Source organism: Pseudomonas sp. IT-232MI5 (genome assembly GCF_949767845.1).
Classification (GTDB): Bacteria; Pseudomonadota; Gammaproteobacteria; order Pseudomonadales; family Pseudomonadaceae; genus Aquipseudomonas.
The window spans coordinates 173,015-214,210 of the sequence record NZ_CATKQE010000004.1 but is presented as its reverse complement, the minus strand read 5'-3'; the positions used below and the strand labels follow the sequence as shown (position 1 = coordinate 214,210).

Here is a 41,196-nt window from a genome sequence, read left to right as displayed (position 1 = left end):
TGAGTTGTAGGTGCGCGTCCATTCGATCGGGAAGGGGCCGGGCAGGCTGAAATCGGTATGACTGAGGCTTTCAGAGCCTATGGCGAAATTGATACTGCGCCCCGTGCTGGCGCAGGCGCAGTTTTTTTTCGGCTCGGGTGCGTGAGTCGCCGAAGCCTGTTGGCCGTTAGAGGCCAACTGCCCCTCGGATGCCGTACGCTTCGCCTGACCGGTCTTGTCCGGGTGGACCGCGGCGTTCTGCCCATGGGCATTGCGCTTGCGCCACAAGGTCACGGCACTGGAGAGGATCAGCAGCAACCAGCCGATCGAGTTCTGCACCGACTCATCGTCGAGCTTGCTCAACTGCGTACGCAGCTCCGGGCCCATGGCGCGCAGTTTTTTGGTTTCGTCAGAAACGGTTTTTTTGAAGTCATCGGGGACAAGGTTTTGCGCCACGCTGTTGGCCAGGCCTTTGCCTGCCGACTTCAGGGCGCTGTTGGCAGCCCCAAAAACATTGCTGAATGACGCCAGCGGATCATTCTTGAATTGATCGGCTGCGGCGCTCGCCTGGGCGCTGGCTGCATTCAGATCACCTTTGGCATCCAGATTGCCGAACGCCACCGCTTCGATGCCTATTGCAATCTGATCAATGATTTCTTCGCCGAGCTTGCCAGCGTCCGCCAAAATGCCCGGTAACTTGCCTTTGGCTTGCTCAACAAAATCATCCAGCGTGCCGATAATCGAGGCGTTCAGGTGGCCGACCAGCACCTCGATCACGGAAGTGCTGAGCAACACCTTGCTGCTGGCCCTCATTTCCTGACGCACCAGAAACAGCGTCGGGCGCAGGGTCATCCGCGCCGCGGCCATCGACGGCGGCAACGGCAAGACGCCGATCAGGTTGATGCCAAGACTGGCCCAAGCGAGCAAGTCGCGTTGCTTGGCGTTCGACAGGGTGACGATGTCACCCAGCGCATCGACTAGCGCCATGATGTTGCCCACCACCGGCAGGAAGCCGGCGTAGTTCTTGATTCGATCAAGCGTGACCACGCCATCCGTAGCCGATTGCAGCCAGGCGTCGAAGGTTGCCGCACCGCTGGCGACATCCTGAATGTCGATGGCATTCAGGGGAACGATGGCAACTTGAGGTTCACGTTTTACAGCAGCTACTTCAGTGGTCATGACAGCATCTCACCCGCCAACAGGCCCGGGGTTTTCAAGGAAGGTTTTGGCAGACTCGGTGCAGGCAGGCTCGGCAACTTGCCCGCCTTGCTTGCCGCCCCCAAAATCCCGGAGGCACTCGGCAACGCCGCACTCGCCAGCTTCGGCAACCCGGCCACCCCGCCCTGCGCCAAGCCTTTCACCTGCTGCGCCGTTTGCATCGCACCTTGCGCGGTCTGCATCGCACTCATCCCTGTTTGCGCCATGTCCTTACCCTTCTCCAACATCTCCCAGCTCTTGCTCGGCAACACCTGCGCGACCATGGCTTGCACTTGGCTCGGCACGTCTTCAGCCCCCGGCGGATTCAACGGCCACTCCGGTTTGCCGATGTAGCTGCCGTCGCTCCAGGTGTCCGCCGGATCCTTGCCGAACAGCACACGTGCCGGCCCCGGGGCAGCGCCGGCGACGCTGGCGAACCCCTTGCCGTCGAGCTTGCCTTTGATGCTTTTGCCCAGGGCATCGATGACTTCGTAATCGCCTTCCTTGATGCCCTGACGCCCGGCGTATTGGTTGAACAATTCAAGGTTGCCCTTGCCGGGTTTCGGTGGTTCCGGGAACACTCCGGCGAGACTTTTCGCCCCGGTGTAGGCGAAGTTCGCCGCGTGCGCGGTGTAAGGGCCGCTGGTGGCGTGGGTGATGCCGCCGGCGTTGTAGGTGGTGGCGCTGCCGCCGCCCTGAATCACCAGTTCGGTTTTCGCCGTGATGGTGATGCGGTCGGCGTTGGCGGTGATGTTGAGCTTGGCCAGCAGGTTGATGCTGTCCTTCAGTGCGCGCACGTCGATGTCGCCGGAGGCGGCGACCAGCCGCCAGCCCATGCTCTGCACGAACAGGCGCATGCCGCGACTGGCACTGGCGAGCAGGCGTTTGCCGATCGACAGGCTGGTGTGGCCAGTGCTGCTCAGCGCCAGGTGTTCGCCGGTGGCGATGTGGCTGGAGCGCGGCGTGGTCAGGGCGATGCCGGCGGGGCTGGCGAGGACCAGGTGCGGTTCGGTGAACTCGGGGAATTCGTTGGCGGTGAGGTTGGCGGGGCCCGAGCCGAGTACGCCTTGATGCTGGGCGTGCAGTGCCTTGGCGACGTCGTCCTGATCGCCGGCTTCCTGGGCTTGCAACTCTTTGGCTTGCACGGCGAATCCATCTTGCTGATCGCTCGCAGTCGCGAGGCGTTCAGCGGTTTCCGGCAGGTCCTTGTGGTGTTTCGATTCGTTCGGCCGTGGCTCGGTAGTGATCAGCAGACCGGCACCCGCACGTACCGCACCGTGGCGATCGGTTCTTAACTCAAACCCTTCGCCGCGTGGCTGGCCACCGCTCGGGCGCGGATGAGTCAGATAACCGAGGTTAATCGCACTCGCGCCGTGGTCGCTGCGCAGCGCGATGCTGATCTCGCTGGTGGTGTCGTCGATGCGTAATTCGTTGGCGCGACTGCCCTTGTATTCCTTGCTCTTGACCGTGGCCAGGGTCTTGAAGTCCGGCAGCTTGTACGGCGGCAGATTGGCGCCGTGGTACAGGCAACCAGTGATCAGCGGCTGATCGGGATCGCCTTCCAGGAAGGTGATCAACACCTCCATGCCGACCCGTGGAATGTTGATCGAACCAAAAGTCTCGGCTGCCCAGCTCGACGCGACGCGCATCCAGCAACTGGTCATGTCGTCGTGCTTGCCTTCGCGATCCCAGAAGAACTGCACCTTCACCCGGCCGTACTGGTCGCAGTAGATCTCTTCGCCCTCGGGGCCGCAGACCACCGCACTTTGCGTGCCGAGAACTTTCGGTTTCGGGTGATCGAGCGGCGGACGGTACGGCACGTCCCACGGGATCGCGCTGAAGCGGTTGCGGTAGCCCTGGTGAAAATCGTCCTTGAGGTCGGTGGTGTCGCTGGTCACCGACTCTTCCAGCACCTGCGGTTGCTTGCCTTCGTGGAAGATTTCGGTGAGCAGCCAGAGGTCATTCCAGGTCGGGTTGGCGTGCTCGGTCAGGGCGAGGAAATGCCCGCTGACCAGAATCGGCTGATCGCTATTACCCTCGGCCAGACGATAGTCGCTGCGATGGCGTTCCAGCGCGCGATTGGCCAGGTGTTTGCCGCGCTCGCGGTCAACGAAACGGCCCGGGTAATCGTAGTCTTCGAGGTCTGGCTGAGCCGAACTCTTGGCATCGCTTTCCAGCTCGATCTTCGGTTTGACGAAGTCGTAATCGCGACGCGTGGTGCGGCTGGTGCGGGTGGCCAGACGCAGGCCAAAACGCTTGACCACCGGTTTGTCGGCGACCAGTCCGGAGTCTTGCTGATAGGCCACTGGCGCGAGTTTCGGGAACACCGTCTGGTCATCGCCGAAGGTCAGTTTGTGCCCGCTCGACGTGTGCTGGAAGTGGTAGTGAATCCCCTCCTCTTCGCACAGGCGCTGGATGAAATCCAGGTCCGATTCGTCGTACTGCACGCAGTAAATGCGCTCGGGATAAATCGCGCTGAGCTGGAAGTGGTAATCGCTGGCAAGGATGCCGTGTTCTTCCAGCACCTGGCTGATGATCTGCTGCACGGTCATCTGCTGGAAGATGCGCTGGTTGACCCGGTGCGCGAGGTACGCCAGTTGCGGGCGCAGGGAGATCTTGTAACGAGTCAGGCGTTTGCCCGCCTCGCCCTGAGCGATGCTGTAGACCAGCCCGTGAATGCCGCTGCCGCTCGGCGACAATTGAAGAAACGCCAGTTTGTGCAGCACGCTTTCGAGGTTGATCGAAGCCTTTTCACTGACCAGTTCCAGCTCGAATTCGAATGGCGTGTTAAGGGCCTCGCGACCGGTGAACGACAGCACTTGAAAGTCGCTGTCGATGCCATCGACGGTCAGATTGAAATGAGGCTGGTTGGCCGGTGAGAACATCCCTTGTTCCTCGCGCAGTGCTGCGACGCGCAACAGCCCTCAAGGGGCTATTGGCAAAAAATTCTTTAGAAGTGAATCCGCCCCGACCAGTCATGCCGATCAGGGCGGTACAACAATCAGCCGTAATTAAACGACTGGAGCACGCCAGTCATCGGAACCCGAAGTACCGGACACTTCGTGGGTCCAGGTGATTTTGCGGTAGGTGAACTGCACTTCTTCCAGGTGGGTGAAGTGCGCGTTGCCTGGGTCCTGGCAGTTGTGCATTTTGTTGTTAATGGCGACGATGATCGCGTCTTCCAGTTTGGTGGTGTAGTAGTGCTCTTGGGTGCCTTGCGCCGAAGTGCGGTACCACTGGATAACGATTTCGCTCATGCGCTCGCCGGAGGTCAGCGCCGCTTGCAGCAGCGGCGAAGCCTTGTCGTAGACCTTGGTGATGACCACTGGCTTGTGCACGCGCTGACCGGTTGGCTGACCGGATTGCGGGTCACGCGGGATGATCACGTCGTGGGTGAAAGCCTGCACCATGACCTGGTCTTCGTGGCCTTCCTGGTAGGTGTTGCCAACGGAGTCAGCGGTGAATGCACCGGCAGTGATCAGGCCTTGTTTTTCGCCGGTAACCGACATGTACGCTGGTGTTGCCATGGGATGCTCTCCTTGCTTGAAAGACATACCTCTCAGGCACCATTGCCTGAAAAGGATGGCTATGCGCCATCAAACTTCATGCCAGCTTTTATGCAACCCATACAGATCAAGGCCCCGAGCTCATCGACTGATCTTTTCCTGTGATTAAGCCAATGAAAAACAAGGAAAAGTGCGCAACTTTTTGCGCAGTGGTGTGCAAGAAGTTGCGCACTTGGCTGGAGGCCACGAGCTACGCGGCCTGCAGAGACTTGCCCGGGTGGAAACAGGCAAGGCACTGCGCAACTTCTTGCGCACTTGTACGTGGATGGATAAAGAAGAGCGCCAGATCAAAAGATCGCAGCCTTCGGCAGCTCCTACATGGGAAACCGCTACCCATAAGGAAAGCGCTGCCGAAGGCCGCGATCTCTTTGCTTATTGAACCCCTGAGCTATCCTGCTGCCCACTAAAAGGTATCGACACATTCAGCAAGGAGGTTTGCATGCGTACCCTCGAATTGGCCGGCGTCCAGGTTCCGGTGATTGGCCAAGGCACCTGGCGCATGGGTGAAGATCGCTCGGCGCACAAGCGTGAAGTGGCGGCGCTGCGCACGGGGATCGAGCTGGGCATGACCCTGATCGACACGGCGGAAATGTACGCCGAGGGCGGTGCCGAAAGCTTGGTTGGCGAGGCCATCGCCGGCCTGCGCGATCAGGTGTTTCTGGTGAGCAAGGTCTACCCGCACAACGCCAGCCGCAAGGGCATCCCGCAAGCTTGCGAGCGCAGTTTGCGCCGGCTCGACACCGACTACATCGACCTCTATCTGTTGCACTGGCGCGGCCAGTATCCGCTGGAGGAAACCGTCGAGGCCTTCGAACGCCTGCGCGAGGATGGCAAGATCGGCCGTTGGGGTGTGTCGAATTTCGATGTTGACGATCTCGAAGAACTCTCAAGCTCGGCCTGCGCGACCAATCAGGTGCTTTACAACCTCGAGGAGCGCGGCATCGAGTTCGATCTGCTGCCGTGGTGCCAATACCAGCGCATGCCGCTGATGGCTTACTGTCCGATCGGCCAGGGCGGTGCCATGCTCGCCGAGCCAGTGTTGAAAGACATCGCCGCTCGTCACGGCGTAACGCCCGCACAGGTTTCGCTGGCGTGGATTCTGCGTCAGGATGGTGTGATTGCGATTCCCAAGGCTGTGCGACCGGAGCACGTGCAACTCAATGCACAAGCCGCGCAACTGCAACTGGAGGCCGGGGATCTGGCGGCGCTGGACCAGGTTTTTAAAGCGCCACAACGCAAGCAGCGGCTGGCCATGGTCTGAGCCAGCGGCTGGCGAGGGCTTCGCGATGAGAAGCACTGATCAGTACGACCCGTTCAACCTGCAACGCTTTGTCCAGGCCCAAGACCCGGTGTTCGAGCGCGTGCAACGCGAACTCGATGAGGGCCGCAAACGCAGCCACTGGATGTGGTTTGTCTTTCCGCAGTTCGCCGGCCTGGGCGGCAGTGAAATGTCCCGGCGCTACGCCATCGGTTCGGCCGAGGAAGCCCGGGCTTATCTGGCTCACGAACTGCTCGGCGCACGCCTGCGGACTTGCACGCAGTTCGTGCTGAAGGTGCAACAGCGTTCGATTGCGGAGATTTTCGGCCATCCCGATGACCTGAAATTCCATTCCTCAATGACTCTGTTCGCCCAGTTTGCCGCTGAAGACAGCGTGTTCAATCAGGCGCTGGAACGCTACTTCCACGGCATTCTCGACGAATGGACGCTGCAACTGCTCGACTCAAAACAGGCCCAGTTGCCCCCCGATCAGGGTTGAGAAATCGTCGTCGACAAACGGCAGAATCGCGTCCGCCACCGGTTGCAGTTGCCGGGTGATGTAGTGGTCGTAGTCGATCGCGGCGCGGCGCACTTCCAGCGGTTCGGGACCTGCCAGGGTGATGACGTAGCTGATCCAGCCGCCATTCTGGTACTGCCGTGGGCGCCCGTGCTGGGCGTTGTAGTCGTCGGCCAGCCGCGCCGCGCGCACATGCGGCGGGACGTTGCGTTCGTAATCGTCGAGGGTGCGGCGCAGGCGTTTGCGGTAGACCAGGCGATCATCGAATTCACCGGCGAGGGTTTTGCGCACGTAGTCACGCACGTAATCCTGATACGGCTTGCGCTGGAAGATCCGCTCGTAGAGTTCCTGCTGGAATTGCCGGGCCAGCAGCGACCAGTCGGTGCGCACGGTTTCCAGGCCTTTGTAAACCATTTCATCGCTGCCATCAGCGCGGGTGACGAGGCCGGCATAACGTTTTTTGCTGCCCTCCTCCGCGCCGCGAATGGTCGGCATCAGAAAGCGTTTGTAGTGAATTTCGAATTGCAGTTCGAGCGCGCTTTCCAGGCCATATTCATCACGCACATGCGCGCGCCACCAGTCGTTGACGTGTTTGACCAGCGCATGACCGATGTTCGCCGCCTCCTCCTGCCCATGCGGACGACGCAGCCAGACGAAGGTCGAGTCGGTGTCGCCATAGATCACCGCGTGGCCCTGCTCTTCGATCAGCTTGCGCGTGCGCAGCATGATCTCGTGACCGCGCAGGGTGATCGATGAGGCCAGCCGCGTATCGAAGAAGCGGCAGCCGCTGGAGCCGAGCACGCCGTAGAAGGCGTTCATGATGATTTTCAGCGCTTGCGACAACGGTGCGTTGTGCTCGCGCTTGGCGGTCTCACGACCTTCGGCCACCCGCGAAACGATTGACGGCAGACAATGCCGGGTACGCGAGAACCGCGCACCTCGGAAGCCCGGCACGGAGTCGCTATCGTCCGGGTGTTGCAAGCCTTCGATCAGGCCGACCGGGTCGATCAGAAAGGTGCGAATGATCGATGGATAAAGGCTCTTGTAATCGAGCACCAGCACCGACTCATACAGGCCCGGTTGCGAGTCCATGACAAACCCGCCGGGGCTGGCCTGCGGCGGATTGGTGCCGAGATTCGGCGCGACAAAACCCTGTCGGTGCATCAACGGCATATACAAATGCGTGAACGCTGCTACCGAGCCACCGCTTCTGTCCGCCGGCAGTCCGGTGACACTGGCGCGCTCGAGCAGAAAGGTCAGCAACTCGGTCTTGGCGAAGATCCGAGTGACCAGTTCGCAGTCCTTGAGGTTGTACTTGGCCAGCGCCGGTTTGTCCTCGGCGAACATGCGGTTGATCTCGTCCATGCGCTGGTACGGGTTGTCGATCGACTTGCCTTCGCCGAGCAGAGTCTGGGCAACGTTTTCCAGACTGAACGACGGGAAGCTCCAGGTCGCTGAACGCAGGGACTCGATACCGTCGATGATCAGCCGCCCCGCTGCGGAGGCGAAGTAGTGATTGCGGCTGCCGTGTTCGCGCCATTGCATCTCTTCGCCGCCACGGCCGATCTTCAGCGGCACGCCGAGGCGCCGCGCGTGCTCGTGGAGGATGCGCAAATCGAACTGTACGACGTTCCAGCCGATGATCGCGTCGGGGTCGTGACGGGCGAACCAGTCGTTGAGTTTCTTCAGAATGACCGTGCGCGAATCGCAGTATTCAAGATCAAAGTCGACGATGCTGGCGTCGCCGTTCGGCGCACCGAGCATGTACACCTGACGTTCGCCGCACCCTTCGAGGGCAATCGAATACAACTCGCCGGTTTCGGTGGTTTCGATGTCGAGCGAGACAAGGCGCAGCTTCGGTCGGTAATCGGGGTCAGGTTTGAGCTGGGCGTTGAGCAATACGCCGTCGGCATCGGGCGTGCCGCTGAACCGCACCGGTGCGGTGATAAAGCGCTCCATCAGATAGCGCTCCGGCGGGCGCACGTCGGCTTCGTAGACGTCGACCCCGTTGCGGTTGAGCGCGGTTTCCAGGCGCATCAACTGGCCGTGTTGCTGACAATACAGACCGAGCACCGGGCGATGTTCGAAATCCTGCAGGGCCAACGGGCGCAGTTCGACGTTCTTTTCGTCGTGCAGCAGACGTTCGGCAGCCTCGCGCTGCTCGGCAGGAACAAACGCCACCGACGGCTGATGCGGCAGGCGCACACGGCGCGGCCCGGCGTCGGTCGCCAGCCAGAACTCGACTTCGGTGCCGGCCGGCGTATCGCGCCAATGCCGGGTCAGGACGAAGCCCTGCGGTAAATCCACCACTGCAACCTCAGGAATTGAAACAGAGGGGCATTCTACGCGGCATTGCCTGGGATGACTCTGGCGATAAATAGCCGCCAGCCACGGAAAAACCCGGCAAATGACGTTTTTTGCGTGTTATCTGCCGCTTTGCCACCTTGCCCTGCGCGCTTGCGTCTACGATGCTTGGATAACAACGACAACACCTGAGTAACCGCCATGAAGACCGTCGCCCAACTGCTCAAGCTCAAAGATCAGAAAAATCAGGAAGTGCACCAGATCAAACCTGATCACATGGTGCTCGAAGCGCTGATGAAGATGGCCGAGAAAAACGTCGGCGCCTTGCTGGTGGTCGAAGACGAAAAAGTGGTCGGCATCATCAGCGAACGGGACTATGCGCGCAAATTGGTACTGCATGGCCGCTCATCCGTGGGCACGCCGGTGCGCGACATCATGGTGGCGAACGTGATCACCGTCGACACCCACCAAACCGTCGACACCTGCCTGGGCATCATGTCGGACAAACGCCTGCGCCACTTGCCGGTCGTGGAGAACGGCAAGTTGATCGGCCTGCTGTCGATCGGTGACCTGGTCAAGGAAGCGATTGCCGAACAGGCGGAGTTGATCAAGCAGTTGGAGCAGTACATTCGCGGGGAATAAATCCCGAAGACACCACCGCCCCCTGTAGGAGTGAGCCTGCTCGCGATAGCGTTCTGTCAGCCACCTTATTTGTAGGTGACAGACCGCTATCGCGAGCAGGCTCACTCCTACATTTGAATCTGCGGTGTGTTCAGGACGGCCAATGCCGGGCAAACACCGGTGCCAGCACCGGATGCCGGTCAATTCGCTGCAACCACGCATAAAACCCCGGCCGCGTCTGGCGCAAATGCTCGCGGCTGCCCGCCCAGCGCGTCACCACCGCCGCCAGCACATCCAGCGCCCCCGGGGTTTCGTCATCCAGATACAGCTCGGCGGAAAACTGGTCGGCAAATACCTCCCAACTCCAGTGCAAACGCTCACGCGCGCCGGCCACCAGATTCTGTCGCGAGGCTTCGTCGGGCATCAGCAGCCAGCGCTCTGGATAATCGATGACGCCGATCGCTGCGTAGCAATTGCTGACGATGTAGACCAGACCGCGAATGGCCTGATCGCGATCATCCGCCTTGGCTGGCAGCAGGCCGGACTTGGGAAACGTCAGGCCCAGATGAATCAGGATCGCCGCACTCTCGGTGAGAGCGCTGCCGTCGGGCAGTTGCAAGGTCGGTATCTGCTTGAGTGGATTGAGCTGGGCCAGTGCCTCGGCGGCTTCGGTGCTGGCTTCGATATCAATGAAACGGTAAGCGATCTGGCACAGTTCCAGCGCCGCTTCGATGGCGGCTGCGCCTGAATTTCTGTGCCCGTAGAGCTGGTACATATCCAATCCCCCCGAAAAGACCATTGCCACAGGGTAGATGGCTGTAGCGTGGGTGTAGAAAAAATCTGCCTGTGTATCGGTTTTGGCACGGTTTTCCCATGCACTCGCGACTTGCGAATTCAAACCTCGCAAAACAGCGCTGGCGGTGCCCATCCCGCACCAAGAGCAATCATCGAACGCTATCCGCGTTCTTGTAAGGTGCGATACCGAACCAAAAGTTCGCGTATCCGAGCTGGCAACAAGGAGTTCACCGAGTGAATCTTCAAACGCTTTGCCGCATCACAGCCTCTTTGCATTTATCCGTTCGCCGCCGAGTTCATCCGAACAGTCCCGGCTACCTTCACTCTTACTTTATTACCTGACACCTCGACAGCGCACTGCGTTCGGCAATGAGTTATTGGCCGACGGCAGCGTGCTATTTATTTTTTAAATAAGACTCGGGCAGTTATTGCACAAATGCAGTGTGCATCGAACGACAGCAGGATTGTCGAACAATAACTTTTAGTGCCATTGCAAGTGCACCAAAACTGCTCCACGGGCTTGCACTATTCAATACTTAAAACAGTGATTTCATTTAAACAACAACAAGGAACATGCCCCGTGAGCCGCTAAAACATTGACCCGCACCAATTCAGTCCGCCGCGCACCAGCAAGTGCCTTGGCCGCCAGTTGCGCAGCCGCTCTATCCCGCCAACCCGCGTGATATGGCGCACAGCCTGACTCGCCTGTGAAAAAGCTCCCTCAACCGGAATAACGGCAATCTGCGCGCCATGGAAAAACCACGACAAGGGTAAAACTTATATAAATGCGACATGGGTAACACTCATGAAATACGCACTCTACATTTCAGCAACATGTGGCACAGCGGTTGCTATGTGTAACAAGCATGAGACACCGACAGTGCGCTCACGTAATAGAAGAACAACCAGGGAATGGCTAATGAACACTCGAAGTCGATGACGCCAAGCCAGTAAGTTTGCACAAGCCTTGTTAACCGGATAGTTCAACTATCGGCTTCTGCACACCTTGAAGAAAGTTACACCCACCCACTCGAATATCCCCTGGATGTTCGGACGGCACCTTATTGCCCTTCATCAACCCGAGGGAGCTTTAATGAACGATGCGGTAAAGCACAGAACCCTGCCGGGGCCGTTGCGGGAAGCGCCAATTCCGCCGCCACCGGGCAGGCCGGCGTTTAAAGCCAATACCTCGCAACCCGGTGGTCTGAATAAACAGCAGATGGTGTTGCTGGTCGCTGTGTCGGCGCTGATACATGGCGGCGCCTGGTGGTTTCTCCAGCAATCGAAAACACAGCCATTGCCAACGCCGCCGCAGATTCCGGAAATGACCGTCGAGCTGACCAGCCCGACGCCACCGGCACCGCCCACTCCGGAACCGCCGCCACCGCCGCCTCCTCCACCACCGCCGGAACCTGAACAACCGGTGGAAGACGAGGACGCGGTCAAGCCACCGCCGAAACCGGTGGAGAAGCCCAAGCCGATCGAAAAACCAAAACCGGTCGAGAAGCCGAAACCGGTGAAAAAGGTCGAGCCGCCGAAAGCTCCACCGGCCCCGGCACAACCGGCTGCACCCGCTGCCCCGGCCACCCCGAGCGCACCGCCGGCCCCTGCCGCCGCGCCGGGTCCGGTCAAGGAATCGGCAGCGATTTCCGGTCTCGCCAGCCTCGGCAACCCGCCGCCGGAATACCCGTCGCTGGCGCTGCGGCGCAACTGGGAAGGCAGCGTGGTGCTGCGCATTCAGGTGCTGGCCAATGGTCGCGCCGGCTCGGTGACGGTGACCAAATCCAGCGGCAAACCGCAACTGGATGACGCGGCTGTTGCCGCCGTGAAGAACTGGAAATTTATTCCGGCCAAACGCGGTGACACGCCGATCGACGGCTTCGCCACCCAGACCATCGATTTCAAATTGCCGCAATAACCGAACGCTCAATCAACGCACAACCGAATAACGCAAGCGAGGTATCACCATGAACGATTTGTCTTCGATGATTGTCCCCGGCGTGCTCTGGGGTCTGGTGCTGTTTTCCGTGGTCAGCTGGGCGATCCTGCTGGTCAAGTCGGCGCAGTACCTGCGGCAGAAAGCGCAGAACAAACAGTTCACCAAAGCCTTCTGGGGCGCGCCGGATCTGCTCACTGCCGCCGAACACGCCAGCCAGTATCCGGGCTCGCTGGCGCGCATTGCCAGCAGCGGTTTCGAAGCGCTGCTGGTGGAAGACTCGCCGCGCACCACCCAACAACTGGCACACACCATCAACCGCTCGGATCGCCTGGAACGCAACCTGCGCCAGCAGATCCAGAAGGAACGCCGCTCGCTGGAAAACGGCCAGGCGATCCTCGCCAGTATCGGCAGCACCGCGCCGTTCATTGGCCTGTTCGGCACCGTGTGGGGAATCATGGAAGCGCTGAAAAGCATCGGCGAAACCGGTTCGGCCAGCCTTGAAGCAGTGGCTGGGCCGATCGGTCACGCACTGATCGCCACCGGTGTCGGCATCGCTGTCGCCGTGCCAGCGGTGCTGATTTACAACTTCTTCCTACGCCGTTTGAAACTGGCCTCGGCGGACATGGATGACTTCGCCCACGACTTCGACGCCCTCGCCTCGCGCAGTGCGTTTTCCATCAGCCGTCAGGCCATCGCCAGCAAAACCACAGCCGCCGTGCGGGAGGCCAGCTGATGTCGTTCTCCACTCAAGACAGCGATGAAGTACTCAGCGAAATGAACGTCACGCCGTTGGTCGACGTGATGCTGGTGCTGCTGGTGGTGTTCATCGTCACCGCGCCGCTGATGACCAACGCGATCAAAGTGAATCTGCCGAAAACCGACGCCGTCGCCCCCGCCGAAAAGAAAGACCCGGTGGTGGTCAGCGTCGATCAGGACGGCAAGTTCTATCTGGCGAAAACCGAGTTGGCCCCGGAATCGCTGGAAGCCAGCCTCAAGGAGGTCAAGGCCAAGGACGCCGAAGTCCGCGTGCAGTTGCAGGCCGACTCCGCCGTCAATTACGGCCAGGTGGCGAAAGCCATGGCGTCGATCGAACGCTCGGGTATTACCAAAATATCGGTGATGACCACCCACTGAGTGCGGTGGCGGCCGGGTCTTGAGAGACGCGCCCGCCACCGCCCGCTGAATCCTGTCGCAATCAGCCGACCGAAAAAACGCCACGCGTCTTCGGAGGGGATCGGCTTGCTTGAAGAAAGTGGTTTTCCGCACGCGGTATCACCGATAGCGGAGCAATGAGGGGCTCACAAGGCCAATTCGATAACGTCTAAAAAGTCGGAAATAACCATGCTGATGAACACTCCACGCTTCACGCTCAAACCCTTGGTGGCCACGATTTCTCGCCACCGTTTTGTTCCGTTGTATCTGGTGGCCATGGGGATGGGCGCTGGGACTGTGCAAGCGGCCGAGGACGACAACGCTTCCGTCCCGGCAGCTGCGGCGGTGGTTGCGCCGACCACGCAACTGCAACGGGTCGAAGTGACGGGCTCGGCGATTCGCCGGGTCGATGCGGAAACGGCGGTGCCGATCACCATTCTCAAGGCCGATGAACTGCGCAAACAGGGCGTGACCACCACCGCCGAACTGGTCCAGCGCATCACCGGCAGCCAGTCGATCAACAACAGCGCAGGCTCAGTCGGCGCAGCCACTGGCGGCGCCTCGTTCGCCGACATGCGCGGCATCGGCGCGAACAAGACGCTGGTGCTGCTCAACGGTCGACGTCTGGCCAACAACGCCTTGTCCGGCACCAACTCGGCCGGCGGCGCGGTGGATCTGAACATGATCCCGTTTGCCGCCATCGAACGCGTGGAAGTGTTGCGTGACGGCGCGTCGGCGCTGTACGGCACTGACGCCATCGGCGGTGTGATCAACTTCATCACCAAGAAATCCCTGACCGACGGCCAGTTGACCCTCGGCGGCGAAACCCCGACCCACAGCGGCGGCGGCCAAACCAAAGACATGAGCGCCAGTTGGGGCTACGGCGACCTGGAAGAGGACCGCTTCAACGTCCTCGGCGTGTTCAACTACAACAAGCAGCAGAACCTCGACGCCAACGATCGCTCTTTTGCCACTGACTATGCCCCCGGTCGCGGTCTCGATCAGACTTCCGGCACCGCATTTCCCGGTAACTACAGCCAGAACGGCAACGCCACCAACCCGTTGGCCAACAGCAATTGCAACGGCCCCAACCTGATCGCCCGCGACGGCTTGTGCCGCTTCAGCACCCGTGAATACATCGACCTGGTGCCGCAGACCGAGAAGACTTCGTTCTTCGGCAAGACCACCGGCAAACTCGGCGACGATCACAACGTCAACCTCGAGTACTTCTGGTCGCGCAACAACAACGCCACGGCGATCGGCCCTGCGCCGTTGACCGGTCTGAGCCTCGATTCCTCGTCGCCCTACTATCCCGGCAACGGCATCACACCGGCGCCCACCGATTTCGCCCTCGACCCGACCCAACCGGTGGACGTCAACTGGCGTGAAACCGCTGCCGGCCCGCGGGAATCGAAAGACCAGAACACCAGCCAGCGCTTCCTGCTCAGTTTCGATGGTCTGGTCGCCGGCTGGGATTACAACGTCGGCGCCTCGTACAACCAGAACAAAATCGTCTCCAGCGTCACCAATGGCTTTGTCAGCGATCAGGCGATGATCAATGGTCTGGCCAGTGGTTTGCTCAACCCGTTCGGCCCGCAATCCGCTGCCGGACAGCAGTACATCGACGACGCGGCGTACCACGGCGCCTACTCCACTGCCGTTGGCCGTGTGGCCGGTTTTGACGGACGCATCAGCCGCGAGATCGGCGACTGGTTCGGCGCCGGCCCGTCCGGTCTGGCGCTGGGCGGCGAGTACCGCAAAGAGAAATTCCATCAGGACTTCGAGTCGTTCGCCGGCGACATTCAGAGCCTCGGTATCGACCCGGCCGGCAGCGTCGAAGGCGACCGCAGCGTCAAAGCCGCCTACGCGGAAATCAACGTGCCGGTGCTCGACAGCCTCGAACTGTCCGCCGCCGTGCGCCACGACAAATACAGCGACTTCGGCAGCACCACCAACCCGAAATACTCGTTCCGTTATCAGCCGTTGAAAGAGCTGGTGGTGCGTGGCGCGTACAGCGAAGGTTTCCGTGCGCCGTCGCTGTACGAGCTGTATTCGCCACGCAGCATCACCTTCACCCAGGGCTACTACAACGACCCGGTGCTGTGTACTGGCGGCGTGGTGCAACCGGGCGGCAACGGCGGCCGCGATTGCGGTCAGCAGTTCCTCCACCAGATCGGCGGCAACGAGGATCTGGCCCCGGAGAAGGCGCGCAACGTGACGCTGGGCTTCGTGTATCAGCCGATCAACAACTTGTCGGTGGGTCTGGATTTCTGGTGGATTCACATCTCCAACCAGATCCAGCCGTTCCCGGAATCCACCGTGTTTGATCAGGCCGGCTCCTACCCGGACCGCTTCGTGCGCAACGCCGACGGCACGCTCAACTACATCGTCACCGGTAACGCCAACCTCGGCATTGTCGAAACCAACGGTGTCGATGTGTCGCTCGATTACCGCTTCCCGAACACGCCGTACGGTCAGTTCGGTCTGGGCCTGCAAGGCACCTATGTGGACGAGTACGACTTCCAGAGCACCATCAAGGGCCCGTTCACCGACAAGGTTGGCGACTTTCAGGGTGACGGCGTGATCGCGCGCTGGAAGCACAACCTCACCGGCAGCTGGACCTTCGGCGCGGCGCGGGCGGCACTGACCAACCGCTTCACCACGGGTTACAACGACTACGACCGCGACACCCACGCGCGCGTGGCGTCGTATTCGGTGTGGGACCTGTCGGCCGGCTACACCTTCAACAAGGTGCTGGATGTCGATGCCGGGATGAAGAACGTGTTCGACCGCAACCCGCCGTTCTCCAACCAGGCCTACAACTTTCAGAGCGGCTATGACCCGCGCTACACCGATCCGCTGGGCCGCACCTTGTTTGCGCGCATGACTTACCACTTCTAAAGAGCGAGCACCGCAAAACCCTGTGGGAGCTGGCTTGCCAGCGATAGCGTCGTATCAGTCGACATTTACTTCACTGACGTACCGCTATCGCTGGCAAGCCAGCTCCCACATGGGGACCGGGTTCCTTCAGGGATTTTCAGGAGTGACTTCATGAGTTTTTTGCGCAACATGGCGGGCCTGCTTTTGGGCAGTGCGCTGCTGTGCACCGGCACCTCGGCGCTGGCCGGCGGCAGTTATGCGCTGACGGTGTACGACGAGGCGCCGAAGTACCCGGCGAACTTCCAGCACTTCGATTTCGTCGATCCCAAGGCGCCCAAGGGTGGTTCGCTCAGCCGTGCGTCGATGGAGATCGGCCAGTACAACTACATCACCCCTTATGCCGATCAGGGCATTTCCGTGGTGCAGGTCAACGACTGGGTGTACTCGCCATTGGCGTTCCGTTCGCTCGACGAGCCCTACACCGTTTACGCACTGGTCGCGCAACAGATCGAGCGCGACCCCGAAGGCTTGTGGGTGCGTTTCACCCTCAATCCAAAAGCACGTTTCGCCGACGGCGCGCCGATCACCGCCGAAGACGTGCGCTACACCTTCAACCTGCTGATGACCAAGGGCAGCTTGAGTTATCGCCAGCAATACGCCGATGTGCAGGACGTGCTGATCGAAGGCCCGCGGCAGGTGCGCTTCACCTTCAAGAACAATCTCAACCGCACCTTGGCGCTGGACCTGGCGACGATGCGCATCGTCCCCGAGCATTGGTGGAAAACCCGCGACTTCGCCAATGGCGGCGGTTTCGAGCCACCGCTGGGCAGCGGACCGTACCGGGTCAGCAAAGTCGACGCCGGGCGCAGCATCAGTTTCGAGCGCGATCCGGACTGGTGGGGCAAGGACCTGCCGGTGAGTCGCGGGATGTACAACTTCGACACCCTCACGGTGAATTTCTACGGTGACACCGACGTCGCCCGGCAACTGTTGCAGGCCGGCGCGTTCGACTACAACCGCGAGTTCTCCTCGTCTGGTTATGTGGTCGGCTATGACAGCCCGGCGTTGCGCGACGGCCGCTTGCAGCAGTCGATCCTCGCTCCGGACAAACCCACCGCCGCTCAGGGCTTCGTATTCAACATGCAGAACCCGTTCTTCAAGGATCGCCGCGTGCGTCAGGCGATCAGCCTGCTGTGGGATTTCGAGTGGACCAACAAACAGATGATGCGCGGTTTCTACGTGCGCCAGAACAGCTTCTGGCCGAAGAGCGAAATGGCCGCCACCGCGCTACCTGATGCCGAAGAATTGAAGATCCTCGAACCACTGCGCGGACAGATTCCCGACGAAGTTTTCACGACCGTGTATGTGGCACCGAAAACCGATGGCAGCGGCTACATCCGCGACAAACAACTGCAAGCGCTGAAGCTGCTCGCCGAGGCTGGCTGGACGCCGCAACACAATCGTCTGGTCAACGCTGCTGGCGAGCCGCTGGAGTTCACCTTCCTCGACGGTCAGGGCGGCTTCGATCGCATGCTGCTGCCGTTCAAACGCACCCTCGCGCAGATTGGCATCACGCTGAATTTGCGGCGCATCGATTCGGCGCAATACATCAACCGCCTCAACGCCCGCGACTACGACATGATCGTCGTCGCTTTCCCTCGCAGCGGCGATCCGATCGTCTCTCCCGGCCGCGAGTTGTACAGCCTGTACGCCTCGCAAAGCGCCACGCAAGTCGGCAGTTCGAACTCGATGGTGCTGGCCAACCCGGCGGTCGATCAATTGATCGACGGACTGGTTCAGGCCAACACCCGCGAGGCCATGGTGCATTACGCCCGCGCCCTCGACCGGGTGCTGCAATGGGGTTACTACATGATTCCCAACTACTACTCCAAAGGCACGCCGACGGTGTATCAGAACCGCTTCGGCATGCCGCCCGTGCAACCGGCGTACGACGAAGGCCTCAACACCTGGTGGGAGGTCTCGGCCAAGGCGTTGACCACCCAGCAGATGCACACTCAGCTTGCGGGGGGCCAGTGACATGCTGCGTTATCTGAGTCGACGTTTGCTGCTGATCATCCCGACGCTGTTGTGCATTCTGGTGGTGAATTTTCTGATTGTGCAGGCTGCGCCGGGTGGGCCGGTGGAGCAAGCCATCGCCCGCTTGCAAGGCTTCGGCGGGCACAGCATGGGCGGTGGTGGCGAGGTTACTGCGGTTGGCGGCGCGGGCCGCAGCAGCCGTGGCCTCGATCCGGCGTTGATCGAGGAGATCAAACACCATTACGGCTTCGACAAGCCGATGCACGAACGCCTGTGGCTGATGCTGAAAAACTACGCGCAGCTGGATCTGGGCAGCAGTTTCTTTCGCGGCGCCAAGGTCACTGATCTGATTGTGCAGAAGCTGCCAGTGTCGCTGTCGCTGGGGTTGTGGGCGACGTTGATGACTTACCTGATTTCGATCCCCCTGGGCATTCGCAAAGCGATCAGGAACGGCAGCGCGTTTGATGTCTGGAGCAGCACGGCGATCATCATCGGCTATGCGATGCCGGCGTTCCTCTTTGCGATTCTGTTGATCGTGGTGTTCGCCGGCGGCAGCTACGTCAACTGGTTTCCGGTGCAGGGGCTGGTCTCGGATAACTTCGACAGCCTCAGCACCTTGGGCAAAGTCGGCGACTACCTCTGGCACCTGGTGTTGCCAGTGACGGCGCTGGTGATTGGCGGTTTCGCCACGCTGACCATTCTGACCAAGAACAGCTTCCTCAACGAGATCAGCCGCCAGTACGTGATCACCGCGCGGGCCAAGGGTTTGACCGAGCGCCGCGTGCTCTACGGCCATGTGTTCCGCAACGCCATGCTGTTGGTGGTGGCCGGTGTGCCGTCGGCGCTGATCGAAGTGTTTTTCGCCGGCTCCCTGCTGATCGAAACCATCTTCAACCTCGATGGCCTCGGGCGCATGAGCTATGAGGCGGCGGTGTCGCGGGATTACCCGGTGGTGTTCGGTGCGCTGTTCCTGTTCACCCTGTTCGGCCTGTTGATCAAGCTGATCGGCGATCTCTGCTACACCCTGCTCGACCCGCGCATCGACTTCTCGGCGAGGACTGCCTGATGTTCACACTTTCTCCTCTCGGCCAGCGTCGTGTTGCGCAGTTCAAGGCCAACCGGCGCGGACGCTGGTCGCTGTGGCTGTTTGTCGGCCTGTGCCTGATTTGTCTCGGCGGTGAGCTGATCGCCAACGACAAACCGTTGGTGATTCGCTATCACAACGCTTTTTACTTCCCGATCCTCAGCGATTATCTGGAAACCGATTTCGGCGGCGAGTTGCCGTTTCAGCCGGATTACGCCAGCAGCTATGTACACAAACTGATCGAGGATCAGGGCGGCTGGATGTTGTTTCCGCCGATCCCGTTCAGTTACGACACGGTCAATTACGATCTCAGCGAACCAGCGCCGAGTCCACCGTCAGCAAGCAACTGGCTGGGCACCGATGATCAGGCGCGCGATGTGCTGGCGCGGGTGATTTTCGGCACGCGGATTTCGATTCTGTTTGCGCTGATCCTCACCGGCATCAGTGCGTTGATCGGCATCGTTGCCGGGGCGTTGCAGGGTTATTACGGTGGCTGGGTCGACTTGCTCGGGCAACGGGTGCTGGAGATCTGGTCGGGGTTGCCGGTGCTGTACCTGCTGATCATTCTGTCCGGCTTCGTCTCGCCGAGTTTCTGGTGGTTGCTGGGGATCATGGCGCTGTTTTCCTGGCTGGCGCTGGTCGATGTGGTGCGCGCCGAGTTCCTCCGTGGGCGCAATCTGGAATACGTCAAAGCCGCGCGAGCGCTGGGTCTGACCGACAACGAGCTGATGTGCCGGCATATTCTGCCCAACGCGATGACCTCCACCCTCACCTATCTGCCATTCATTCTGACTGGTGCGATTGCGACGCTGACTGCGCTGGATTTTCTTGGCTTCGGCATGCCGGCTGGCACCGCGTCGCTGGGCGAATTGATCGGTCAGGCCAAGCGCAACCTGCAAGCGCCGTGGCTAGGGCTGACGGCGTTTTTTGCCCTGGCACTGATTCTGTCCTTGTTGGTTTTTATTGGTGAGGCTTGCCGTGATGCATTCGATCCCCGGAGCTGAGATGAACGACAATTTGATCGAGATCCGCGATCTGCGCGTGGCCTTCGCCGGGCAAGAAGTGGTGCACGGTTTGAACCTGGATATTCGCCGTGGCGAATGTCTGGCACTGGTCGGTGAATCCGGCTCGGGCAAGTCGGTGACGGCGCATTCGATTCTGCGTTTATTGCCGGGCAAGAACGTCAGCAGCAGCGGCGCGATCCGCTACAACGGCGTGGATTTACTGCACGCCAGCGAGCAGCAGATGCGCGGTTTGCGCGGCAACCGCATTGCGATGATTTTTCAGGAGCCGATGACCTCGCTCAATCCGTTGCACACGGTGGAAAAGCAAGTCAGCGAAGTACTGGAGACTCACAAAGGCCTCAAGGGCCGCGCTGCCCGCGAACGGACTCTGGAGCTGCTGGAACTGGTCGGCATTCGCCAGCCGTTGCAGCGCTTGAAAGCCTATCCACATCAACTCTCCGGTGGTCAGCGGCAACGGGTGATGATCGCCATGGCGCTGGCCAATGAGCCGGAGCTGTTGATCGCCGATGAGCCGACCACGGCGCTCGACGTCACGGTGCAGCAGAAGATTCTCGAGTTGCTGATCGAGTTGCAGCAACGCCTTGGCATGTCGCTGTTGCTGATCAGCCATGACCTCAATCTGGTGCGGCGCATCGCGCAACGGGTGTGCGTGATGCGCCATGGTGAAATCGTCGAGCAGGCGGATTGCGAAGCGTTGTTTCGCGCGCCGCAGCATCCTTACAGCCGCTTGTTGATCGAGGCTGAGCCGAGCGGTGGGCCGGTGCCGAGTGAGTATGATCACAACCTGCTCGAAGTTGATGATCTGAAGGTGTGGTTTCCGTTGCCCAAGGCGTTGTTCAGCCGCCAGCAGGATTACATCAAAGCGGTGGACGGCGTGAGTTTCACCCTGCAACGGGGCAAGACTTTGGGGATTGTCGGTGAGTCAGGTTCGGGTAAATCGACGCTGGGTCAGGCGATCCTGCGGTTGGTCGAGTCCGAGGGCAATATCCGTTTTGGTAACAAGCAACTGAGCTTGCTCAATCAACGTTTGATGCGGCCGTTGCGGCGGCAGATTCAAGTGGTGTTCCAGGACCCGTTCGGCAGCCTCAGCCCACGGATGTCAGTGCAGCAGATTATTGCCGAAGGCTTGCTGACTCACGGCATCGGCACCGAGGCCGAGCGTGAGGCGGCGGTGATTCGGGTGCTGGAGGAAGTCGGCCTCGATCCACAGAGCCGCCATCGTTATCCCCATGAGTTTTCCGGCGGCCAGCGCCAGCGCATTTCCATCGCCCGCGCACTGGTGCTGGAGCCGGCGCTGATTCTGCTCGATGAGCCGACATCGGCGCTGGATCGTACGGTGCAGAAACAGGTGGTGGAGTTGTTGCGGCAATTGCAGATCAGGCATGGGCTGACCTATTTGTTTATCAGCCATGACCTGGCAGTGGTGCATGCGTTGGCGCATGACTTGATGGTGATCAAGGATGGCAAGGTGGTTGAGCAGGGTTCGTCGCGCGAGATTTTCGCCGCGCCCAAACACCCCTACACCCAAGAGCTCTTGAACGCCTCCGGCCTGAAGCCCGACACAAAACCCTGTGGGAGCTGGCTTGCCAGCGATGGCGCCGGGTCAGTCGACATCCCCTTCGCTGACCCACCGCTATCGCTGGCAAGCCAGCTCCCACAGGTATAGAAGTGGTCCAAAAAATATTTTTCAGGCACTGCATCCAAACACCTCCGCCACGGGTAGTCCTTGTAACAGCCCTCTTCGGCTGTCAGCGGTTTACCCTTTTCGGAGATAACACTGATGAACATCACCCAGCTGATTGGCCTCACCGGTTTGCTCGCCCTGTCCTCGACGACCTTCGCCCAAAGCAGCTATCCCGACGCGATCAAAGTCCCGGACGGCCACAAGATCGCGATGGAAACCACCGGCGTCGGTGAGATCACCTACGAATGCCGGGACAAAGCCAATGCGCCCGGGCAGACCGAGTGGACCTTCGTCGGCCCGAAAGCGGTGCTCAATGATCGCAGCGGCAAGCAGGTCGGCACCTACTTTGGCCCGCCGGCTACCTGGCAGGCCAAGGACGGTTCGAAAGTCACCGGCACGCAATTGGCCGTGGCGCCGTCCAGCCCGGGCAACCTGCCCTATCAACTGGTCAAGGCCAATCCGGCCGAAGGCAAAGGCGCGATGAACGGCGTGAGTTACATCCAGCGCGTCGCTCTCAAGGGTGGCGTGGCACCGGGCAGCGAATGCACGGCGGCGAACAAGGGCAAGCAGGAAGTGGTGAAGTATCAAGCCGATTACATTTTCTGGGCGGCGAACTGATTCCCGGATTTACCGCCTCCCCTGTAGGCCTTCGCCTGCTCGCGATAGCGGAGTGTCAGCCAACATATGCATCACTGACACACCGCTATCGCGAGCAGGCGAAGGCCTACAAGGGGAATCATGTGTTCTGGATGTTTGCGGAATGTGAGCTAGATTGCACGACATGCCTTTAGCCGAATCCGCGTTCGATTACGAAGCCCGCCTCGCTGCCTGTGCCCGTGGCGAGCGTGCGGCCCTGCGCGATTTGTATGTGCAGGAAGGCCCGCGTCTGCTCGGTGTGGCCAAGCGTCTGGTGCGCGATACGGCGCTGGCGGAGGACATCGTTCATGAGGCGTTCATCAAGATCTGGAACGGCGCGGCGGGGTTTGACCCGGCACGCGGTTCGGCGCGGGGCTGGATGTTCACGGTGACGCGTCATCTCGCGCTGAATCTGCTACGCGATCAGGGCCGGGAAACACCATTCGACGAAGCTCACGAAGTGGCTGCAGACGATGACGGCTTCGACGCCCAAGTTCATTCGGCGCGTATCCACCGTTGCCTTGAGCAACTGGAGCCGCAACGCCGCCACTGCATCCTGCATGCCTATGTCGACGGCTACAGCCACGCGCAGATTGCCGCGCGCCTCGACACGCCGCTGGGCACGGTCAAAGCGAGGATCAAACGCAGCCTCAACGCCTTGCGGGAGTGCATGGGATGACCAGCGAATCAGCGCAAGACCGCGATGAACTGGCCGGCGAATATGTGCTCGGCACGCTTTCTTTTGAACAGCGGATCGAGGTGCAACGGCGCTTGCCCAACGAACCCGAATTGCGTGCAGCGGTGGATGCCTGGGAGCGGCGCCTGCTGGAGTTGACTGATCTTGCCCCCTCGCAGCAACCGTCTGCGCTGTTGTGGCCGCGCATCGAACGCAGCCTCGACCGACAAGCGCCGTCGACTTCATGGTGGAACCTGCTGCCACTCTGGCGCGGGTTGAGTGCTATCGGATTGGCCGCCACGTTGATTTTGGGTTCGATCCTGTTGACCCAGACCACACCGAAACCAAGCTTTCTGGTGGTGCTGGTCGCGCCGCAGGACAAGGCCCCGGGCTGGGTGATCCAGGCGAGCAATTCGCATGAGATTCAGCTGATTCCGCTCGGTGTGGTTGAGGTGCCGGCGGACAAAGCCCTGGAGTTCTGGACCAAGGCTGACGGCTGGCAAGGGCCGGTTTCGCTGGGACTGGTCAAACCCGGGCAGGCCTTATCGGTGCCGCTGGACAAGTTGCCGCCGCTGCAACCCAATCAGTTGTTCGAGCTGACACTTGAGGGCGCCAATGGCTCGCCGATCGGTAAACCGACCGGGCCGATTCAGGCGATCGGGCGTGCTGTCAAAGTCTTGTAACATTCCCCTGTAGGAGGCTGCCGAAGGCTCGGGCCGCGATCGGACGATCTTTTGACGTTTTCAGAGATCAAGATCAAAAGATCGCAGCCTGCGGCAGCTCCTACATCAACCATCATTGCTATCGATGTTCACCATCACGGCAATGAAGTTCTCATAAAAAATCTCCGGCGTAACATCGGCTCCATACCAACCAACAACACCCCGGAGCACACCATCATGAAACGCCAAACCCTTCTCGGCATCGCTTTCTCGGTCTTCGCTATCAACGCTTTCGCCGCCACCCCGGCCCACACCATGATCGCCGAAGGCGGCTCGGACAAACTGATCGAAAGCCGTTTGGCTGAAGGTGGTTCGGATCGTCTGATTGAACGCCGCGTTGCTGAAGGTGGTTCGGATCGTCTGCTTGAACGTCGCGTTGCTGAAGGTGGTTCGGATCGTCTGCTGGAACGCCGCGTGGCTGAAGGTGGCGCTGATCGTCTGCTGGAACGCCGCGTTGCTGAAGGTGGTGCGGATCGTCTGATCGAACGCCGCGTTGCTGAAGGTGGTTCGGATCGTCTGCTCGAACGCCGCGTTGCCGAAGGTGGCTCGGATCGTCTGCTCGAACGCCGCGTTGCCTGAATGCATGGCTGCAAACGCAACACCCCAGAGAAACCCGGCTCCCTTGGCCGGGTTTTTTATGTCTGTGTGTTTTAGCCGGCCTTGGCCATGCAGCGCTTGTAGCGCTCATCCACGCGTTTGGCAAACCAGGCCGTCGTGAGCTTGCGGGTGATCTTCGGACTCTGCAGCACGATCCCCGGTAACACCGCACGCGGCAGCTTTTTCCCCTCCGCTTGCTCCGCCAGTTCGAACACCCGCTGATAGAGTCTGGTCTCTTCGAATTCCAGGGTTTTGCCCTTCTCCAGTTGATCGCGAATGGTCGGGTTGCGCATGCCCAGCGACTTGCCGAGAGTGCGTACCGCCAGTTCCGTGCCGCCGGGCATGATCGAGTCGTAGCGGATCAGGTCGCCATCCAGCGCCAGTGGAATGCCCGAGGCGCGACTGACCGCATTCTGAAACGCAGCATTGCGACTGGCGTACCAACCGGCGTTGAAGTCGGCAAACCGATACAGCGGCTCGCGATAACTCACCGGATAACCGAGCAAATGCGCGATACCGAAATACATGCCACCACGGCGGCTGAACACTTCACGGCGGATCGTGCCGTCCACCGGGTACGGATAATCCTTGGCGTGTTGCTCGGCAAACTCGATGCTGACCTGCATCGGCCCGCCGGTGTGCACCGGGTTGAAGCCGCCGAACAGCGTGCGGCCCATCGGCACCCGACCGATGAAGTCGTCGAAAATGCCACTGAGTTCTTTCTCACTGCGTGCCGCATTCAGGCGTTCGCTGTAGGTCTTGCCGTTGGTTGAACGCACTTGCAGAGCGCCGCTGACCAACAGGCTGGGAATATGCACTTTGGCGGCGCGGCGATCGATTTCGTCGCGGGCGATTTTGCCCAGGCCGGGCACGGAGGGGTCGGCCTGGAAGGTGGATTCCTGCTCGGCGACGGCCAGTACCGAACACAGATTCTGCGTGGTCGGGCTGATGTTTTGCGCGGCAAATGCGGCGTAGATATCGGTGGCCCAGCCTTGCCGATCGGCCGTCTTGGCCGGCATCAGCCGCACAATCTCGGCCTTCACTTCGGCAGGCGCACGCGGCACCGGCTCCTGGCTGCGCTGCCCCGCGCAACCGGCGAGCACCAGCAGTGCGGCGAGCGTGATCGGTAATCGAAAGTTGTGCATGTAACTTCATCCAGTCCGTTGTGCCGGGTTCACCATACGTTCAATGGTATGGCGCAGGCTAGGACTGCGCTGATCTGGCCCTGTTCCCTTGATGTTCATTTCCCTGCGCCGCCAAGTGCCCCGAAATAGAGCTTCCAACGGCTGATGACAAACTGATTGCAAAACGTTACTGAGAAAATCTATCATTTGCACCTGGAGTCGCATTTGCGCAAGGAGTTCCCGCGCCGCCCTTATTTTTCTCACCGGCCGTGCGCCTCCAGGTATCTACATGCCCGCTTCAGCTCGACTCGCCGTCCCGTTTCGCCCGACGCTTCTCGCCCTGCTGTGCTCCCTGACTGTCACCGCTTACGCCGCCGAAGGCGATACCAAAGCGCTGGTGCTGGACGACGTCAACGTCAATGCCCAGGCCCCGACACCCGGTGCCCTGCCTCCGGTCTACTCCGGCGGACAAGTTGCCCGTGGTGGTCAACTCGGCGTGCTCGGCAATCAGGACATGATGGACGTGCCGTTCAGCGCCGCGTCCTACACCGAACAATTGATTCAGGATCAGCAGGCCGAAAACGTCGCCGACGTGCTGCTCAACGATTCGTCGGTACGTCAGGCCTCGGGTTTCTCCAACCAGGCGCAGGTCTTCATGATTCGCGGCTTGCCGCTGAATGGCGATGACATTTCCTATAACGGCCTGTACGGCGTGCTGCCCCGGCAGATCATTTCCACCGACGCCCTGGAGCGCGTAGAAGTATTCAAAGGCCCGAACGCCTTTATCAACGGCGTGACCCCGACCGGTTCCGGCATTGGTGGTGGCGTCAACCTGCAACCGAAACGCGCCGGTGACGTGCCGCTGCGTCGTTACACCACCGACATCAACAGCGAAGGCCGTATCGGTCATCACTTCGACATCGGCCAGCGTTTCGGTGAAGACAACCGCTTCGGTGCTCGGATCAATCTGTCCCAGCGCGAAGGCGACACCGGTATCGATCACGAAAACCAGCGTTCGAAACTGTTCGCCATCGGCCTCGACTATCGCGGCGACGCCCTGCGCATCTCCGGCGATTTCGCCTACCAGAAAGAACGCGTCAACGGTGGCCGCAGCTCGGTCAACCTCGGCACTGCCACGCACATTCCGGATGCACCATCGGCCGACACCAACTACGCGCCGAAGTGGGGCTATACCGACATCGAAGACACCTTCGGCATGCTCCGCGCCGAATACGACCTGAACGACAACTGGACCGCCTACGCCGCTGGCGGCGCCAAGCACACCCGCGAAGTCGGGCGTTACAACTCGACCACTTTGGTTGGCAATAGCGGCGCTTCGTTCACCACGGGTTCGTTCGTCCCTCACGATGAAGACAACACTAGTGTCATGGCGGGCCTCAACGGAAAATTCAATACCGGCGCGATCAGTCACAAGGTCAATTTCGGGTTGACCGGTATCTGGGCCGAACAGCGCAGCGCTTACGATTTCGATCTGACCCGATACGCCAACAACATCTACCATCCGGTGCAAACGCCGTCGCCAGTGGGCAATTTTGCCGGCGGCGACTTGAATGATCCGGGCATCGTCGGCAAGACCTTCAACCGCAGCATCGCGATTTCCGACACCCTCGGTTTCTTCGATGATCGCCTGCTGGTCACCGCTGGCCTGCGTCGCCAGCAACTGGTGGTGCAAGGTTACAGCTACGCCAGTTATGGTAGCGGCCCGCGCTCCTCGAGCTACGACGAGTCGATCACTACGCCGGTGTATGGCGTGGTGTTCAAGCCGTGGGAACACGTGTCGTTCTACGCCAACCACATCGAAGGTCTGGCCCAGGGCCCGACCTCGCCGACCAGCAGCGGCGGATTCCAGGTGACCAACGGCAACGAGGTTTATGCACCGAAACGCTCCAAGCAGACCGAAGTCGGAGTGAAAGTCGACATGGGCACTTACGGCGCGAGCCTGGGTGTTTATCGCATCGAGCAACCGAGCGATGGTTACTGCGAAATCAACAGCCCCACCACCTGCACCTACGTACGTGAAGGCGAGCAAATCAACAAAGGCGTGGAAATGAACGTGTTCGGCGAGCCGATCCAGGGCCTGCGCCTGATCAGCGGCCTGACCCTGATGGACACAGAGCTGAAGAACACCCTCAACGGTGCCAACGACGGCAACCGTGCGATCGGCGTGCCGACCTTCCAGTTCAACGCCGGCGCTGACTGGGATGTACCCGGTCTGCAGGGCGTAGCGCTGAATGCGCGGATGCTGCGTACTGGCGGCCAGTACGCCGATGCGGCGAACAATCTGAGCCTGCCGACCTGGAACCGTTTCGATGCGGGTGCGCGTTATGCGTTCAAGGTGTCGGAGAAAGACGTGACCGTGCGTCTGGGTGTGGAGAACCTGGCGAACAAGAAGTACTGGGAATCGGCTCAGGGTGGGTATCTGACTCAGGGTGAGCCGCGGGTGGCGAAGCTGTCCGGCACCATTGATTTCTAAGCTTGAAAAGCCCCTCATCGGAACGCCGCCCGCCTAGCCCTCTCCCGGAGGGAGAGGGGACTGACCGAGGTGTTCTTTCGAGTTACGCCGACGTGTGCCACCGAGTCGAACTCAGGTTCTGAAAAGCCCCCAATCGGCTCCCTTTCCCCTCGCCTTTTAGAGGAGAGGGGACTGACCGGGGTGTTCTTTCGAGTTACGCCGACGTGTGCCACCAAGTCGAACTCAGGTTCTGAAAAGCCCCCAATCGGCTCCCTTTCCCCTCGCCTTTTAGAGGAGAGGGGACTGACCGGGGTGTTCTTTCGAGTTACGCCGACGTGTGCCACCAAGTCGAACTCAGGTTTTGAAAGGCACCCAAATCGGCTCCCTTTCCCCCTCGCCCCCTTGGGGGAGAGGGCTGGGGTGAGGGGGCAAGTTTCACCGTCACCAAAATCTCCTGCCGAACACCCGAAAAAAGGCCCCACAGCCCCACCGCTGCGGGGCCTTTCTCCGTCTGGCCGATCAACTGGCCACCCGCTCCTGCTGATCCATACTTGCTGCACAGCAAACGGAGGACAGTCCCATGAACCGCAGCGACGTCCTGATCATCGGCGCCGGCCCGACCGGGCTGGTGCTGGCCCTGTGGCTGAGCAAACTCGGCGTACGCGTGCGCATCATCGATAAAACCTCCGCGCCCGGCACCACTTCGCGAGCGTTGGCGGTGCAGGCGCGCACCCTTGAGTTGTACCGGCAACTGGACCTCGCCGACACTATTGTGCGCAACGGCCATCGGGTGGCGGCGGCGAATTTCTGGGTCAATGGCAAACCGGTCGCGCAATTGCCGCTGAACCGCATCGGCGAAGGCCTGACGCCCTACGCGTTCGTCGAAATCTTCCCGCAGGATGAACATGAACGGCTGCTGATCGAGCGTCTCGAAGACTATGACATCACGGTCGAACGCAACACCACGCTGGACAGTTTCGAGGAAACCGGCGATGGCCTCACCGCGCATTTGCGCCTGCCCGATGGCGAGCAGGAAATCTGCCAGGCCTGTTATCTGGCCGGCTGTGACGGCGCCCGCTCAGTCGTGCGCAAAACCCTCGACACTGGTTTCCCCGGCGGCACCTATCAGCAGATTTTCTACGTGGCAGATGTCAAGGCCAGCGGCCCGGCGATGAACGGCGAGTTGCATCTGGATCTGGATGAAGCGGACTTTCTCGCCGTGTTTCCTCTCGCCGGCGAAGGCCGCGCAAGGCTGATCGGCACCGTGCGTGACGAACGTGCGGATCGCGCCGAAACCCTGGAATTTTCTGATGTCAGCAGCCGTGCCATCGAACACCTGAAAGTGCATATCGAAGATGTCCATTGGTTCTCGACCTACCGCGTGCATCACCGCGTGGCTGAGCACTTTCGCAGTGGCCGCGCGTTTCTGCTCGGCGATGCCGCGCATGTGCACAGCCCGGCGGGCGGTCAGGGCATGAATACCGGCATCGGCGACGCGATCAATCTGGCGTGGAAACTTGCCGCAGTGCTCAGCGGCGCTGCCGAACCACGCCTGCTCGACAGCTACGAAACCGAACGCAAGGCCTTCGCCCGTCGGCTGGTGTCGACCACCGACAAAGTCTTCAGTTTCGTCACCGCCGAGGGGCGCATGGCCGATCTGCTGCGCATGCGTGTGGCACCGTTTCTGATCCCGAAAATGGCCTCGTTCGAGGCCAGTCGCGAGTTCCTTTTTCGCACCGTTTCGCAGGTCACCCTCAACTATCGCGGCATGCCTCTGAGTCAGGGCGCCGCCGGCCATGTGCACGGCGGCGACCGCTTGCCGTGGGCGCATGATGGTGAGGGAGATAATTACGAACCGCTGAGACAGCCGTGCTGGCAGGTGCATGTGTACGGTGACACCAGCGACGAAATGATTGCCTGGTGCCACGAACATCATTTGCCGCTGCATGTGTTCGACTGGCGCCCGGCGTTTGAAACGGCGGGGTTGGGGCGTAACGGTTTTTATCTGCTGCGCCCGGATACCTATGTGGCGATTGCCGAGAACAGCGCGGATCCGAAGGTGATTGAACGCTACTTCCGCGATCACGGGATCAGGAGTTACCTGATGCCTCAGGCACAGTGACGGCAACATGCAAAGCGGTGGAGACGGCTTCACGCTGCACGACATCACTCACGATCTGCCCCTGCTCAAGCGTAATCACGCGCTGCGCCATAGCAATCGTTTCCGGACGATGCGCCACCAACAGACGAGTCATGTCTTCATGAGCGATCGCCGCATTCACCAGTTTTTCGTTCCAGGTATCCAGATGACTGGTTGCTTCATCCAGAATCAACAATGACGGCGCTCGGTAAAGCGCGCGAGCCAACAGTATTCGCTGCCGCTGGCCGGCGGACAGACCGGAACCGATATCCCCTACAAGCGTGTTGTAATTCATTGGCATTGCCATGATTTCTTCATGAACCGCCGCTTGTCTGGCACTACTGGTCACTTTCTCTTGATCAGGCTGTGTATCGAAAAAACAGATATTGTCCGAGAGCGTTCCCGTGAACAAATGATCATCCTGCATCACCGTCCCCGTCATGCGCCGGTAGTTGCTCAAACCCAGACGTTGCAAATCGACACCTCCTATCAGGATCTCGCCTTCACACGGTGTCAAAAGCCCCAACATCAGCTTGAGCAATGTCGTCTTGCCACAACCCGAAACCCCGGTAATAGCGACACACTGCCCGGCCTGGATGTGCAGACTCAGATTGCGCAGTACGTAAGGTTCACTTTCACCGTAACGGAACGAGACGTTGCATAACTGAATGCTGGCATCCCGGTGAGATAAATCCACTTCACACGCTTGGCCCTCTTCTTCAGGTGCCGCCAACAAGATGTCTGCCACACGCTCACCGTGTAGATGCAACATTCGTAATTCAAAGATTTTATCGAGTAAACCGGCGATACGCTGACTGAACTGGTCCTTGTAACTCAAGAACGCAAACAGCATCCCCGTGGAAAAACGGTTGTCCATGACGGCCAGCGCCGCGAGCCACACCACTACAATGCGCTCGCTATTGAAGAGCAGCGAGTTGGCCGACTGAAATGAAATCGTCAGACGAGCGATCCGCAGTTCCGCGTTGAGCTGATCAACCAGCGCATTGCTCCATGCATAACGGCGCACTTGTTCGCGACCGAACAACCGGATGCTTTGAATACCGCGGGCCGATTCCATCAACAACGTGCTCTGTTTCGCCGAATGAGCAATATGCATCGCTGTAGCCTGGCGCTGAGCCTGAAAAACCAGGCAGCGCAACGTTGCATAAAGTGCCACGGCGCACAGACTGATTAACGTCAAAGTAGCGCTGTAGAAGAACATCACCAGCAACGTGGAAAATACCAACAGACCATCTATAACGCCCTCAATCAGTTGAGTGGTCAGGCTTTTCTGGATGATTTGAATCGCATGAAATCGCGACGTGATGTCACCTAAATGGCGCTTCTCGAACCAGGGAATCGGCAACCGCAGTAAATGGGAAAATGCATTACCCATCCATTGAAAGCTCAAGTCAGCCGACAATGCCGCGGTCATTCTTGAGCGCAATAGTCCCACTGCCGCCTGCAATACGACCAGCAGTAGAAATCCGCAGCCCAGCACCGTCAACAACGGACGATCACCTGCCGCCAGCACGTCGTCGACAACCCATTGCAGGTAAAACGGCGCAGCCAGAGCGACCGCCTGTAAAACAATGCCCGTCAGCAAAATTCTGGCTAACCCGATGTATAGACCGTCCACTTTGCCCATGAGTGATCGCAAGGTGACGCGCTGTTGCGCCTGAACGGCTTTAAACATTACTCCCGGCGTCAACTCCAGCACGATACCCGTAAAATGCTCGGAGGACCGCGCCCATGAAACAGTCTGTTTGCCCGCCGCCGGATCATGAACCGTCAGCCCCTTGTCCGTGACCTTCTCAAGCACAACAAAGTGGTTCATGTCCCAATGCAAAATGCAGGGTAATTTCAGCTGCGACAACTGCTGCAACTCAACGCGCAACGGCCGCGACAAAAGATTGAGGCGTTGTGCAATATCGATCAGATTCTTGAGAGACGTACCTTTGCGAGAAACACTGAAACGCTGACGCAGCGTGATCAAATCCGTCGCATCCCCCCAATATCCAGCCACCATGGCAAGACAAACCAGACCACACTCACTGGCTTCTGTCTGGAGCAGCACAGGCACTGCCCTGCGGCGTCGACTGGCAAGTGCCGGAAACCTTCTGATCGCCTTGAGAAACAGCTTGCGCCATGCGCTCATTCGCACCTCCTTGCCTATAGCCGATCCCCCACCCCAAGACCGCGACAATCAACACGCACAACCACAACGCGGTAAAACCGAAACGCTTGGTTATATGTATATCGAGCAAGTTGCCAAATGTCTTACCGGCCGCAAAAGCTATCGCCTCCTTACGAAAAAGAGAAGGTCTTTGCCTACCTAATTTTTCAATACTCATCAACCACACTCCATATAACCAACTCACCAACCTCTCATCAAACAAGGTATAACCAAAACCATTGACACTCCAAGAACACAGTTTTTATAGTCAACACCGCCTCAAGCACCCCGACATCTTCAGGGCCGATAACGGCAGACTAAAATACCTCACAAACTTAATTCAATCATTTGATAGGACATCAATGAAAATTTACTTGCGCGGTTTACCGGAAGGTCTGATCGGAAAATCAGAAATAGAAACAGAGTCACTGGAAAGTGCTTTCCAGGACTACCCAATGCTTGAACTTTTCCAAGAGGAACTTGAAGAGGTCAGCGGCGGCGCTTGTACTGCCAGAAGTTTTCGGGCATGTGACGGTTGACAGGTAACCCATAACATCAAGCTCTGGCATGTCAGCCAACCCCACAGATTTTTAATCAAATCTGTGGGGTTCACTTTTCATTTTTGTTCTTTCTATTTCCTTTCGAGGCAGGGCAGCATGCAATTCGACTTCAAGGACGCTCGATACAATCGCCAGGAAAACATGCCGGAATGGGGCAAAGACGGCCAGAACAGCCTCGCTCGCGCTTCAGTTGCCGTCATCGGCGCAGGTGGCGTCAAGTCCACACTGCTCATGGCTCTGGTTGCCGGGGGCATCGGAAGAGTCGCGATTATCGAGTTCGATACCGTTGAACTGTCCAACCTCAACCGACAGTTACTCTACCGTACTCAGGACATTGGCTCCTCCAAAGGCGCAGCTGCGAAAAAAACGCTGACCGAGTTGAACCCGGAAATAAGCATTGAACTTATTGAAGAAAAAATAACACGCGACAACATTGACCACTTACTCCACGACTATGAAGTTATTGTTGAAGGTGGTGAATCGCCTGACGGTCGAAACACGGTAAACGAATACTGCCTTCGAACAAAAAAGCCAATGATCCATGCATCCGCACAGTTTTCCTACGGGTATGTATTTTCAATGATACCGGCAATAAACAGCGCATGCTTTGCCTGTTTATTCCCAACCGACCATTCACGAAAACAGCATACCGGCCCTGTTCCGGTCAACGCACTTTCAACATCAATAGCCGGCACACTCGGGGCAGCCGAAGTCTTCAAATGGTTTCTAGGCCATGAAGGCAATATGTATGTAAACCGTAGACTGACTTTCTCCTCACTGTTGTTAAGCGGTACATTTGAAGTCGATACCATTCACAAAAACCCGCATTGCAAAAGCTGCTCCCCCTATAACATTCAAGATACCGCTCATGCACTTTAAACAACCTGCTGTAGCAGACGCACATCGTTTGCTCGAGTTTTTCAACGATCTGGTTCTGAAGGATCAGGAACGAGTTGAACGTCCGGCCGATGTCAAAGCCATTACCCATGAAATGGAGGTCCGGTGGATTGAGTCACTGCTTGATAAGGAGCAAAAACAAGACGCGATTGCTCTCTGCGTACTCGACGACACGGCCACTCTCATCGGTTTGGGTGAAGTAGAGCGGCGGCCGCGGTGGATCGAACGCCATGTTGCCGAGATCCGGTTTGGCCTTTTTCCAGATCAATACAACGCCGGAAAATCATTGGTCGACTTGCTTGAACTTCGCGCGAAATCGATCGGTATCGAAATGTTGTATTACTTCCATTTGGCAACGCAGCAGCAAGGGATAGAGATTATCCGCGCCTGTGGTTTCGAGTTGGCGGGACGACTGCCCGCTTACTACAAGAAGGCTGACTCGTACGTGGATCGGGTTTTCTATACGAAAAAAATCGTTTGAAGGGTAAATGTTGCCCGATCATTGTCATGCGCCGATCGGGCATTTTTACTCAAATCCCGGCCAATGCCAGATCCATCGCAAAGTAAGTGAAGATCAAATCAGCGCCTGCACGCTTGATCGCGCCCAGGCTTTCACGCACCACGCGATCCTCATCGATCGCCCCGGCCTGCGCGCCGAACTTGATCATCGCGTATTCGCCACTGACCTGATACGCCGCCAGCGGCAGGTTCGAGGCCTCACGAATGTCGCGGATGATGTCGAGGTAAGCGCCGGCCGGTTTGACCATCAGCGCATCGGCGCCTTCCTGCTCGTCGAGCAGCGATTCGCGCAGGGCTTCGCGGCGGTTCATCGGGTTCATCTGATAGCTTTTGCGATCGCCCTTCAGCGCACTGCCGCCGGCCTCGCGGAACGGACCATAAAGCGCCGAGGCAAATTTGGTCGAATAGGCCATGATCGGAATTTGAGTAAATCCGGCCGCATCCAGGGCCTGACGAATCGCCCGCACCTGACCGTCCATCGCTGCCGACGGCGCGATCACGTCCGCACCGGCGCGGGCCGCTGCCACGGCTTGTTTGCCGAGGTTGATCAGGGTCTGGTCGTTGTCGACTTCATGGTTGTGCATCACGCCGCAGTGGCCGTGATCGGTGTATTCGCAGAAGCAGGTGTCGGACATCACGATCATTTCCGGCACGGCATCTTTGGCAATGCGCGACATGCGCGAGACCAGACCTTCTTCGCGCCAGGTGTCGCTGCCGTTGCTGTCCAGATGGTGGGACACGCCGAAGGTCATCACCGACTTGACGCCGGCACGGGCATAGCGCTCGATTTCGCTGGCCAGTTTGCGCTCGGGAATGCGCATCACCCCGGGCATGCTGTTGATCGGCACGAAGTCGTCGATTTCTTCTTCAACGAAAATCGGCAGGACCAGATCGTTCAGGCTGAATTCGGTTTCCTGGAACAGGCTGCGCAGGCTCGCATTGCGGCGCAGACGGCGGGGACGTGCTTCGGGGAACTGACTGGACATGAGGGCCTTTCCTGAAAACGGCAGATGAGACGAAAGTCGTAGGGGGCGAAGCTTATGCCTTGCGGGGGTTGGGGTACAAACCTGGATCAATCAAGAGTGCATTACTGGGGGTGTAACAATCTTTCAGAACACTGTAAATCCCTGTGGGAGCTGGCTTGCCAGCTCCCACAGGGTTATGTGTGTAGTCCGAAAATTACGAGGGAATGGTCAGGCCGCGAATGACTGCCGGACGCGCGAGGAAACGCTCAAGCACACGGGTGACATTCGGGAAGTTGCTGATGCCAACCAGATCACCGGCCTCATAAAATCCGATCAAATTACGCACCCACGGAAATGTGGCGATATCAGCGATGGTATAGCGCTCGCCCATGATCCAGTCACGGCCCTCGAGCCGGCCGTCGAGCACCTTGAGCAGGCGTTTGCTTTCGTCGACATAACGATCACGCGGTCGCTTGTCTTCGTAATCCTTGCCGGCGAATTTGTTGAAGAAACCCAACTGGCCGAACATCGGACCGATACCACCCATCTGGAACATCAACCACTGGATGGTCTCGTAACGCAGCGCGCCTTCCTGCGCCAGCAACTGACCGCTTTTGTCGGCCAGATAAATCAGGATCGCACCGGATTCGAACAGCGGCAGCGGCTGATCATCAGGGCCGTGCGGATCGAGGATCGCCGGAATCTTGTTGTTCGGATTCAGCGACAGGAACTCGGCGGACAGTTGATCATTGCTGTCGAAAGCGACCTTGTGCGGTTCGTACGGCAGGCCGATTTCCTCAAGCATGATCGAGACTTTGACGCCGTTGGGCGTCGGCAAGGAATAGAGCTGAATCCAGTCAGGGTACTGCGCCGGCCATTTCTGGGTGATCGGGAACGTGGACAGATCGGTCATGAGAAGCATCCAGTCACAAATTAAAGCCTGATCATAATGTAGGCGCTGCGCAGGCTGCGATCTTTTGATCTTGAGGCTTTGCAGTCTGCAAAACGATCGCAGCCTTCGGAGCGCCTACATGAACCCGTAACATCCTGTCGCTAACCTGCGGCCAGACCGTTGAAGGTTGCCGTTAGAGTGCTGCGCACTCTGACGATCGAACCAAACGGCCCTCAGGGGACTCTGAGCTATGCGTTTGTTGCAGAGGAAGCCGTTCACGACAGGGAAAACACCCGGTGCTGGGAGCCCGCGGTGTAAAGGTTTGTCAGCCTTAACCGAATTTGCTGAAGAACCCTTTATTTCATGACGATCCTTATGCGATTCGCCAAACGTTTCAAACACCGCGCGTATGTGGCCCTGCCTTCCCTGCTGGCCGTCAGTGCACTGTTCCTGTCGCTTGAGTCCAGCGAAAGCCGCGCGCAACCGGTGGACGGCACCCAGACACTGGTGTTCCTGCGCCACGCAGAAAAACCCGAGGGCGGGCTCGGCCAGCTCAACTGTCAGGGCCTGAACCGCGCCATCGACCTGTCGACGCTGCTGCCGGAAAAATTCGGCAAGGCCGATTACGTGTTCGCCGCCAACCCGACGCGCAATGTCGAGGAAGGTGAGCTGGACAACTCCTACAGCTACATCCGTCCATTGATGACCATCAGCCCCGCCGCGATCAAGCTCGGCCTGCCGGTGAACATCGAGTTCTCGGCCAACGACACCAGCGATCTGGCCCGCGAACTGCTGGAAGACAAGTATCACAACTCGACGATCTACACCGCCTGGTCCCACGGCTATCTGCCGGAGCTGATCAACAAGGTGGCGGGCAAAGCGGTCGGCGAGAAACAGAACATCACCGAGGACTGGGCGGGCAACGACTTTGACTCGCTGTATGTACTGACGCTGACCTGGCACAACGGCAAGGCCAGTTTGCAAAGCCACAGCTACAAGCAGGGGCTGGATCATGGCAAGGAAACGTGTCCGACCTGAGTCATCTTCTGTCTGAACCGGCCCCATCGCTGGCAAGCCAGCTCCCACAGGGTTCCAGGGTGTACACAAATTCCATATACATCCGCAATACCTGTGGGAGCTGGCTTGCCAGCGATGGGGCCAGCAAAAGCACTATCAAACCTTCTGATTCCCCCGCTCACGCAGATACTCAAGCACCGCTCCACGCTCCCCGGCAAACTCGATCCGCCCGCCCTTCTTCTCGCGCTGAAACACATACATCGGGTCGTAATAATCGCGTAGCAGTACGCCGATCCACTCACGGAACAGCTCGACCGACCCGCTGCGCGCCTGTTCGGACAGCGCCGCTTCCATCTGCAAATACATGCGTTGATAGCGCTCGCCACCCAACCGACGTTGAATATTGTTCAGGCTGGAAATCAATCGCTCGGCATACAAAGCAAAACCCTGCTCGCCGTGAACCGCGACGAACTCGGCGTACAGGTCGATGACATAATCCTGCAGAATTCGCTCGACCCGACTCTCGAGGCTATCTTCCAGCCAGACCAGTGGTGCCGCCTGCATGCCCCGGTAGAGCGGTAATGGCAAGGCACAGCTGCCGACCACCCGACTCTCGTCTTCCAGAACAAACTGGTTGATCCCGCCTGCGCGTTTTTTCAGCACATCGACAGCCAGGCGGTTTTCGAAATCGATATTGGTCGGCTGCCCGGTGGCACGCTTGCCAAAACTCGAGCCGCGATGATTGGCGTGACCTTCCAGATCCAGACCATTGCTCAACTGCACCAGCACTTCAGTCTTGCCAGTACCGGTCATGCCGCCGAGCAGGACCAGATCGCATTCGGCCACAGCCTGATCGACTGTCTCCAGGAGGAATGTGCGCATGGCCTTGTAGCCGCCGCCGACACGCGGGTAATCGATGCCGCCCTCGTCCTTGATCCATTGCTGGACGATCTGTGAACGCAGGCCGCCGCGGAAACAATACAGATAGCCATCGGGGTGGTTACGGGCAAACTCGACCCAGCCTTGAATGCGCCGCTCTCTGACCTCGGCGGACACCAGCCGCTCGCCCAAGGCAATCGCGGCTTGCTGTCCGTGTTGTTTGTAACAGGTGCCCACCTGTTCGCGCTCACGATCGTTCATCAGCGGCAGGTTGACCACCCCGGGAAAAGCACCGTGGGAGAATTCGACCGGCGCACGGGCGTCCATCATTGGCCGGTCATTGAGGAAAATATCACGGTAATCAGTGCAGTCGCGGAGCATCAAATCACCTCGACTGCGTTCGTCTGTCGCTCAACCAGTTCGCCGATTGGCGCCAGGTTCAGGCCCAGTTCGGCGGCTACGGCGAGAAACTCTTCATTGCCTTCAGGCGTCACCGCGATCAACAGACCACCGCTGGTTTGCGGGTCGCACAGCACGCGTTTGTGCAGTTCCTGCACGCGGCCAACCTTGCTCGCGTAGCTGTCGAAGTTGCGCAGCGTACCGCCGGGAACGCAGCCCTGATCGAGGTAGTACTCGACGCTGTCCAGACGCGGCACACGGTCATAAGCGATGCGCGCGGTGAGCTGGCTGCCATCGGCCATTTCCACCAGATGCCCGAGCAGACCAAAACCGGTGACATCGGTCATGGCGGTAACGCCGGCGAGTTTGCCGAAACGGCTGCCGGGTTTGTTCAGGGTGCACATCCAGTCGCGGGCCACGCCAACGTCGGCGGCGCGCAATTTGCCTTTTTTCTCGGCGGTGGTGAGGATGCCGATGCCCAGCGGTTTGGTCAGGTACAGCAGGCAGCCGGCGGTGGCGGTGTCGTTGCGCTTCATGTGACGCTTTTCCACCAGACCGGTGACGGCGAGACCGAAGATCGGTTCCGGCGCATCAATCGAATGCCCGCCCGCCAGTGGAATGCCCGCCGCGTCGCACACCGCGCGGCCGCCGCGAATCACTTCACGCGCCACTTCCGGCGCCAGCACATTGACCGGCCAGCCGAGAATGGCGATGGCCATCAACGGATCGCCGCCCATCGCATAGATGTCACTGATCGCATTGGTCGCGGCAATGCGGCCGAAGTCGAACGGGTCATCGACGATCGGCATGAAAAAATCCGTGGTCGAGACCACACCGCGCTCGGCATCGATCTCATAGACCGCCGCATCATCGCGCGAGGCATTGCCGACCCACAGTTTCGGGTCAAGGTTCTGCGCACCGCTGCCGGCCAGAATCACTTCCAGCACCTGCGGGGAAATCTTGCAGCCGCAGCCGGCGCCGTGGCTGTATTGGGTCAGACGAATCGGCTCGCTCATGGGGGAGTCTCAGGCTGTTGATGGGGGCGATTCTAGCAGAGCGCGACGCAGCAGTTTTTTGATCGTTCCCACGCTCCGCGTGGGAATACAGACCGGGACGCTCCGCGTCCCTTCCGGAGCCGGAACGCGAAGCGTCCCTAGAGGCATTCCCACGCAGAGCGTGGGAACGAGCAGCTTGAGGCAAGGCAAAAAAAACCGCCCTTACGGGCGGCTAAAAGTGCTTCGACCCTAAATCAGAAGCCCAGGCTGAAGCTGATGGTCATCGCATGGTCGTTGCTGTCGTTCGACAGTTGCCCCGAGTAGCCGACGCCGAGTTTGCCGGTCGGGCTGATCTGGAAGTCGACACCGGCTTCAACGATGGCGCTGTCCTTGGCAATCGGCACGCCTTGGGTGCTGAACGAGGCGCCGCCGTCGATGAAGGTCAGGTCGGCGTCAGGCTTGGTATCACCAAAGGCATGGCGCCAGCCGATGGCCGCGCGCGGGGTGAATTGCCCGCCGTTGGCCAGGGTGATGACTTTGCCGGCACGCACGCCGAGGGTCGAGAAGGTGATGTCCTGATCGGCATCGGCCTCCAGGCGCCCTACTCCACCCTTCTCCTTGGCTTTGTCAGTGTCGTAGTTGACGTAGGCCAGACCGGCAAACGGTTCGAGGGCAATGCCGCCAGCGTCGATGGCGTAGCCGACTTCACCGAATACCTGCGCACTGCGCGCATCGTAATTGGCCTTCAGGCGATCGTTGTAGCTGCCGACGCTGACGTTGCGTTTGGTCTCGATGTCGTGCCAGCTGTAAGCCGCGCCGAGGCGCACAGCCAGTGCATCGAACTGCGAGTTAAGGTACGCCGCCAAGTGGTAGCTTTCGACGGTGGCATCCGAGCGACGGTCATGCGCATCGAGGTCGCTGCGGGTGTAGCCGGCGGCCATGCCCACGCGCCACTGGTCATCGAGTTGCTTGTCGGTACCGAGCATGAAGCCGCTGAGGTTACGGTCGAGTTTCGCCGCGTTGCTGTCGCCATCCGACTCGCCCCAGGCGCCGAGTGCCCGCGCCCAGCCAACCATTTCGCCGTGGCAACCGTTGCTGCTCAATTGGTTGTCACTTGGCGCCAGGGCACGGCGTGGATCATCCGCCGCGCTGCATGACGGTTGGCGCATGCGATCGTTGACCGCGTCACGCACGTAGCGCGAATCCTCAAGGATGGCGCTGGCGGTGCTGGCGTGGATCTCACCGGACAGACTGTCGAAGGCATTACGCGCACCGGCGACACTGAGGTTGACGATCTCGTTCTGCAACGCCGCACCGGCCGGGCCGTTGTTCGACAGCGCGGTGGCGGTTCTGAACTGGTTGCCAGTGGCGGCGACATCGGCGAAGGAATTGCCGTTGCGGCTGACCACCAGGTTCACCGCATTAGCGTCATACACCAGTGCGCTGTTGAGGAACGCATATTGCGGCAGGTCCGCAGCGCTGAAGGTGCCG

34 protein-coding genes (1 of these 34 running past the window's edge) are annotated in these 41,196 nt (G+C 59.5%); 21 read left to right on the top strand and 13 right to left on the bottom strand.

All coding sequences use genetic code 11. From position 1 onward, the window contains the following. The 3 genes from ACM6JQ_RS04800 to ACM6JQ_RS04790 form a co-directional block, all read right to left on the bottom strand. A partial coding sequence (locus tag ACM6JQ_RS04800; protein WP_007918284.1) for a DUF6531 domain-containing protein occupies positions 1-1,158 on the bottom strand: 1,158 nt, incomplete at its 3' end. Next, positions 1,155-4,061 carry a type VI secretion system tip protein VgrG gene (locus ACM6JQ_RS04795; protein ID WP_414893325.1) on the bottom strand — a complete coding sequence of 969 codons (2,907 nt, stop codon included), beginning with the start codon at positions 4,059-4,061 and terminating at the stop codon, positions 1,155-1,157. The genes ACM6JQ_RS04795 and ACM6JQ_RS04800, both read right to left, overlap by 4 nt. A gap of 126 nt (positions 4,062-4,187) precedes the next feature. Then, positions 4,188-4,703: an Hcp family type VI secretion system effector gene (locus ACM6JQ_RS04790; protein WP_007949952.1), complete on the bottom strand. Its 516-nt coding sequence runs from the start codon at positions 4,701-4,703 to the stop codon at positions 4,188-4,190. Between the two features lie 478 nt (positions 4,704-5,181). Between ACM6JQ_RS04790 and ACM6JQ_RS04785 the strand changes: the two genes are divergently transcribed. Next, positions 5,182-6,003, top strand: coding sequence for an aldo/keto reductase (locus tag ACM6JQ_RS04785; RefSeq protein WP_414893324.1), 822 nt, complete (start codon positions 5,182-5,184; stop codon positions 6,001-6,003). 25 nt (positions 6,004-6,028) lie between these two features. After that, complete coding sequence (locus tag ACM6JQ_RS04780) at positions 6,029-6,499, top strand: DUF1810 domain-containing protein (protein WP_414893323.1); 471 nt, start codon at positions 6,029-6,031, stop codon at positions 6,497-6,499. Here the strand turns inward: ACM6JQ_RS04780 and ACM6JQ_RS04775 are convergent. Then, positions 6,464-8,824, bottom strand: coding sequence for a DNA polymerase II (locus ACM6JQ_RS04775; protein WP_414893322.1), 2,361 nt, complete (start codon positions 8,822-8,824; stop codon positions 6,464-6,466). The genes ACM6JQ_RS04780 and ACM6JQ_RS04775 overlap by 36 nt on opposite strands. A 198-nt stretch (positions 8,825-9,022) precedes the next feature. Between ACM6JQ_RS04775 and ACM6JQ_RS04770 the strand changes: the two genes are divergently transcribed. Continuing rightward, entirely contained in the window at positions 9,023-9,463 is a 441-nt protein-coding gene (locus ACM6JQ_RS04770; RefSeq protein WP_007918278.1) for a CBS domain-containing protein, read from the top strand. A 130-nt stretch (positions 9,464-9,593) separates the two neighbouring features. On the opposite strand, the gene ACM6JQ_RS04765 is transcribed toward ACM6JQ_RS04770, so the two are convergent. Beyond that, entirely contained in the window at positions 9,594-10,217 is a 624-nt protein-coding gene (locus tag ACM6JQ_RS04765) for a glutathione S-transferase (protein ID WP_007949951.1), read from the bottom strand. 1,113 nt (positions 10,218-11,330) lie between these two features. Here ACM6JQ_RS04765 and ACM6JQ_RS04760 point away from each other — a divergent pair. The 12 genes from ACM6JQ_RS04760 to ACM6JQ_RS04705 all read left to right on the top strand — a co-directional run bounded on the left by ACM6JQ_RS04760 (position 11,331) and on the right by ACM6JQ_RS04705 (position 24,651). Beyond that, complete coding sequence (locus ACM6JQ_RS04760; RefSeq protein WP_095114281.1) at positions 11,331-12,155, top strand: energy transducer TonB; 825 nt, start codon at positions 11,331-11,333, stop codon at positions 12,153-12,155. 67 nt (positions 12,156-12,222) lie between these two features. Beyond that, positions 12,223-12,909, top strand: coding sequence for a MotA/TolQ/ExbB proton channel family protein (locus ACM6JQ_RS04755; RefSeq protein ID WP_371857975.1), 687 nt, complete (start codon positions 12,223-12,225; stop codon positions 12,907-12,909). Further along, positions 12,909-13,310, top strand: coding sequence for an ExbD/TolR family protein (locus ACM6JQ_RS04750; protein ID WP_007918272.1), 402 nt, complete (start codon positions 12,909-12,911; stop codon positions 13,308-13,310). Before ACM6JQ_RS04755 ends, ACM6JQ_RS04750 begins: the two co-directional genes overlap by 1 nt. Before the next feature lie 207 nt (positions 13,311-13,517). Continuing rightward, a complete protein-coding gene (locus ACM6JQ_RS04745; RefSeq protein ID WP_176472374.1) occupies positions 13,518-16,229 on the top strand; it encodes a TonB-dependent receptor in 2,712 nt (903 codons plus the stop codon). A 150-nt stretch (positions 16,230-16,379) separates the two neighbouring features. Beyond that, complete coding sequence (locus ACM6JQ_RS04740) at positions 16,380-18,245, top strand: extracellular solute-binding protein (RefSeq protein ID WP_414893321.1); 1,866 nt, start codon at positions 16,380-16,382, stop codon at positions 18,243-18,245. Position 18,246: 1 nt separating this feature from the next. Beyond that, complete coding sequence (locus ACM6JQ_RS04735) at positions 18,247-19,311, top strand: microcin C ABC transporter permease YejB (RefSeq protein WP_095114279.1); 1,065 nt, start codon at positions 18,247-18,249, stop codon at positions 19,309-19,311. Further along, positions 19,311-20,333 carry an ABC transporter permease gene (locus tag ACM6JQ_RS04730; RefSeq protein ID WP_038363484.1) on the top strand — a complete coding sequence of 341 codons (1,023 nt, stop codon included), beginning with the start codon at positions 19,311-19,313 and terminating at the stop codon, positions 20,331-20,333. The genes ACM6JQ_RS04735 and ACM6JQ_RS04730 overlap by 1 nt, the downstream gene beginning before the upstream one ends. A 1-nt stretch (position 20,334) precedes the next feature. Then, positions 20,335-22,020: an ABC transporter ATP-binding protein gene (locus ACM6JQ_RS04725; protein WP_414893320.1), complete on the top strand. Its 1,686-nt coding sequence runs from the start codon at positions 20,335-20,337 to the stop codon at positions 22,018-22,020. Between the two features lie 114 nt (positions 22,021-22,134). Next, the gene (locus ACM6JQ_RS04720; RefSeq protein WP_414893319.1) at positions 22,135-22,656 is read left to right on the top strand and encodes a DUF3455 domain-containing protein; all 522 of its coding nucleotides are present in this window, start codon (positions 22,135-22,137) and stop codon (positions 22,654-22,656) included. Positions 22,657-22,819: 163 nt separating this feature from the next. After that, complete coding sequence (locus tag ACM6JQ_RS04715) at positions 22,820-23,353, top strand: sigma-70 family RNA polymerase sigma factor (protein WP_414893318.1); 534 nt, start codon at positions 22,820-22,822, stop codon at positions 23,351-23,353. Next, positions 23,350-24,033, top strand: coding sequence for an anti-sigma factor domain-containing protein (locus ACM6JQ_RS04710; protein WP_414893317.1), 684 nt, complete (start codon positions 23,350-23,352; stop codon positions 24,031-24,033). Before ACM6JQ_RS04715 ends, ACM6JQ_RS04710 begins: the two co-directional genes overlap by 4 nt. 216 nt (positions 24,034-24,249) lie before the next feature. After that, positions 24,250-24,651: a hypothetical protein gene (locus tag ACM6JQ_RS04705; protein WP_414893316.1), complete on the top strand. Its 402-nt coding sequence runs from the start codon at positions 24,250-24,252 to the stop codon at positions 24,649-24,651. Between the two features lie 71 nt (positions 24,652-24,722). Here the strand turns inward: ACM6JQ_RS04705 and ACM6JQ_RS04700 are convergent, their stop codons facing one another. Continuing rightward, the gene (locus tag ACM6JQ_RS04700; protein ID WP_414893315.1) at positions 24,723-25,814 is read right to left on the bottom strand and encodes a DUF1615 domain-containing protein; all 1,092 of its coding nucleotides are present in this window, start codon (positions 25,812-25,814) and stop codon (positions 24,723-24,725) included. 268 nt (positions 25,815-26,082) lie between these two features. Here ACM6JQ_RS04700 and ACM6JQ_RS04695 point away from each other — a divergent pair, with 268 nt between their 5' ends. Together ACM6JQ_RS04695 and ACM6JQ_RS04690 are read left to right on the top strand one after the other, a co-directional pair. After that, complete coding sequence (locus ACM6JQ_RS04695) at positions 26,083-28,287, top strand: TonB-dependent receptor (RefSeq protein ID WP_414893314.1); 2,205 nt, start codon at positions 26,083-26,085, stop codon at positions 28,285-28,287. 559 nt (positions 28,288-28,846) lie between these two features. Continuing rightward, positions 28,847-30,388 carry an FAD-dependent oxidoreductase gene (locus tag ACM6JQ_RS04690; RefSeq protein ID WP_414893313.1) on the top strand — a complete coding sequence of 514 codons (1,542 nt, stop codon included), beginning with the start codon at positions 28,847-28,849 and terminating at the stop codon, positions 30,386-30,388. Here ACM6JQ_RS04690 and ACM6JQ_RS04685 read toward each other — a convergent pair. Further along, entirely contained in the window at positions 30,357-32,564 is a 2,208-nt protein-coding gene (locus tag ACM6JQ_RS04685; RefSeq protein ID WP_218222445.1) for a peptidase domain-containing ABC transporter, read from the bottom strand. The two genes, ACM6JQ_RS04690 and ACM6JQ_RS04685, sit on opposite strands and share 32 nt — an antisense overlap. Then, positions 32,458-32,760: a hypothetical protein gene (locus ACM6JQ_RS04680; protein WP_141232686.1), complete on the bottom strand. Its 303-nt coding sequence runs from the start codon at positions 32,758-32,760 to the stop codon at positions 32,458-32,460. Before ACM6JQ_RS04680 ends, ACM6JQ_RS04685 begins: the two co-directional genes overlap by 107 nt. Before the next feature lie 184 nt (positions 32,761-32,944). Here ACM6JQ_RS04680 and ACM6JQ_RS04675 point away from each other — a divergent pair, with 184 nt between their 5' ends. The 3 genes from ACM6JQ_RS04675 (at position 32,945) to ACM6JQ_RS04665 (ending at position 34,520) form a co-directional block, all read left to right on the top strand. Next, on the top strand, positions 32,945-33,121 hold the full coding sequence (locus tag ACM6JQ_RS04675; RefSeq protein ID WP_155294706.1) for a hypothetical protein: 177 nt from the start codon (positions 32,945-32,947) through the stop codon (positions 33,119-33,121). A gap of 117 nt (positions 33,122-33,238) precedes the next feature. Further along, the gene (locus tag ACM6JQ_RS04670; RefSeq protein WP_095114271.1) at positions 33,239-34,021 is read left to right on the top strand and encodes a HesA/MoeB/ThiF family protein; all 783 of its coding nucleotides are present in this window, start codon (positions 33,239-33,241) and stop codon (positions 34,019-34,021) included. After that, a complete protein-coding gene (locus tag ACM6JQ_RS04665) occupies positions 34,011-34,520 on the top strand; it encodes a GNAT family N-acetyltransferase (protein WP_095114270.1) in 510 nt (169 codons plus the stop codon). Before ACM6JQ_RS04670 ends, ACM6JQ_RS04665 begins: the two co-directional genes overlap by 11 nt. Before the next feature lie 49 nt (positions 34,521-34,569). Here the strand turns inward: ACM6JQ_RS04665 and hemB are convergent, their stop codons facing one another. Together hemB and ACM6JQ_RS04655 are read right to left on the bottom strand one after the other, a co-directional pair. Beyond that, positions 34,570-35,544 (bottom strand): porphobilinogen synthase, encoded by a 975-nt coding sequence (gene hemB / locus ACM6JQ_RS04660; protein ID WP_102902429.1) that lies wholly within the window; start codon positions 35,542-35,544, stop codon positions 34,570-34,572. 193 nt (positions 35,545-35,737) lie between these two features. Further along, positions 35,738-36,436 carry a glutathione binding-like protein gene (locus tag ACM6JQ_RS04655; protein ID WP_414893312.1) on the bottom strand — a complete coding sequence of 233 codons (699 nt, stop codon included), beginning with the start codon at positions 36,434-36,436 and terminating at the stop codon, positions 35,738-35,740. Positions 36,437-36,778: 342 nt separating this feature from the next. Between ACM6JQ_RS04655 and ACM6JQ_RS04650 the strand changes: the two genes are divergently transcribed. Continuing rightward, positions 36,779-37,453 (top strand): hypothetical protein, encoded by a 675-nt coding sequence (locus ACM6JQ_RS04650; protein ID WP_007918234.1) that lies wholly within the window; start codon positions 36,779-36,781, stop codon positions 37,451-37,453. A gap of 135 nt (positions 37,454-37,588) precedes the next feature. Here the strand turns inward: ACM6JQ_RS04650 and mnmH are convergent, their stop codons facing one another. From mnmH to ACM6JQ_RS04635, 3 genes are all read right to left on the bottom strand, one after another. Further along, a complete protein-coding gene (gene mnmH / locus ACM6JQ_RS04645) occupies positions 37,589-38,692 on the bottom strand; it encodes a tRNA 2-selenouridine(34) synthase MnmH (RefSeq protein ID WP_007918231.1) in 1,104 nt (367 codons plus the stop codon). Continuing rightward, the gene (selD, locus tag ACM6JQ_RS04640) at positions 38,692-39,726 is read right to left on the bottom strand and encodes a selenide, water dikinase SelD (RefSeq protein WP_007918229.1); all 1,035 of its coding nucleotides are present in this window, start codon (positions 39,724-39,726) and stop codon (positions 38,692-38,694) included. The genes mnmH and selD overlap by 1 nt, the downstream gene beginning before the upstream one ends. A gap of 233 nt (positions 39,727-39,959) precedes the next feature. Next, positions 39,960-41,196 carry the final stretch of an autotransporter-associated beta strand repeat-containing protein gene (locus ACM6JQ_RS04635; protein ID WP_414893311.1) on the bottom strand. 9,287 nt of this gene lie beyond the right edge of the window, so the window shows 1,237 of its 10,524 coding nt (coding positions 9,288-10,524); its start codon lies beyond the right edge, outside the window; its stop codon occupies positions 39,960-39,962.

Excerpts from the sequence above, each read along its gene's own strand:
- ACM6JQ_RS04750 (WP_007918272.1), top strand. The coding sequence starts at position 12,909 with ATGTCGTTCTCCACTCAAGACAGCGATGAAGTACTCAGCGAAATGAAC.
- ACM6JQ_RS04730 (WP_038363484.1), top strand. The coding sequence starts at position 19,311 with ATGTTCACACTTTCTCCTCTCGGCCAGCGTCGTGTTGCGCAGTTCAAG.
- ACM6JQ_RS04740 (WP_414893321.1), top strand. The coding sequence starts at position 16,380 with ATGAGTTTTTTGCGCAACATGGCGGGCCTGCTTTTGGGCAGTGCGCTG.
- ACM6JQ_RS04675 (WP_155294706.1), top strand. The coding sequence starts at position 32,945 with ATGAAAATTTACTTGCGCGGTTTACCGGAAGGTCTGATCGGAAAATCA.
- hemB (WP_102902429.1), bottom strand. The coding sequence starts at position 35,544 with ATGTCCAGTCAGTTCCCCGAAGCACGTCCCCGCCGTCTGCGCCGCAAT.
- ACM6JQ_RS04695 (WP_414893314.1), top strand. The coding sequence starts at position 26,083 with ATGCCCGCTTCAGCTCGACTCGCCGTCCCGTTTCGCCCGACGCTTCTC.
- ACM6JQ_RS04720 (WP_414893319.1), top strand. The coding sequence starts at position 22,135 with ATGAACATCACCCAGCTGATTGGCCTCACCGGTTTGCTCGCCCTGTCC.
- ACM6JQ_RS04770 (WP_007918278.1), top strand. The coding sequence starts at position 9,023 with ATGAAGACCGTCGCCCAACTGCTCAAGCTCAAAGATCAGAAAAATCAG.
- ACM6JQ_RS04670 (WP_095114271.1), top strand. The coding sequence starts at position 33,239 with ATGCAATTCGACTTCAAGGACGCTCGATACAATCGCCAGGAAAACATG.
- ACM6JQ_RS04780 (WP_414893323.1), top strand. The coding sequence starts at position 6,029 with ATGAGAAGCACTGATCAGTACGACCCGTTCAACCTGCAACGCTTTGTC.
- ACM6JQ_RS04680 (WP_141232686.1), bottom strand. The coding sequence starts at position 32,760 with ATGAGTATTGAAAAATTAGGTAGGCAAAGACCTTCTCTTTTTCGTAAG.
- ACM6JQ_RS04765 (WP_007949951.1), bottom strand. The coding sequence starts at position 10,217 with ATGTACCAGCTCTACGGGCACAGAAATTCAGGCGCAGCCGCCATCGAA.
- ACM6JQ_RS04685 (WP_218222445.1), bottom strand. The coding sequence starts at position 32,564 with ATGAGCGCATGGCGCAAGCTGTTTCTCAAGGCGATCAGAAGGTTTCCG.
- ACM6JQ_RS04715 (WP_414893318.1), top strand. The coding sequence starts at position 22,820 with ATGCCTTTAGCCGAATCCGCGTTCGATTACGAAGCCCGCCTCGCTGCC.
- ACM6JQ_RS04725 (WP_414893320.1), top strand. The coding sequence starts at position 20,335 with ATGAACGACAATTTGATCGAGATCCGCGATCTGCGCGTGGCCTTCGCC.
- ACM6JQ_RS04690 (WP_414893313.1), top strand. The coding sequence starts at position 28,847 with ATGAACCGCAGCGACGTCCTGATCATCGGCGCCGGCCCGACCGGGCTG.
- ACM6JQ_RS04650 (WP_007918234.1), top strand. The coding sequence starts at position 36,779 with ATGACGATCCTTATGCGATTCGCCAAACGTTTCAAACACCGCGCGTAT.
- mnmH (WP_007918231.1), bottom strand. The coding sequence starts at position 38,692 with ATGCTCCGCGACTGCACTGATTACCGTGATATTTTCCTCAATGACCGG.
- ACM6JQ_RS04795 (WP_414893325.1), bottom strand. The coding sequence starts at position 4,061 with ATGTTCTCACCGGCCAACCAGCCTCATTTCAATCTGACCGTCGATGGC.
- selD (WP_007918229.1), bottom strand. The coding sequence starts at position 39,726 with ATGAGCGAGCCGATTCGTCTGACCCAATACAGCCACGGCGCCGGCTGC.
- ACM6JQ_RS04735 (WP_095114279.1), top strand. The coding sequence starts at position 18,247 with ATGCTGCGTTATCTGAGTCGACGTTTGCTGCTGATCATCCCGACGCTG.
- ACM6JQ_RS04785 (WP_414893324.1), top strand. The coding sequence starts at position 5,182 with ATGCGTACCCTCGAATTGGCCGGCGTCCAGGTTCCGGTGATTGGCCAA.
- ACM6JQ_RS04790 (WP_007949952.1), bottom strand. The coding sequence starts at position 4,703 with ATGGCAACACCAGCGTACATGTCGGTTACCGGCGAAAAACAAGGCCTG.
- ACM6JQ_RS04700 (WP_414893315.1), bottom strand. The coding sequence starts at position 25,814 with ATGCACAACTTTCGATTACCGATCACGCTCGCCGCACTGCTGGTGCTC.
- ACM6JQ_RS04760 (WP_095114281.1), top strand. The coding sequence starts at position 11,331 with ATGAACGATGCGGTAAAGCACAGAACCCTGCCGGGGCCGTTGCGGGAA.
- ACM6JQ_RS04705 (WP_414893316.1), top strand. The coding sequence starts at position 24,250 with ATGAAACGCCAAACCCTTCTCGGCATCGCTTTCTCGGTCTTCGCTATC.
- ACM6JQ_RS04655 (WP_414893312.1), bottom strand. The coding sequence starts at position 36,436 with ATGACCGATCTGTCCACGTTCCCGATCACCCAGAAATGGCCGGCGCAG.
- ACM6JQ_RS04665 (WP_095114270.1), top strand. The coding sequence starts at position 34,011 with ATGCACTTTAAACAACCTGCTGTAGCAGACGCACATCGTTTGCTCGAG.
- ACM6JQ_RS04755 (WP_371857975.1), top strand. The coding sequence starts at position 12,223 with ATGATTGTCCCCGGCGTGCTCTGGGGTCTGGTGCTGTTTTCCGTGGTC.
- ACM6JQ_RS04710 (WP_414893317.1), top strand. The coding sequence starts at position 23,350 with ATGACCAGCGAATCAGCGCAAGACCGCGATGAACTGGCCGGCGAATAT.
- ACM6JQ_RS04745 (WP_176472374.1), top strand. The coding sequence starts at position 13,518 with ATGCTGATGAACACTCCACGCTTCACGCTCAAACCCTTGGTGGCCACG.